The organism is Polaromonas sp. P4_F9, from assembly GCF_056401235.1.
The window spans coordinates 55,765-111,549 of record NZ_JBFUJT010000002.1; the positions used below are offsets into that span (position 1 = coordinate 55,765).

The following is a 55,785-nucleotide window of genomic DNA, read 5'->3' on the forward strand; positions in this document are numbered from 1 at the left end:
TGGTGATGGGCCGCCATCAGGGCGGTCGACAGGAACTCGGTGGTGTCCGGGATCGTGGGACGCGCGTCCTGCTGGTACAGCGCGGAAATGGTCTGCAGTGCCAGTTGGGCCGCCACCTCGCCGTCGGGATGGCCACCCATGCCGTCGGCCAGGACAAACAGGCCCGATTCGCGCGTGTAGCAATAGCCCATGCGGTCTTCGTTCTTCTCGCGCCCGCCCTTGCGGCTGACCTGAAACACGGAGAATTTCATTTGAGTTTGGTCGCAAAGCCAGTGGCCTTACGCGCGGTTTTTTTGGTATCGGACACGATGTTGTCAAACTGAAGGCGCACCTTCTCGCTGACGGTGAGTTTGGTGTAACGACGCTCACCTTCCCGGCTCAACTCTTTTTGCAAGGCAAACACCGACTGCGGCCGGGACAGCGGGTCCAGCGACATGCACCACTCGACGACTTCAATCAGGTTGTCGGAATAAACACCCCGCAGCCGGGACAGCGCCAGGGACAGGCGGTCTTTCTCGAGGCGCTGGGGTGCGTCATTGGGCGGGTAGCCCTGCATGGAGGCGTAAATGCAGGCGCCGATCGCATAAATATCGGTCCAGGGGCCCATAGACGAGTCGCGGCGGTACATTTCCGGGGCGGCAAAACCGGGGGTGTACATGGGCCGGATGAAGTTGCCCTCTTTGCTCAACACCTCGCGGGCCGCGCCGAAGTCGATCATCACGGCCCGGTTGTCGTCGGTAATGAAGATGTTGGCCGGCTTGATGTCCAGGTGCAGCATCTTGTGCTGGTGCACGATGCGCAGCCCGCGCAGGATCTCGTCAAACAGCGACCGGATGGTCGACTCGCGGAACACCTTCTGCTTTTTCAGCTCGCGGGCGGTGATGATGAAGTCCTGCAGGGTACCGCCCTCCAGGTAATTCATGACCATGTAGACGGTCTCATTTTCCCGGAAAAAATTCAGCACGCTCACCACCGAGCCGTGCGCAATCTGGGCGAGCGCCCGGCCTTCTTCGAAAAAACTCTTGAGGCCCAGACGGTACAGCGAGAGCTTGTCCGGCTGAACCTGGGGCAGCAATTCCCCGGGAGAACGGCTGGCCAGCGAAGACGGCAAATACTCCTTGATGGCGACCTGCTGGCCCTCATTGTCAACAGCCAAGTAAACTACACCAAACCCGCCGGCCGAAAGCTTGCGCACAACACGGTAGCCACCAATCACGGTGTCGGGTGGCAATGATGCGGGCTTGACCTTTGACATAATTTGGGATGAGCCGTGGTGACGACGTCACCCAAGTCTTGTTCTCTCTCTAGTAAAGCGTATAAGTACATGTCAGTTTACAGCATGACGGGTTATGCGACCGTGCAGTCCAGCGCGGCGCAATCCGGACCCGAAACTGATTCCGGCCCGGAGGCCAGTTCCCGGCTGGGTGTCGAAATACGTTCGGTGAACAGCCGCTTTCTCGACCTGGCCTTCCGCCTGCCTGATGAATTGCGCCAGGCGGAGCCGGCCCTGCGTGAATTGCTCACCGGCAAGCTCAAACGCGGCAAGGTGGAACTGCGGGTATCGCTTGAAAGCACCTCGGCCAGCAGCCTGCGCCCCCCCTCGTCGGCGACGCTGCAACGTCTGGGTTCGCTGGAAGACACCATCAAGTCGTGGCTGCCACAGGCTGCGGCCCTCAGCGTGGCCGACGTCCTCAGGATCGCCACCAACGAGGACAAAAAGCCGCATGATTTCAGTGAAGAACTGCTCAAGCTGTCCAAAAAGGCCCTGAAAGACCTGATGTCCGCCCGGGAGCGCGAGGGCGCGCGCCTGGCGGCCATGCTGCTCGACCGGACTGCGCAGCTGCGCGCGCTGGCGGCGGCGGCGGTACCCATGGTTCCCAAACTGGTGGAACAGCAAAAGGCGCGTTTTCTGGAACGCTGGAAAGAGGCCATGGCGTTGTCCGACAGCACCACGCTGCCGGAAATCGCCCAGGACAGGGCCCTGACCGAAGCCACCGCCTTCGCCATCCGGATTGACGTGGCCGAGGAAATCACCCGCCTGTCGTCCCACCTGGATGAAATCGACCGGCTGCTCGCCAGCGGCGGCGAACTTGGCAAGCGCCTGGACTTCCTGATCCAGGAACTGCACCGCGAAGCCAATACCCTGGGTTCCAAATCCGCGTCCCTGGAGTTGACCCGTATTTCCGTGGACATGAAAGTGCTGATCGAGCAGATCCGCGAGCAGGTCCAGAACATCGAGTGACCCTGAGCGACAATCACTCAAAATCACTCAACTCACTACCAGATTAATAGCGATCAACGCCCACTGAACATGGACTATCCTGGAAACCTGTTTGTTGTAGCCGCCCCCAGTGGTGCGGGCAAGTCCAGCCTGGTGAAGGCCCTGATGGAACTGGATTCAGCCATCCAGCCCGCCGTTTCGCACACCACCCGGCCGCCGCGCGGGCAGGAAAAGCATGGCCGGGAGTACTTTTTCCTGTCGCCGGAAGAGTTTGACGGCATGGTGCAGCGCGATGCGTTTCTGGAATGGGCGCATGTGCACGGACACCGTTACGGCACATCGCGGCAGGCCATTGAAGAGCGAATCGCGCACGGTACGGACGTGATTCTGGAGATTGATTTCCAGGGCGCCATCAACATCAAGCGGATTTTCGCGAATGCCGTGCTGATTTTCATCCTCCCCCCCAGTTGGGAGGAACTGCGCTCCCGCCTGCAAAGGCGTGGCGAAGACAGCGCCGAAGTCATCGAATTGAGGCTGAAAAACGCCGCCACCGAGATGGCTCAAGCCCGGGAATTCGACTTCGTTATAATCAACGAGTTATTTGAGCGGGCAGTTTTCGACCTGAAAACCATTGTTCATGCCCAGCGGCTCAAGTTTTCGGCCCAGCGACGCGCTCGCGCCGAGACTTTCAGGGCCCTTCAAATTCCTTAAAAGTCTTACGTCCTCTTTTATCGATCACACCGGAGATCACCATGGCCCGCATTACCGTCGAAGACTGCCTCGAAAAAATCCCCAATCGCTTCCAACTGGTTTTGGCCGCCACCTACCGCGCCCGCATGCTCAGCCAGGGGCATGCCCCCAAGATCGAAAGCAAGAACAAGCCCGGCGTCACGGCCCTGCGTGAGATTGCAGAGGGCAAGATCGGCCTGGAAATGCTCAAAAAAGTGCCTAGCTGAGTCTCTGGGTCCGTACTGAGCCCTTGTTAAAAGCACCGTAACCCGGTGCTTTTTTCGTTTTGGACGCCGTAAAATCCGTTTTTTTCACGTTTTATTCATGCCGCGATACATTTAAGGCATGAGTGCCATGGTTTTGCCCGTCGTTTCCAGCAAGTCAACCCCGGCCGCCGCCAATGCTGCCGCGGCCAGCTTCGCTGCGCTCATGGCCGGGCTCGATTACCTGAGCGCTGCGGATATCGACAATGTCCGGCGGGCTTACCGCTTCGCCGATGAGGCCCACCTGGGCCAGTTGCGCAACAGCGGCGAACCTTACATCACCCACCCCATTGCCGTTGCCCAGCAGTGCGCGGAGTGGAAGCTGGACGCCCAGGCGTTGATGGCGGCGCTGCTGCACGATGCCATTGAAGATTGCGGGGTCACCAAGCCCGAACTGATCGAGCGCTTCGGAGCGCCCGTGGCCGAGCTGGTGGACGGCCTGACCAAGCTGGAAAAGCTGGAATTCAATACCCGCGAGGAAAACCAGGCCGAGTCGTTCCGGAAAATGCTGCTGGCCATGGCGCGCGATGTACGCGTCATTCTGATCAAGCTGGCCGACCGCAGCCACAACATGCGCACGCTGGGCGACGTCCCGCGCGCCAAGTGGACCCGGATCTCGCGCGAAACCCTGGACATCTACGCGCCCATCGCCCACCGCCTGGGCCTGAATACCACCTACCGCGAGCTGCAGGACCTGTCCTTCCAGCACCTGCACCCCTGGCGCTACGCCACCCTGACCAAGGCGCTGCAAAAGGCCCGCGGCCGCCGGCGCGACGTGATCAAGCGGGTGCAGGGCGAGGTCGAGTCGGCCTTTGCCAGCGCGCAAGTGCCTGTGCTCATCTCGGGGCGCGAGAAGACGCTGTATTCCATCTACCGCAAGATGGACGAGAAACACCTGTCCTTCGCCCAGGTCACCGACCTCTACGGCTTTCGGGTGATCGTGAAGGACCTGACCGCCTGCTACACGGCCATGGGTGTTCTGCACCAGCTGTACAAGCCGCTGCCCGGAAAATTCAAGGACTACATCGCGATTCCGAAAATCAATGGCTATCAGTCGCTGCACACCACGCTGGTCGGTCCGTTTGGAACCAATATCGAGTTCCAGATGCGTACCGACGCCATGCATGTGGTGGCTGAGTCGGGTGTGGCCGCGCACTGGCTCTACAAGGCGACCGCCCCCGAGAGCGATGCCTCGCAGCGCCTGGGCGCGCAATGGCTGCAGTCCCTGCTGGATATCCAGCACGAAACACGCGACGCCGCCGAGTTTTGGGACCACGTCAAGATTGACCTGTTTCCCGAAGCGGTCTACGTGTTCACGCCCAAGAGCCAGATCATGGCCATGCCGCGGGGCGCAACCATTGTGGACTTCGCCTACGCCATCCACAGCGATGTCGGGCACCGCGCCGTAGCAGCCAAGGTCAATGGCGAGCAGGTCCCCCTGCGTTCGGAGCTGCATAACGGCGACGTGATCGAAATCATCACGGCCTCGGTCTCCAGTCCCAATCCGGGCTGGCTCAGCTTTGTGCGCACCGGCAAGGCCCGCTCCAAAATACGCCATCACCTCAAAACCATGGCGCTGGCGGAATCGCAGGAGCTGGGTGAAAAAATGCTGGCGCAGGCGCTGCGCGCCGAAGGCATAGAACGGGAACGCCTTCCCGAGGACGACGAGGCCCATCAGGCGACCTGGGAAAAAATCCTGCGCTTTACCGGCAACCGTTCACGCGCGGACCTGCTCACCGACATCGGGCTGGGCAAGCGTATCGCAACCATGGTGGCCAAGCGCATCGTGACTCTGCTGGCCGAAACCGGTGAAAAACCCGACGCCTTGCTGATGAGCCGTGAACGCTATACATCCCATGAGTCGGTATCGCAGGGCGCGCTGCTGATCGATGGCAGTGAAGGCGCCTCCGTGCAGTTCGCACCGTGTTGCCGCCCTATCCCGGGCGATGGCATCGTCGGCTACCTTGGCCGGGGTGAAGGGCTGGTGGTGCATACCGACGACTGCGCCGTGGCCAAGCGCCTGCAGCACCGCGACAGCGAGCGCTTCATTGCCGTGGACTGGTCAGACGAACCCGTGCGTACTTTTGAGACCAATCTTCTGGTCACGGTGGCCAATGGCAAAGGGGTTCTGGCGCGCGTGGCCGCCGCGCTGGCCAGTGCCGAAGCCGACATCACGCATGTTGATATGGGGCAGGAAGCTGCGCAGGATGCGACCGACCTGCGCTTTGGGGTGGCCGTACGGGACAGGATTCACCTGGCATCGGCCCTGCGCAGTGTCAAGCGCACCCCCTCCGTGCTGCGGGTGCAGCGCGCCAAGTCATCAGGGTGAAATTGGCCCCCACGCTTGCTCACTTCGTGTAGCCGCTGCCCCCCGAGGGGGCCGCTGCGCCTGCGGCCCGGCTAAGCCGGTTCCGCGGCCCCTGCTGGGTTGGAGAGCTGCCACTTCTGGCTATTAGGCCCCCACGCTTGCTCACTTCGTGTAGCCGCTGCCCCCCGAGGGGGCTGCTGCGCCTGCGGCCCGGCTAAGCCGGTTCCGCGGCCCCTGCTGGGCTGGAGAGCTGCCACTTGGCCCCCAAGTTCGCTCACTAACCTGTAGCTCCGTGGCCTCGATCTGAAATTGCAGGGGTAACGCTTCTGCGTTTTACAGCTTGGGATCCTCGCGGGCATCGGACGCTGGATAGTCCACCTTCAACACCTCGAGCACCTGCAGGCCTTGGGGAGTGACCAGGTTCACTTCATCACCCACCCGTGATTTGAGCAGCGCCCTCGCCGCCGGAGAAATCCAGCTGATTTGACCCAAGGCGCTGTTGGCTTCATCAATCCCCAGAATGGTGACGGTGCGTTCCTCACCCCTGTCATCGACATAGGTCACGGTGGCGCCAAAAAACACCTGATCGCTACCGTGGTGGATGGAGGGGTTGCTGATCTCGGCGATTTCCAGCCTTTGCGTCAAAAACCGGATGCGCCGGTCAATCTCGCGCAGGCGTTTTTTGCCATAGTGGTAGTCCCCGTTTTCGGACCGGTCACCGTTGCTGGCAGCCCAGTGAACAATCTCCACGACCTTGGGGCGCTCGTTGTCGATCAGGTCGAGCAATTCGGCGCGCAGGCGCTCATAACCCACCGGCGTGATGTAATTCTTGCCGCCCGCAGGCAGGGGCGGAAGCGCCAGGTCTTCGTCGTCCTGTTCGGTTTCCCGGGTGAAAGCTTTGCTCATGGCTTAACCAGAATAGCACTGAGGCGCTGAGGCCGTTGATCCGCGGCAAAAATGACCGGCGAAAAAACGAAAAAGCCTGCAACTTTCGTTGCAGGCTTCCGTTTTTGGTGCGGCTGGCAGGAATTGAACCCACGACCCCTTGGTTCGTAGCCAAGTACTCTATCCAACTGAGCTACAGCCGCGTAGCTTAAGATTATAGCATGGTCAAATGCGTACCTCGGGCCATGTCGCGTAACTTGTTTAAAAACCAACCTGTCGACCCCAGAAGGTGCGAGAGACGCAGACGCAGTTCATCACACTCATTTCACGAACTGGTTGAGCTGAATAATCGGCAGCAGCACCGCCAGCACAATCAGCATGACCACCAGCCCCATCGCCACAATGAGCAGGGGCTCCAGGATGGTGGCCAGTGCCATCGCGCGCCGCTGCACTTCGTTGGACAGCTGCAGGGCGGCGCGCTGCAGCATCACGGGCAACTGGCCCGTCTGCTCGCCCAGGCGCGCAAACATGCTCACCAGGCCGGGGAAGCGTTTTTTCTGCGCCAGCGCCGAGGCCAGCGGGGCGCCCTCGCGCACCAGCAGGAGTGCGTCGAGCGCGTCGGCGCGCATGGCACGGTTGGACAGGGTTTCGGCAGCTGCTTGCAAGGCCTTGAGAATGGGCACACCCGCGCCGGCAAGCATGGCCAGTGTGCTGGCAAAGCGCGCCGCGTTGTAGTCGCGCGAGAGGCGTCCGACCAGCGGCAGGGTCAGGGTTCTGGCGTCGAATTTCTCGCGGAAGCCTTCGTTTCTCAAGGCCAGACGGATACTCGTCACGAACAAAACAAGAGCACCCAGCAGCGCCCATCCATAACTGCGCACAAAGTCGCTGAGGGCCAGCATGGCCACGGTGAGGAAAGGCAGCGCGCGCTTGGTGCCTGCGAAAACGCTGGCCACCTGCGGCACCACGTAGCCGACCAGGAACATCACGATCACGATGGCCACCAGCGTCACGATCGCCGGGTACAGCGCCGCGCCTATGAGTTTGGACTTGAGCGTCTGGCGTTCCTCCAGATCGTCGGCCAGACGTTCAAGCACCAGGCCCAGATGGCCGGTTTGCTCCCCTGCGCCGATGACGGCGATATAGATCGCAGAGAATTCGCCGGGGTGATGCGACAGCGCCCGGGCAAAGCTCGCCCCGCCATTCACCTCGGCACGCAGGGCGGCCACCACGTTGCGCTGCTTCTCGTCCTCGGTTTCATCGGTCAGGGCGGTCAGCGCACGTTCCAGTGGCAGGCCGGAGGAAACCAGCCCGGCGAGCTGGCGCGTCCAGATCGTCAGGTTCGCGGTATTGAAGACGCGGCCGCCAAACAAGGGCGTCTGCAGCAACGAACGGGTGATACCCGGGCCAGCGCTGCCGCTCACCGGCTCGACAACCAGTGGCACCAGCGCCTGCGTGCGCAGCAGGCCGCGCGCTGCCTTGGCCGTGTCAGCCTCGATCACCCCCCGGCGGAGCTTGCCGTCGTTCTGCATGGCCTCAAAAGAATAGGCGGGCATGATGGCTTGGCGCAGTGTTCGGGCCGGCGCGGGTTCAGTCGGGGGTCACGCGCAGCAACTCCTCGCGCGAGGTGACGCCGGCGGTGACCAGCCGCTCACCGTCGTCGCGCATCAGCATCATGCCCGCCTGCAGCGCGGCCGCGCGAATCTCTGCTTCGGACGCGCGGCTGTGAATCTGGGCGCGAACAGCGTCATCGGTCACCAGCAACTCAAAGACGCCCGTGCGGCCCGCGTAACCGGTATAGCCGCAATGCTCGCAGCCGGCAGCCAGGCCCGACCCTGCCGAAGAAGCGTGGCAGTAGGTGCACCGCTTGCGCACCAGCCGCTGTGCCAGCACGCCGAGCAGGGACGAACTCAGCAGGAAAGGTTCCACACCGATATCGGTCAGGCGCGTCACGGCGCTGGACGCATCATTGGTGTGCAGCGTGGCCAGCACCAGGTGGCCGGTCAGGGAGGCCTGTATGGCGATCTGCGCGGTCTCGAAATCCCGGATCTCACCAATCATGATCACGTCCGGGTCCTGCCGCAGGATGGCGCGCAGCGCCTTGGCAAAGCTCAGGTCTATCTTTGAATTGACCTGCGTCTGCCCGATGCCCGGAAGCTCGTACTCAATGGGATCTTCGACCGTCATGATGTTGCTGACGCCGGCATCGAGCCGCTGCAAGGCGGCGTAGAGCGTGGTGGTCTTGCCCGAACCCGTGGGGCCGGTGACCAGGATGATGCCGTGCGGCTGGGCAATCAGGTGCTCGAAGCGGCGAAGTACATCGCCCTGCATGCCGACCGATTCCAGGCTCAGCTTGCTCTCGCTCTTGTCCAGCAGGCGCAGCACGGCGCGCTCACCGTGGGCGCTGGGCAAGGTGCTCACCCGCACGTCCACCGCCCGCGTGCCAATGCGCAGGCTGATACGGCCATCCTGCGGAAGGCGTTTTTCCGAGATGTCCAGGTCCGCCATGATCTTCAGGCGCGAGATCAGCGCGGCGTGCAGCGCCCGGTTGGGCTGCACGACTTCGCGCAGGGTGCCGTCCACGCGAAAACGCACACTCGAATGCCGCTCGTAAGGCTCGATATGGATGTCGCTCGCGCCGTCGCGCGCGGCCTGTGTCAGCAGCGCATTGAGCATGCGGATGATGGGCGCGTCATCGGACGTTTCCAGCAGATCCTCGACAGCCGGCAACTCCTGCATGATGCGCGACAGGTCGGCGTCGGACTCCACTTCGCTCACCACGGCGGCCGCGCTCGACTCCCCTGCCGCATAGGCGGCGCTGATGCGCTGGGTCAAGGTTCCCGCGTCAGCGCACTGCAGGACCAGCGCGGGGCTGTGCGCCGCGAACTTGCGCATCACTTCACCCAGGGCCGCAGGGTCGGGCCGGGCCGGATGCCACAGCGTCAGCGCATGGCCATCGTCTTCCAGTAGCAGGGTATTGCTGCGGGCAAAGGCGTAAGGCAATGGGTAGCGCATAGGGGTTTACTGGTCCGGGTTTACTGGCCCGGGGCGGGTACGGGCGGGGTTGCGACGGGCCGCGGGGTAAGAGTCGGCACTGCCGGCGGTGCCTCTGGTGGTGCGGCAGGCGGCACGACGGAGCTTGCGGCAGCCGGACGCAGCGGCGGCAGCACCGCTGACTCATTGACAGGCACCACCACGCTGGACGCGGGCTGGGCATCTTTTTGCGCGGCTCGCATCAGGTCATAGCGGTCCATGGACAGGCTTTCGGTGGACGGCGCATCGCGTACCACCACCGGCCGCAGGAACACCATCAGGTTGGTCTTTTTGCGCGAGCGTGTCTCCCCCTTGAACAGGTGACCCAGTATCGGAATATCACCCAGGCCCGGCACTTTTTCCACGTTTCCCGAGTATTCGTCCTGCAGCAGGCCACCCAGCACCACGATGGCGCCATCATCCACCAGCACGTTGGACTCGATCGATCGCTTGTTGGTGATCAGGCCGGTTGCGGAGTTGATCGATGAAGGCTGCACGCTGCTGACTTCCTGGAAGATCTGCATTTTCACGGTGCCGTTTTCACTGATCTGGGGTTTTACCCGCAGCGTCAGGCCCACATCTTTTCGTTCGATGGTCTGGAACGGATTGACTGAACCGGCACTGGTGTTGGCGTTGGTGTACTGGCCGGTGATAAACGGCACGTTCTGACCAATCACGATACGCGCCTCCTCGTTGTCCAGCGTCAGCAGGTTGGGAGTCGAAAGGATATTGCCGGCGCCGTTAGCCTCCAGGAATCGCGCCAGGAATCCCAGCACATACACGCCGTTGGTCAGATGCGCCACGCCAAGGTTGGCCCCCGTGGATGGCGCGATGACGCCGGCGGCAGCCTGGGTTGCGAGCGTGATGATATTGGTGCCGCCGATGTTGAAGTTGGTACCCAGCAAGCCGATGTTGTTGTCGCCCTTTTTACCCAGCGCGCCCTGGAACTGGATGCCAAACTCGGCAGCCTTGTCGGCATTGACCTCGGCGATCAGGCTTTCAACGAAGACCTGGGCGCGCCGCGCGTCAAGTTTGTCGATCACCGCACGCAGCTGGCGATATAGCGGCTCGGGCGCGGTGATGATCAGTGAGTTGGTGGACGGGTCGGCCTGGATCTGCCCGCCGGTGGATGGCTGGCTGCTGACGAGGCTGGCGGTTGCGGCGCCTGCTGCAGCGGCTGGTCCGGGAGCAGGCGGCGGAGCACCGGTTACCACGGGGCCTGCCGCAATGGCGCCGAGGGTGTTTGCCGCCATGGCGGCCCGCAAGGTGGTCGCCAGCTTGGTGGCATCGGCGTTCTTCAGGTAAACCACATAAATATTGCCGCTGGCAGGATCCGCGCCGGTAGCACCGAGCGCGGCCTGATCGAGCCTTTCCACCAGCGTCCTGACCAACGCCAGGCGCGCCGGATTGGCGGCGCGCACGATCAGCGAGTTGCTGCGCGGCTCGGCCAGCAGCGTCGTCCTGAAGGACGTGTCGGCCTGGCCCGGAACGACGCCCCCGGGGCCTGCGGAGTCGACAAGGCGGGAAACCAGCGGTGCCAGGTCGGTGGCGATGGCGTGCTGCAGGCGGATGACCTCTACGCCTGTGGCATTCGCCACATCGAGGGCCGCGATGATGGTGCCGATGCGCTGCAGGTTGTCTGCGTAATCGGTGATGATCAGCGAATTGTTCCCCGGGTTCACATTGATGGTGTTGTTCGGGCTGATCAACGGACGCAATATCGGCACCAGATTGTTGGCCGTCTCGTGATTGAGCCGGAAAATCTGGGTGAGGATCTGCCCGCTCGCGGGCGGCACGCGACCGGCGGACACGGTGCCGCTTTGCAGCTTGGCATCCGCCTCCGGCACCACGAGGTACAGGCCGGCGGACTCCACCAGCGCGAAGCCCTGCGTCCGCAATTGCACGGCAAACTGCCGCAGCGCCTGCACCGGCGTCACCGGCGAGGTGGTCACCAGCGTCATCGTGCCCTTGACACGCGGATCGACCACCACATTGCGGCCGGTAATGACCGCCATGGTGCGTGCCACGGCTTCGATTTCCGCATTGGCGAAATTCAGGGTGACCGGGCCGCCCGGCCGCACTGCGCCATTGCCCGGCGCCGGGCTGGTTCGCGGTGTTTGGGCATGTAATGGCCTTCCATCCCCTGCAAAAAGAACACAAACCGCGATCGAAACGACAGCGATCGGAAACCTGGGCAATGTGGCCAGGGTTGAGAGCACATGGGCTTGGGTCTGGATGTTTGTCATACTTCTTAACCCCAGGTAATGATGGAACGACTACCGTCACGGCGCCCGATGATGTTCAGCAGGTTGGCCAGTGCCGCTTCATGCTCAGGCTGGGCGCTGGCCACCCCCTCAAACCGCAGATGTGAACCCACCCAGCGTCCATTGCCACTTAATTGCAGGCTTCCCTCGAGCGTAGCAAGTTCCAGTGACGTTGTGTTGCCTCCGATGAGGGTCATGCGGTAACTCCCCATGGGTTTGAGGGTAGACAGGCGCGACGACAGGCTCAGCGCCGTCAGCTCGGCGCGTCCCAACACCGCCGTCCGGCCTCCAGTCCATTCCAGGGAAAGGTTTTGCGTCACCAGTCGCAGGCTGCCCTCGGCCTGCACTGTGTTCCAGGGGGTACCCAACCCCGCCAGGATGGCCGCCGGCCATTGCGTTGCGCCATCGGCCACCTGCAGGATCACCCCGCCCCGGCGCGAGGCCAGTCGCCCCCGCAGCGGCGTGGGCGTGCAGCAGTCGGCGGTCACTTGCAGGTTCAAGGCCAGCAAGCCGGGACGCAGATGCCAGTCCACACGCCCCGGCAGGATTGCGCTGTCGCGGCTGCCGGCACCCCCCGTCAGCAGCAGCCGGGCCGAACCGGTCCAGACCGTACCGCGCGCCTCAATCAATTCAACCCGCCCCAATGTGGCCCCGGACACTGCCGCAGCCAGCCAGGCCGCCGGCGCGTACACGAGTAAAGCCGTAACCAACCCGATCAAGGCGCCCGAAAGTGCCCAGCGCCATGGTGCAACTTCGGCAGGATGGCGGGAGGAAGCTCGGGGGCGCAACACGGTGGGGTTCAGGCTTGGTTTGAAGGCTTGAAGACGTGAGGCAGGGAGATGATCGAATGAAACGGAACCGGCCTACTGCACCGGAAGCCTCAGTACCAGCATGCCGTCCCACACGGCCGGACCGGCCGGGTTGGAGGCGTTGCGCACCAGGCGCGCCTCATCCGGAATGGCGCCCGCATTCGCACGTGCCTGGGCCAACCATTGGGCCAACGCGTCGGCCGGCGTGTTGCGCAGCGTGACGGTGGCGCGGTCGCCCACCACACTCAGCTGCGCAGAGGCGCCCAGAAGCTTCACCGAAGCCTGGAGAGCGCGCAGCGCATCGTCACGGCTGATCCTGGGCTGCGACTGCAGGGCCTGAGCCTGCGCCCGCAGGCCCTGCATTTTTTGCCACTGCGCATCCAGGCTACGCTGCTGCGCCTCCGCCTGGCGCAAGGTGCGCCACGGGGGCGCCATCAGCCCCCACCAGAGCAATGCCAGCCCGACCAGCAACGCAACGCTGCGGAGCAAGGTTTGCTCGCGTTGGTCAAGTGCATGCCAGCGCGCCTGAAGAGGGGTCAGGGCATCGGCGATTTTCATGGGGCCAGCTCCTGCTTGATGAACATGGTGTCGCCTTCCGCCCGCGCGCTGTAGCCCTGGCCCTTAAGCTGGACGGACAGGCTGGACGCTTCCTCGGGACCGAGTTGCAGGCCTTTGATGCGGGCCTCGCCCGCCACGAATTCAATGGCGCTCGCGGTCCGGCCAGGAGCCATGGTCGTGCCCAGAGCCGCCAGAATGGCCTCCAGATCCCGCCCCGAGGCGGCTCCGGTGGCCTGCCGCAGCGCCGCCACCTCACGTTCCATTTGCAGCGGCGCATCGACCACCACCCTGACATGCGGAAAGGTCTGCGTCAGCGTGTCCCTGACGGCGGCACGCCGGGCCTGCAGCGCTGACTGCTCTTTCCAGGCCCAGGCGTTCAGCCCGACCAGATTGACCAGCAGCAGCAATGCAACGCCCCACCGCGCCGGTCGCCAGGCAGGCGATTGCCATAGCTCGCGGAGCACACTGAATAGGCGTTTGACCGTGCGAGCGCGGCTCGACGAGGCCAGCTCAAACTGCGCCAGGTCCCAGGGTGAGCGGGCGGCCTCCAGCCAGCGCTGGGGCCGGGTCATCACGCCGACCTTGCGCTGAAGCACCTGTTCGGCCAGCGCGGCCACGCCGGGTTCAGCCAGGGCCTGAAGCTCTTCATCGGATTCACTGGTGACCGGGATCAGGGTCAGTGCTGCGGCGTTCAGGGGAAGCAGCATCACGCCCGCTGCAACGTCACCGGTAACCAGCAGCCGCGGCAGGTCGGCCTCACCCACAGCGTGCAGGTACAGAGGGCCCGTCGCGGGGGAAAACTCCGGCACGATGCGGGTGACCGGGCGTTGCGCGAGTTCCAGTGCCTGCAGGTGCCCACGCAGCCACTGCTTGTCGCAAACAGCAACCCAGGCCCGTCCGCCAGCAACGGCACCCGGCGCCAGTGCCAGATGCAGTTGCTCCGGCTCGTCCAGCAGACGGTCTTCGAGCAGGCCTTCCAGGATGGACCGCAGTCGCGGTGAGCCCATGCCAACGCCCTTGGGCAATTCGACCAGATGCCACGACAACAGTCCCACGGGCACGACGGCGATCACCTCGCCGCCACGCTCGGCGGCCGGCAGCAGGGCCAGCGGCACGCTGGCGTGGTCCGTCATCGTTCGACCGTCGTGCGTGCGTACGTAGTCATAGCTCGCCGCGGCACCGGGTGCCGCCAAGGGTAGAGAAACGATCAGTGTGCTCATGGGCAAAGACCCCGGTTCATTTCATTGTAGGGTAGCGTTTTACTATGAATACCCCAACGTACCCCCAACGTACCCCCGACGTACCCCCGACGTACCCCCGACGTACCCCCGACCGCGGCCGGATGCAATGGATGCAATTCTTCTCAGCATCTCAGCGGCGGGCCACGTCTGTCACCGTGACGACGCCCCGGTCGCGCCAGAGCGTGCGCACCGTCAGGCCGTCGCGCTGCAGGACTGAACGCTCCTGGACCTCCGTCTGGTCGAGCCGCAATCTGCCGCGTACTTCAAAAAACCGGGAGGCCACCGCGTGCTGGCCGTCATTGAACGCGCCGCTTGGGCCACTGTGTTGCTGATTGGCATCGGCCAGCGTTCGAAAGTGGTTGCGCGCACGCGCGGCCACCAGTTTTTGCGCTTCAGCCATCTCCAGCCCGGGTGTGCTGGCGTATATAACTTCAGCGCTGGCGGTATTGAGGTTGACGGGGGTGCGCACGGGCAGCAGCGTGATGTGGGGTTCCAGCGCGGCAAGCGTCTCCGGGGCAAGCCCCAGCCAGACCAGCTGCTCGACCCGCTGGGGCATCAGGGGTGTCTGCTGGTTAGCCGCCTGAGCGCCGGCCTGTGAGGCCTGCAGCAATTGGCTGGCCAGGGTATTCAACTGCTGGACCGGCAAACCCAGCAACTCGAACAGCCGGCCAAAGCTGGCCATGGCGGGTTCCGAAATCGCGTTGCCGGCAACCAGGTTGATCACATTGAGCCTGCCCTGCAAGTCGCTCACCTGGCCGGACAGAAACGCTTCGCGCTCGGTTTCGCTGGCATTCTTGTCAACGGCCAGAAAGCTCGACAGCCGCGCTTCATTCAAGGGCACGGCCCACGGCTCGGCCAGGTGGTCAGCCCCGCCCGCACGGGCATCCTCACGCAGGATCAGGCGCGTCCAGTCCAGGGCGCCCGTCAGAATCCATGCCGACTGCACCCGGGCACGCTCAGCCGCCTCCACTTCCACACTGCGCCACTGCTGCCAGAGCGCCGCCGCGGCAAAGGTAGCCACCAGTGTCACGGTGAGCATGGCACTCAGGAGCGCCGCACCCGACTCGAGCGCTATACGCAGTGAGCGCGCGTGGAGGCTCTTCCCTCCAGCCGGGGCCGCGGGACTGGCTTTGCCAGACCGCAGGCGCAGCGGCCCCGAGGGGCTGGAGCCCCGGGGCTCCAAGCCTGCCTGCGCAGGCTTGGACGGGCGACAGAGGCGAAGCGTCTCGCGAGCCGCGGCCTGCAAGGCCTCGCGCAGTACACGCAGTGACAAGCGTGGGGGCATCAAGACTTCTCGCTTCCGAAAGTTGGGCGCACCCAGTCAACGGTGAGCTTGCCACTGATGGCCTGACCGGGCGGCAGGGTCAGCACGAGGCGAATGCCGTCGGGCACCACGGTCTGCTGGGACACGGGTTGCGCGGCCGCCGGCGGGGTCATGGCCGTCCCCCGGCTACCGTCGCTGGACTGCGGATTGGTCCACGCGTCGCTGCGGAAATAAAAGAGTTGCCAGTCTTCCAGCGGCGTCACGGGCACTTCGCGCGCGCGATCCTCGGTGCTGGCGTTTTGCGCCCAAAGTGTCGCCCGGCTCCAGGACTCGTTCCAGCCGGCGGCTGTATTCAGCACCGGCGACTGCCAGCGCAGCCACTGCCCCCCCGCCGCATCGATGCGGCGGGTCCATGCCACCACCAGCACGCCCTCGCCGCCAGAGGCCGTGCGCCGCGTCATGCGCAGCACGCGGCCATCCCAATCCAGGTTGCTCACACGGGGCAGCTGGGCCAGCGCATCCAGATCGACTTTCCATTGTGCAAGGCCGGCCTGCAGGGTCAGCACCTCGTCGGCACGCTGGCTGGTCTGCGCCTGCGCGCGCGCCATCCCATCGAGGCCGCGCCAGCTGAGCACGGCCAGCAGCGCCATGACCGTGATGGCCACCAGCACTTCGATCAATGTGAAGCCCCTGCTTCGGGCTTGGGTTCGCGTGGGATGCGTCTGCATGGATCAATAGCTCAATAACGCGTGACCACCGTGGACAACTGGAGAACCGACGTGTTGCCGTCGCTCACCTGCGCATCCACGCGCCGGAATTCGGGGTTGGGTGTGGGCTGCACCGACAGCGTGACCTGCAGGCCGCGTCCGGCCTGCTCGCAGGCCTCCGTGCTGTCGCCGATGCCGGGCATCTGCCGCGACAGGCGAACCTTGACCAGCTGGTTTTCCGCGCACAAATGCGCAAGCAGAACGTCGGACTGGCGCCAGGCGTTGTTGGTCAGGGCGCTCGTAGCCTGAAAGCCGGCCACGAGGGCGATCGCCACAATGCCCAGGGCCACCAGCACCTCGATCAACGTGAAACCCGCCGAGGAACGGCGTGCCTGTGGCTGTGGCGCAGACCAATGCGGCGTCATGGCTGCACCGGTCCCTGAACGGTAAAGGGACGCAGCCCGTCGGTTGCTACGCGCAGGGTGCGATCAGACTGGCTGATGCTGAACAGCTCCACCGCCTGCGGGCCAATGATGGGCTCGGGTCCGAGCTGCACGCTGGGGCTGCCGCGAACCATCGTGCCTTCGGCCAGCCACCTGGCGGGTAAAGCCTTGGACGGCAGACCTTCGAAGCGAAAACCCTCGGCGGTGGTGTGCCAGTACACCGCCACACCGCTTGCACGCGACTGCGCGCGGGCCGACTCAAACAAGACCGCCAGCCGCAGCGCCTCGCGCTCCAGCCTGGTCTGGGCGTTGTCGCGCAGCGCCAACGTCACGCCGACCGTGGCCAGTGCCATGATGGCCACCACCACGAGGAGTTCGAGCAAGGTAAATCCCCGGTTGCGGGGATTGCGGGCACGGGCTCCCGGGGCAGCACGTGCAGGGACGGGAATGGAGGCAATATCCCTATTGCCAGCTGCCGATGTCAGCATCTTTGCCTTCACCGCCGGCCTGGCCGTCGGCCCCCAGAGACATGACATCGACTTCCCCTTTGATGCCGGGGTTGAGGTACTGGTAAGGACGGCCCCATGGATCGTTGGGCAGCTTTTCCACGTAGGATTTCCAGTTGGCCGGAATCGGCCCGCTCGTGGGCTTGGCGATCAGCGCCTGCAAGCCCTGCTCGGCGGTAGGCATGCGTTGGTTGTCCAGCTTGTAGAGCCTGAGCGCCTGGCTCAGGTTGTTCACATCGGTTCTGGCCGCCATGACACGCGCATCATCGGCACGGTCCAGCACATTGGGAACAATCAGCGCCGCCAGCACACCGATGATGACCAGAACGACCATCAACTCAATCAGGGTGAAACCAGCCTGCTGACTACGGCGCACGAAAAACTTGAGAGAGGTCATGGTTGGGATGTCGGTAGACCAGGGTGCTTCCATCATAATCTCTGCGTGGTAATACTTTCACAAAGCAGGCTGGGCTTGCGGGCCATTACGCTGGTAGTCTGGGCACTCGCTGCTGCGAGCCTGGTGTACTGGGGACTGCGACTGGCCCCCGGACGCGGTATGGCCGAGCCGGTGCCCGTCACCGCAGCGAGCCCCGCTTCCCTCGATCCGCTGGCCGTCGCGCGCGTGCTGGGCGCAGCAGCCCCAACACCCTCACCACAGGTCAGCCTTGCCAGCCGGTTTTCCCTCCATGGCGTAGTGGCCGGCTCCCCCGGCGGCGGCGCCGCACTGATCGCCATAGACGGCAAGCCTGCGCGGCCATTTCGTGTGGGCAGTGAAGTCGAAGAGGGCCTGATCCTGCAGTCGACGGCAGCGCGTCAGGCCACACTGGGAGCCACACGCAACGGCCCTGCCCTCGTAACGCTCGACATGCCGCCGCTGCCGCGATGATTCGGGCAGTTTGGACATAACGGCTTGCAGCGCTTGTCCTGTTTATCCCGTCTGTCCCGCTTGTCCCGTTTGTCCTTGTGTTGCAAGCCCTTTCTTTTTCTGTGCGTTGATGGCTGCAGGACGAACTCCCAGGAAACGTCGAACCTGAGAGTAATATTTAAATGGTAGTGCCGTCGCAATTAAAAACTTGCGGCTCCGACTTTGAGCTTTGAGAGTACTTCTATGCGTCACGTCAAACAGTTGGGGTCGCCGCAGAAAGCCCGCGCTGCCCTCGCGATATTTTTTGCCTCGGCGATCCTGTGGACAGCATCAGCTTTTTGGAGCACTCCGGCCCTGGCCCAGCGCGAGGGCGCGAGTACCGTGGCGTTGCCTGAAGAACTCAAGCCTGTGTTGTCAGAACAAGTCACCAAAAAGCTTCTGGAGTCAACAAGGCTTTCGGGCCTCCGTCCAAAGATGGGCTACCGCGGGACCCTTGAAGGCGTCCTGACCATGGTGTCGATGTCTGCCACGCGTTCACGGGAGTACGAATGCACGGTGACCTCCGGCGGCTTCAATCTTTGCGCGGTAGCGACGACACGAAATGACAACACGTCCGGGAAGCAACAGGAACTGACAGCGCTGGCAGGCCTCCTTCGCGTGGCTGTCGCCACGGCCGACGAGGGCAAACCTCCGCTCTATGCCCATGTGCTTACCGACTTCGCCCTTAACGGCAACCTGCGGACTTTGGAGACGGTGGGGAACCGTTTGTCGCTTCAGGAAAGTTATATCTCCAGCACTCTTGTCGACGACAAGCTGGAAAGTATCGAATGGGAAGAAAGCAAGGTTTGCATCAACCGGGGCGCCAGGGCGGTTCCCGAGGAATGGACGCCCTTTGGGTTGGCGTATACCTACGATTGCAAGTCCGTGGGGCAACGCAAAGAGCCGCATGTTTCGCCGTCCATCAGACGGAACTTCGAACTGGTCTTCCTGTCGCGCGGTCGAAGGTTTGTAGAACCGTTCGTGGTGGATGTGAACGAGAGTCCCTCCGTGATATTCGCCCGCACCTCGCGCTCGGGTTTTACCCCCTCCTGGGCGAAGTAGCGCGGTGCATTGCATCAGCCCCTTGTCCTACCGCGATACGCGTCAAACACCCATGGTAGCCATTTAGTCAAAGTGTTTCTATTGAACTGTCGGCGTAGTCTCAATTTTGGGCAACTGATACAACTAACAGGAATCATTATGAAATATGCAACTACTTCACTTACTCTGGTTGCGTTGCTGGGCCTGAGCGCTTGTACTGGCCCGATGGGACCGCAGGGCAACCAAGGCAATACCGGTAATACTGGCTACACCGGTGCTACAGGGGCTACCGGCGACACTGGTTACACCGGAGCAACCGGTGCAACGGGACGCACCGGTACTACCGGTACTACCGGTACTACTGGCAATACCATTGTCGTAGTGCCCCAACAGTAATAATCCAGCAGTCAGATTGAAGGCGGTTGAGATGGCTGGGCTGCTGCCGGTTCCGTGGACACCGACCTGCGCCACACGTGGGCTTCGTGGCATCGCCAGGCGGGAACGTCATGCAATAAGCTCAAGGAATTGGGTGGCTGGAAGCCACGTGAGATGGTGGGCCGTTATGCCAAGTACGCCACAACCCATTTGGCCGATGCCGCCATGAGAATCGAGCACGGGCGTGCTGAAAACGTGAGCGACCTCGTCACGTTGGCGTCATGTTCCACAAAAAGAAAGGACCCAGCCGCTTACCCGTGACGCGCTTCGCTCACGCTTTGACAAGGCACGCGAGTTGGCAGGGGTAGATTTTCAGTTTCGAGATATACGGGCCAAAGCTGCTACAGACACGGGCGACCTGGCGCACTCGCAAAAGCTGCTGGCTCACAAAAATCGAAGTATGACTGAGCACTATGTGAAAGCCCGGCTCGGAGAGCGAGTTAAACCGCTGCGATAGCGGCTCACAGCTCAGCGTGAAGGGCGATGCTTTTTATAACTGCCGGATCGCGAACAATCTCATTACTACCATGGCGCCTAATCAAAAATCTCACGCGCATCCTGTTCAATCGCTTATCTAAAGTTTGATCTTGAACCTCCCAGAACAAGCCCTCTTTCGTAAATTCGAGCTCTAGGCTTGGCGGGATTCGCATTTGCGTGGCGAAGACTGCAGTCCAAATTCCAAGTGTGTTTGGTGGGTGCAACACTATTTGACCGTGCGGAGCTTGGGTAATAAATTGATTGAACTGCCGGTAGACCTCGTCCTCCGCTATCTGCTGAACAGAAAAGGGGCCAGATGTGCGCTTTAACGTTGTGAAGTGCGCACCAAGGTTAGGGAAAATATTCAGAGATTTCTCAGCTCGATGAAGGCCAATGGCATACCGATCAAAAAAGCCAAGCTTGACTCCATGTAGGCCTTCAACCTGGGGAGTGTCATCTGGCCCTATCCAGAACTCAAACGTCGACTCTTGGTCAGGAAGGTGACTAAGGTCAATTACTGCGTCATTTGGATGGGGACGTTTTTTGAGCTCTGTCAGCTTCGAAAACGAGGGTATTCGATAGGCAAGCAGAAATTCTGGCCGCGTACAGCTCAGAAGCGGCTCGACATAAATAGTGTGCCCCTCAGAATGGCCGTCAAAATTGACCCTCCCCGAGGCGTGAATGGTGACGTGTTGATTCGCTTTTTTTGGCTTATCAAACACGACTTCCTGCGGTGTCGGATCGCTTGAGCTCCAAACAAACGCTGAACTATTTTCCTGGTCTCGTCGCAATATCAACTCAAGCGATCCATCGTTCTTCGAACACGCTACGTTCGCAAGTTGATAAGCTCGACCATCATGCCCAATCAAAATGCGAGTGTAGTCGCCCATAAGCAGGAAGAATTGTAGAAAAACAACGTGGTTTGTAGAAACGCCCCAGACCCGGAACCGGGGCTGAGGCGCAAATGCACTGGTAGGGCGTGTAGGACTTGAACCTACGACCAAAGGATTATGAGTCCTCTGCTCTAACCAACTGAGCTAACGCCCCCCATCGACAGGCAGATTGTAAGGGCCTACTTGCTGTGGCTTAGGGCCGTGCTGACCAGTTTGGAGGTGATATCGACAATCTGGATCATTTTTTCATAGGGCATGCGCATGGGGCCGATGACGCCCAGCGTTCCCACGACCTGGCCGTCCACCTCGTAAGGCGCCGTCACCACCGAGAGTTCCTGGTAGGGAATCACCTGGCTTTCGCCGCCAATGTAAATGCGCACGCCCTCGGCGCGGCTTGAGACATCGAGCAGGCGCATCAGCTGTGCCTTCTGCTCAAAAAGATCAAAGAGCTTGCGCAGGTTGCCCATGTCGCTGGAGAAGTCGCTGACGGCCAGCAGGTTGCGCTCGCCCGAAACCACCACTTCGTCACGCGATTCGATGGCCTCGGAACTGACCTGGACGGCAGCCTGCATCAGGGCGGCGATTTCGCCCCGGAGCACTTCCACCTCGTTTTGCAGGCGCTCGCGCACTTCTTCAATAGCCATGCCCGCATAGTGCGAATTGAGGAAGTTGGAGGCTTCGATCAATTGGGACTGCGTGTAGTCTGCCTCGGTAAAGATGACGCGGTTTTGCACGTCGCCGTCCGGCGAGACGATGATCACCAGAAACCGTTTTTCCGACAGGCGCAAAAACTCGATATGCCGGAACACCGACGTGCGGCGCGGCGCCATGACGACACCGACGAACTGCGACAGGCTGGACAGCATGTGGGCGGCGTTGCTGATCACTTTCTGCGGTTGGTCGGGTGCCAGCCTGGGGGCGGTGATCTGCCCCCCCGCCGAAAGCTGGTCGCGCTGCGTGGTGAGCATGGTGTCGACGAAGAGGCGGTAGCCGCGGGCGGTTGGAATGCGGCCGGCAGAGGTATGCGGGCTGACAATCAGGCCCAACTCCTCCAGATCGCTCATGACATTGCGTATGGTGGCGGGAGACAATTCAAGACCGGAGGCCCTGGACAGCGTGCGCGACCCGACCGGCTGACCATCAGCAATGTAGCGCTCCACCAGCGCCTTGAGCAACAACCGGGCACGATCATCAAGCATACTGACATTCTACGAAGCTTCCGAAACCATGTTGTGATGTAATTTGATGATGAAGTCGCAATTCCGCCATGTCGCACTGATCGGCAAGTACCACGCCCAGGGGTCCCGTTCTGCGCTGGAAGACATTGCGCACTTTCTGGGCACGCAGGGCTGTGATGTGGCGATTGAGCAGGACACCGCCAGCAACACCGGCCTGACGCAGTTCCCCACGCTGGATGCGGCCGGCATAGGCGCCCAGTGCGACCTCGCCCTGGTGGTTGGCGGCGACGGGACCATGCTGGGCATCGGCCGGCTGCTGGCCCAGTTTGGCATTCCGCTGGTGGGTATCAACCAGGGCCGGCTCGGCTTCATCACCGACATCTCGTTTGACGATTACCAGGACACGCTCAAACCCATGCTGCGCGGCGAGTTTGAGGAAGACCGGCGCTGGATGATGCAGGCCAAGGTGGTGCGCGACGGGCGCTGCGTCTTCAGCGCAACGGCCATGAATGACGTCGTGGTCAATCGCGGCGCGACCGCCGGCATGGTGGAGCTGCGTGTGGAAGTCGATGGGCGCTTTGTGGCCAACCAGCGCGCTGACGGCCTGATCATTGCCTCTCCCACCGGCTCCACGGCCTATGCCCTCTCCGCCGGCGGCCCCTTGCTGCACCCGTCCATTCCCGGCTGGATACTGGTTCCAATTGCCCCGCACACCTTATCAAACAGGCCCATCGTGCTGTCAGATGCGGGGGAAATTACGATTGAAATAGTGGCGGGCCGGGATGCCAGCGCCAACTTTGACATGCAGTCGCTGGCCACCTTGCTGCATGGCGACCGGATCACCGTCAGGCGGTCGGAGCACCAGATGCGGTTCCTGCACCCCAAGGGATGGAGTTATTTTGATACCCTGCGCAAAAAACTGCACTGGAATGAAGGCGTGGCCTGAAGCGCCCCGGCTGACCTCCTGGCCCGGATTTAACTTATGAGCCTCAAAAGCATTTCGCTTCGCGATTTTGTCATCGTCCATGCACTGGACCTGGATCTGTCGGATGGCTTTACCGTCCTCACCGGGGAAACCGGGGCCGGTAAATCGATATTGATTGACGCCCTGCAGCTGGCGCTGGGCGCACGCGCCGATGCCGGCGTGGTCCGTGAAGGCGCTGCGCGCTGCGAAATCAGTGCGGAATTTGACAGCCCCGCCAGCCTGGCGCCGTGGCTTGAGCAGGCCGGCTTCCAGGCGGACGGCAGCCTGCTGCTGCGCCGCACGATTGACTCACAGGGGAAAAGCCGGGCCTGGATCAACGGGAGCGCGGCAACCGCCACCCAGCTCAAGGAAATCGCCGACCAGCTGGTGGACATCCATGGCCAGCACGCCTGGCAAAGCCTGACCCGCCCCGACGCGGTACGCGGCCTGCTGGATTCCTATGCGGACCTGTCCACCGTCACGCTCTCCCAGTGCTGGCAAGCGTGGCGCACGGCCCAGAAAACATTGGCTGACGCGCGCGCCGCCCAGGACAGCCTGCAGCGTGAACGCGAACGCCTGGCCTGGCAGATCGGCGAGCTGGACAAGCTGGCACCGGGCGTGGATGAATGGGACGAGCTCAATGCCCAGCACGGTCGCCTCTCGAATGCCCAGGCCTTGCGCGATGCGGTGCAGACCGCCGTCGACGCCCTGCAGGAAGCCGACGACAACGCCACAGCCCTGCTCGGCCGCGCCATTTCATCACTGCAAAATCAGGAGCACATAGAGCCTGAATTCAAAGGGCTTGCCGAGGTTTTGAACAGCGCATTGGCACAGGTCGAAGATGCCGTGCATTCACTGAACGGCTATGCAAGGCATGCCGAGCTGGAGCCGCAGCGGCTGGCCGAGCTGGATGAGCGCCTGTCTCTCTGGGTCAGCCTGGCCAGGCGTTACAAACGCACGCCGGCCGAGCTGCCTGAATTGCTGGCCTCCTGGCAAAGTGACCTGCACCGGCTCGATGAAGCGGCGGATCTGGTCCAGCTTGAAAAAAATGAGCACCTTGCCCGCTCGGCTTATATGGAAGAAGCCCGCCAGGTCTCCAAGTCCCGCAGCAAGGCAGCACCCCTGCTCGCCAGGGCCATCACACAGGCCATGCAGGGCCTGGGCATGCAGGGCGGAAAATTTGACGTCGCGCTCGCCAAGCTGGAGCAACCCGCACAGCATGGGCTTGAGCAGGCCGAATTCCTGGTCGCCGGCCACAGCGGCAGCACGCCCCGTCCCGTCGGCAAGGTCGCGTCAGGCGGTGAACTGTCGCGCATCGCACTGGCGATCGCCGTCACCACCAGCCAGCTGGGCCAGGCGCAAACACTGATCTTCGATGAGGTTGACTCAGGCGTGGGCGGCGCCGTGGCTGAAACCGTTGGCCGCCTGATGAAGCAGTTGGGCAAAGACCGGCAGGTCATGGCAGTGACCCATCTGCCCCAGGTCGCCGCGTGTGCCGACCAGCATCTGGTGGTGGCCAAGCGCACCGAAAAAGGAGCGACTGTCAGCACCGTGGACCATGTCAACGGTGAACAGCGCGTGGCGGAGGTTGGCCGCATGCTGGGTGGTGAACGACTGTCGGGCACCACGCTTGCGCACGCCAAGGAAATGCTGGGCCAATGATGGCTCTGGAAATGGTGCTCATCACCGGCATGTCTGGCTCGGGCAAGTCCGTGGCCCTGCACGCGCTGGAAGATACCGGCTATTACTGCGTGGACAACCTGCCACCGGAGTTGCTGACGCCTTTTGTAGCGCTCGAGCACCAGCACGGCCCGCGAAAAGTGGCTATTGCAATGGATGTGCGAAGTGCCACGTCATTACCGCTTGTGCCGCAGCAGCTGCGGAAATTGCAGGCGCAGGGCGTGACCGTCCAGTCCTTGTTCCTCGACGCCAGCACCGAAACGCTGGTACGCCGCTTTTCCGAAACCCGCCGGCTTCACCCGCTGTCGCGCGGCAATACGGCCGACCAGCACCGGGCGCTGGTCGATGCCATTGAGCTGGAGCGCGAGCTGCTGGGCGACATACGCGAGCAATCCCATGTGCTGGACACCAGCATGATCCGCGCCTCGCAGTTGCAGGCTTACGTGAAGTCGCTGATCGCCGCCCCGGCACCCCAATTGACGCTGGTGTTTGAGTCATTTGCCTTCAAGCGGGGGGTGCCGCTGGATGCCGACTACGTCTTTGACGTGCGGATGCTCCCCAACCCGCATTACGAACCGGACCTTCGCCACCTGACAGGGTGCGACCAGCCCGTTGCCGATTACCTGAAGGCGCATGCAGAGGTGGCCGACATGTTCAGGGATATCAAGAAGTTCCTTGATCATTGGTTGCAGGCACTCGTGAAGGATCACCGCAGCTATGTCACGGTGGCCATCGGCTGCACCGGCGGCCAGCACCGGTCGGTCTACCTCGTGGAAAAGCTGGCTGAGTCGTTTGGCAGGCAGTGGCCTACCCTGAAACGGCACCGCGAACTGGATGCCGGCTGATCAGGCGGTAACAGGCCAGCGCATCGCCGGCATTCAGGTCATGCCGGCGCATCCTGCAACAGCAGTTTGCGGATCGGTGCAGGCAAGCCCAAACCCGGCCATTGCGCCGGACCAAACCACGCACCGGCTCTCGCTCCCGCGTCCATCGCTTTCGGCATGGCCTGGCCCGCCCGAAAGCCCGCGATCCAGGGGGCCAGATGCAAATCCCTGTGCGTCAGCACATGGACGAAATGCGGCAAGGGCTCGAGCCTGCCGTGCAGACTGGCAGGCAAAAAAGCTTTCAGGGCGTCGTCGCTGTCAAAAACCGGCAGGCAATACAGCCCGCCCCAGATGCCTGACGCAGGACGCTTTTCAAGCCATACCGACCCGTCCGGCCTTTGCGCCCATAACAGGCTCAGCGCTTGCGAACTGCGTTTGAGTGTTCGCGTTTTGACGGGGTATTTTTCGGGTTCACCGGTTGCGCGTCCGCTGCACAGGTTCTGCACGGGGCACAACAGGCATTGCGGCTGCCGGCCGGCGCAAATTGTGGCACCCAGATCCATCAACCCCTGCGTGTAACGCGGCATGCTGTCCGGCAGATTCTGCGTGGGCAGCAGGTCGGTGGCCAGGTTCCACAATGCGCGTTCATTGGCGCCTTGCGCCAGGTCGGCCGAAAACCCGAGTACCCGCGTGAGCACCCGTTTGACGTTGCCGTCGAGGATCGCGACGCGCTCTCCAAAACAAAATGACGCAATGGCAGCCGCAGTAGAACGGCCTATGCCCGGCAAGGTCTGAAGCTGTTCGGCGGTACGCGGAAACTGCCCTGCATGCAGTTGCATCACCTCCTGCGCGCAACGATGCAGGTTGCGTGCGCGGCTGTAGTAGCCCAGGCCGCTCCACAAGGCCAGCACCTCATCCTGCGAGGCCGCGGCCAGGTCGCTGACGGCGGGGAAATGCTGCAAAAACCGGGCGTAGTAGTCGAGCACGGTGGCGACCTGGGTCTGCTGGAGCATGATCTCTGACAGCCAGACACGGTAGGGGTCGCGCGTGTTTTGCCAGGGCAAGCTATTGCGTCCATGCGTGGTCTGCCAGCGCACGATTTCCCCGGCAAAACCTGACAGCGCCGGTCGCGCAAGATCCGGTTTCCCGCCCTGCGGGCAAGCAGGCGGAGGGGTCAGCCCGCCTTTGGGCGCGACGCCTGCAGCAATCATCAACGGTCAGGGGTCAAGGTCAGGCAGCCTGGCTCAACGCCACCTGTTCTGTGGAAGCCGCAGGCTCTTCTTCCCTGGGATGGGTCGCGGGCCCGGCCATCAGATGCTCTGTCAGCTCTTTGAGCTTGGTGTCAAGCTCATTGAGGACATTCTCCTGGTCTTCAATCTCGGCAATCCGCTCGTCCAGGCCGGAGGCGGCCTGCTGGATACGCTCAATCGCTTCGAGCCGGCGCCCGAAATTGCGGCGACGCTCGCGCAGCTGCGCGTCCAGTTGCGAAGCCGCCGACTTGTTCCAGAGCTCCACTTCGCCCAAGGCGGACTCATACACAACACGCAGGCGCGTGGCCAGCGCCCGAACCAGCCGCTCGGAAAACTCTGCCTGCGAGAGTTTCAGCACATTGCTGACCCCCAGGTATTGCAGGTGGCTGCGCTGTATGAGTTCCAGATCGTTCACATACCGGGTCAACTCGGGCTCTTTGGGAGCTTGCAGCGAGAAGCTGAATTCAGCATTCAACTGCCGAAAAGATGCGGTCAGCATGGACTGGATTTCGCCACTGAGGATTTGGCACTTTTGCAGGCCCTCGCGCAGCCGCGAAAAGGTCTGACCGTAAGCCTTCTTCACGCCGAGTTTGATGCCCGACTTCTTGAGCGTGGCGGTCAGCTCAGCCAGCTCGGCCTTCAGCGTCGGCGTGCTGAGCAGGTTGAACATATCCCGAAGCAATTTAAGGTGCACGGATCGCACCGCATGTATTTTGGCGCCGCTGGTGTCAAACTCGCCCTGCTCCTGCTCGATGCGCGTACGCATGTGCTTGATCACCGAGGTGTTTTTACCCCTCAGGCCGCGCAGCTCAATCATCTGCTCGGCCAGATCACGCCGGCGGATGTGCATGGCGCGTCCCGCCTCGGTTCTCAGCTCGCCAATACCGCCGACCACTGCCGTGCGCAGGATTTTCTGGCGCTGGCCCATCACACCCTGCGCCAGCGCAAGCTCGAGCACCGGCAAACGGCTGGCCTGCAACAGCGCCTTGTCGCCAGTAACTTTGGCAAGCAGTCCCTTTTGCGCAGAAACGGGAATGACCTGCGACTCGGGCAGTCCCAGGATTTCGGCCGATGTCACCCTTTGCCGGTCAATTTGCGCCTGCACCTGCTCGGGTGTGCTCAAGGCATCCCACATGGTGTCGATCTTGTTCAGCACTACCAGGCGGGCGTCGCTGGCATCGCCCTCGGTGATCAGGTGTTCGCGCCAGATGGAAAGGTCGGATTTGGTCACACCCGTATCGGCGGCAAGGATGAACACCACCGCATGCGCCTGGGGAATCAGGCTGACGGTCAGTTCAGGCTCGGCGCCAATCGCATTCAAGCCCGGCGTATCGAGGATGACCAGGCCCTGCTTGAGCAGGGGATGCGCAATGTTGATCAGTGCATGACGCCACTTCGGCACCTCGATCAGGCCATCGGCGCCCACCAGGGGGTTGTCTTCGGGGGTGCTGTCGTTCCAGAACCCGAGCAGGCGGGCCTCTTCCTGGGTGACATGCCGGACTTCGGCGACCTTCTCGAGCGCCTGCGCCAGCTGGGCCGGGTCGTTCACGTCCAGGTCAACGCGCGTCCACTTTTCGGGCACCATGCGCCATTCCATCAGCGCCTGGGTCTGCAGGCGCGTCTCGATCGGCAACAGGCGCAGGCAGGGCGGTACATCCGCGTCATAGCCCAGCTCGGTCGGGCACATGGTGGTGCGGCCGGCGCTCGCCGGCATGATGCGGCGGCCATAGCCGGCAAAGAAAATGGCATTGATCAGCTCGGATTTGCCACGCGAAAACTCCGCCACAAAGGCCACCATGACCTTGTCGGAGCGCACCTGCGACTCCAGCCTGTGCAACCGCTCTTCCACCGCGGCGTCGAGCAGGTCATGGTCTTTCATCCACTCGGCAAGCAGCTTCAGTCGCAGGGCAAATCCGCGTCGCCATACGCCGTGCTGATCAAATTTTTCGTTAAAAGACATAGTCAACTGTGTGGATGTGAGCGGTCAATATAGCATCGCCCACCCGAAACAACCATGGGCCTCCTCTGTGGAACGCTCACGGTTTCTGGCAACTGGCGCAATAAAAAGTCGATCGCTGGCCCTGCCGGATACTTTTGATGGGCGATCCGCACACCTTGCAGGGCATGCCGGCACGGTCGTACACCATGGCGTCAAGCTGAAAATGACCCGCCTCGCCCTGGGCGTTGGAAAAGTCCCTGAGGGTACTTCCCCCTTTTGTAACGGCCTGTGTCAATACCTGCCGAATGGCGCGGTGAAGCAACGCTGCGCGCGGTTTGCTGATACGGGACGCCTTGGTGGTAGGCCGGATACCGGCCAGAAACAGCACCTCCGACGCGTAAATATTGCCCACCCCCACCACGGCCTCGCCGCCCATCAAAACCTGCTTGATGGCGGTCTGCCTGGGCTTGAGCGCCTGATGGAACACCGCCGCGTCGAACGCGTCACTGAGCGGCTCGACACCCAGCCGGCCCAGGAGCTTGTGGGCCACAGCGTCGTGCTCGTCCCCGGCATACACCACGGCGCCGAAACGGCGCGGGTCGTTCAGGCGCAAGGTTCCAAGGCTGGTCACCATGTCAAAGTGATCATGCTTGCCAGGCAAGGAAAGACCCGAACCAAAGCTCACGCTGCCAGACATGCCAAGGTGAATCAGCAGCAGCCCATCGCTCAGGTCGACCAGAAGATACTTGCCGCGGCGGCGCACAGCCAGCACCTGCAGGCCCACGAGACGCTGCGCACTGCAGCCCAGCGGCCAGCGCAGCGGTTTTCCCATGGATACCGCCTCGATGCGGGCGCCAGCAATGCGGTCTGCAAAACTCAGGCGGGTGACTTCAACTTCGGGCAGTTCAGGCATGGCTCACAGTCAGGCGGTAACAAACATCAACCCGCGGGACAGACCCTGAGGACAAGAGGGAAAACGCATCCGCGGAGCTTCAATTATCATGGGTTGATGAAGAAAAGACTTAGCCGTGTCCTCGGCTGCCTCTACCTCGCCGCCCCCTTGGTGCTGGCGCAGACCCAAGCGCCCGCGCCCGCCGCACCTTCCGGGCTCGCCGAAGCCAAAGCAGCGCAGGACGCAGCGCCGCCCTCCTCACCGCTCGATAGCGCACTGTTTTACCAGCTGCTTGTGGGTGAAATCACCACGCAGGATGGAGAGCCCGCCGCGGGTTTCGCGCTGATGCTGGACGCAGCCCGCAAAACGGGAGAGGCCCTGCTCTACCAGAGAGCCACCGAAATTGCCCTGCAGTCGCGCTCCGGCGACGCCGCGCTGCAGGCCGCGCAGGCCTGGAAGCAGGCCCAGCCTGCCTCGCGCGAGGCCAACCGCTATGTGCTGCAAATCCTGATCGCACTGAACCGCATTGCCGAAACAGCAGGCCCCCTGAAAACCGAGATCGGCCTGGCGCCGGAGGCCGAGCGCAATGCGGTCCTGGCCGTAGTGCCGCGCGCCTATGCCCGCGTCAATGACAAGAAACTGTCCAGCACCGTGGTGCAGGAGGGCCTGGACACCTACCTGAACAATCCCGCCACCGCCGGCGCCGCCTGGGCCACCGTGGGCCGCATGCGACTGGCCGCAGGCGACAACAATGGTGCACTCGACGCGGCCAAACGCGGCCAGGCCGCCGACGCTCGCGCTGAAGGCCCGGCCATGGTGGCGCTGGAACTGATGGACCCCAAACTGGCCGAGGCAGAAGACCTGGTCAAGAAATACCTTGAAGGCAACGCCAAGGCTCTGCCCGAATTCCGCATGGCGTATGCGCGGGCCCTGCTGGATGCACAGCGCTATGCAGAAGCGGCGACCCAGTTGCAGGTGGTGACCCGTGAAAAACCCGACTTCCCGGAAAGCTGGCTGGTGCTGGGCTCTTTGCAACTGCAGGACAACCAGCTCGCGCAGGCGCAGACCTCACTGCAACGCTATGTCGCACTGGCGGAGCAGCAGGCCGCGGAGGCTGACCGCAATCGCGGCCTTGCCCAAGCCTATCTTTCGCTGTCGCAAGTGGCTGAAAAGCGCAAAGACTTCACGGCTGCGGAAAACTGGCTGAACAAAATCGAGGATGCCTCTGAACTGACGGCGGCGCAAACCCGCCGCGCCTCCATTCTGGCGAGCCAGGGCAAGCTCGAAGAGGGTCGGAAACTGATCCGCCAGCTGCCGGAACGCAACCCCGCCGATGCACGGCTCAAACTCAATGCCGAAGTCGGACTGCTTCGCGACCTCAAGCAATACCGGCTTGCCCATGAGGTGCTGGCGCAGGCTCTGACCAAGACGCCCGATGAACCTGAACTGCTGTACGACCAGGCCATGATGGCCGAGAAACTTGCATCGCTGGGCGAGATGGAGCGCCTGCTGCGCAAGGTCATCCAGCTCAAGCCCGATTACCACCACGCTTACAACGCGCTCGGTTATTCGCTGGCAGACCGCGGTGTTCGCCTGCCGGAAGCCCGCGAACTGATCCAGAAAGCGCTCGGGTTCGCGCCGTCCGATCCCTTCATCAAGGACAGCCTGGGCTGGGTTGAATACCGCATGGGCAACAAGACCGAAGCGCTTCGCATTTTTGAGGCGGCCTACAAGGCCAAACCCGACGCGGAAATTGCCGCGCACTACGGGGAGGTACTGTGGAACCTGGGCCGGCGCGAACGGGCGACGGCGATCTGGAAAGAAGGCTTGCTGCTGAACCCCGACAACGAGACCCTGCTGGAAACCCTCAAGCGCCTGCGTGTGAAGCTGTAACCCCGGATCCCTGCCCTTGTTGCTCCTCACCCGCCTGCGTTCCGCCTTTTTTTCAGGCTGCCTGATTGCTACTTTTGCCGCTACTTTTTTAATAGCAGGATGCGCTCATCCTCCCGGAACAAAAGGCATAAGTGACCCCAAAAGCGGTTTCTGGGCCGGCCGTCTCAGCCTGCAGGTGCACAGCGAACCCGCACAGTCTTTTTCGGCCAGTTTCGAGCTCAAGGGCCAACCGGAGCGTGGCGAGTTGACACTCATCAGTCCACTGGGCAATGTCCTCAGCGTACTGCGCTGGTCTCCCGGTGAAGCCGTCCTGGATTCAGGCAACGAGAAGCTGCAACACTATCCATCGATCGATGCCTTGACGGAGCAGGCCACGGGCGCGGCCTTGCCGCTGGCTGCGCTGTTTGGCTGGTTGCAGGGGGATCACGCCAGCGTCAACGGCTGGTCTGCCGACTTGTCCCGCCACAGCGAGGGCCGCATTTCGGCCAAAAGAGCCCAGCCCACACCACCGGCCGACCTTCGTGTCGTGCTGGATCAATAAGGTCCGGCGCCGCGTCTGCTCAGCGCTAACGAATTGCCAGCGGATTGCCAACGGATTCACGGATCAAACGCATCAAACGGATTAATGGATCAAACGGATTTTTCAAACGTGACACGCCCTGCCAGTGCCCCCCGTTCTTCGGCTTACGCGCGCCCGCTCAAAGCCATTTACGACGTTCCCGCCCCCGCCAAGCTCAACCTGTTTTTGCACATCACGGGCCGGCGGGCCGATGGCTACCACCTGCTGCAGTCGGCCTTCATGCTGATCGACTGGTGCGACACCCTGCACTTTGAGTTGCGCACAGATGGCCAGATCAGCCGCGCCGACCTGGGCGATCCCGGCCATCCCGGCGGCAGCACACCCGAACCGCTGCCCGCCGAAGATCTGGTCGTACGGGCGGCCAGGGCCCTGCAGGCAGCTTGCGGCACCTCCCTGGGGGTTCACATTGGCCTGGAAAAGCGCATACCGTCGCAGGCGGGCATGGGAGGCGGCTCGTCCGACGCGGCGAGTTGCCTGCTGGCGCTGCAACGCCTCTGGGGTGTGACGTTACCTGCCACGGAGTTGCGCGCGCTGGCCCTGTCGCTGGGCGCGGACGTGCCTTTTTTCCTCTCGGGCGGACACGCCTGGGTCGAAGGGATTGGCGAGAAAATCACCCCCATCGCACTGCCGGCTGCGCGGTTTGTGGTGGTCAAGCCTTCGGCCGGACTCTCTACGCCCGCTATTTTCAGTGCACCGGAACTCAAACGCGATACAGAAACTGCTACAATCCAAGGCTTTGCTGCAAATGCAGAAGGTCAGGTCTTCGGATTTGGTCGCAACGACTTGCAGCCGGTTGCCCAGGCACTGTGTCCGCCGATTGGCCAATCACTCGATTGGCTGTCAGCGCAACACCTTGAGGGACGAATGACCGGCTCGGGAAGTGCTGTGTTTGCGCTACTGCCGCACGATGTAGATCTGCCAGATTTGCCGGGACACCCTGGCGACTGGAAAATTCGCAAGTGCAGCAATTTGCAAGCGCATCCCCTGGCCGGTTGGTAATAAAATAACCGCTCTTGGGAATGTGTTTTCAAGCGACCATGAGTCAACAGGTTATAGGTCGGTTGTTGGCAAGTTGCGTTGTCTGGTTTCAGGCTACGCTTCAAAGGCAACAGTTGTCCTGTGTAGGGGTGTCGCCAAGCTGGTTAAGGCACCGGATTTTGATTCCGGCATTCGCAGGTTCGAATCCTTCCACCCCTGCCAAATTTCTGATCTGCCATGAAGGCGGGTCGCAGATCCGCCCGGTGCGGGTCTGCATGACTGACGGAACCCCTTAGGTTCCGCTTGACTACAGGCCCGCTTGGCGGGTCTGTGTGTTTTTGGAGACACAGGCAACCGGTGCTCACTGCCAAGTTCCTGTTGCGACGTGTTTCCCCGGTGCGTATTGTTGCCGTGCGCAAGTTGATTCGATAAAAATTTCCGCCGCGTTCAAGTCCTCTTCAAGTTCGATTTCAGCTGGGCCTCACATGCAAACGCACCATCCCGACTTCATGGTTTTCACCGGCAATGCCAACCCCAGCATGGCCTCCGAGATCGCCCAGCACCTGGGCATTTCACTGGGCGCTGCCCATGTGGGGCGTTTTTCCGACGGTGAAGTCACCGTTGAAATCCAGCAAAACGTGCGGGCCCGTGACGTGTTTGTGGTGCAGTCGACCTGTGCGCCAACCAATGACAACCTGATGGAACTGCTCATCATGGTCGATGCGCTCAAACGGGCGTCGGCCGAGCGCATCGCTGCGGTGATTCCTTATTTCGGCTATGCCCGGCAGGATCGCCGCCCGCGTTCAGCGCGCGTGCCGATCACTGCCAAAGTGGTGGCCAACATGCTGCAGGCCGTGGGCGTGTCGCGCGTCCTGACGATGGACCTGCATGCCGACCAGATCCAGGGCTTTTTCGATATTCCGGTGGACAACATTTATGCCTCGCCGGTGCTGCTGGGTGATTTGCGCCAGAAGAATTACGCCGACCTGATGGTGGTCTCGCCGGACGTGGGCGGCGTGGTGCGCGCCCGTGCGCTGGCCAAGCAGCTCGGATGCGACATGGCCATCATCGACAAGCGCCGTCCCAAGGCCAACGTGTCGGAAGTGATGCACGTGATCGGCGATATCGAAGGCCGCAACTGCGTGATCATGGACGACATGATCGACACGGCCGGCACGCTGGTCAAAGCCGCCGAGGTGCTCAAGGAGCGTGGCGCCAAAAAGGTTTACGCGTATTGCACGCACCCGATTTTTTCGGGCCCGGCCATTGGACGTATCACCCAGGGTGACGCGCTGGATGAGGTGGTGATCACCAACACCATTCCATTGAGCCAGAACGCGCAAGGGTGCAAAAAGATTCGCCAGCTCTCCGTGGCACCGCTGATCGCCGAAACGATCCAGCGCATTGCCAGGGGAGAGTCGGTCATGAGTTTGTTTTCGGACCAGGACAACCTGTTCTGATCCGAAACAAAAAGGTGGCTGCGCAACCTTCAGGGTTGGGCAGCCTTTTTATGTCGGGGTGAGCTGGTCGCGGCCCGCCCCTTAATGGAGAAGATTATGAAATTCGTCGCTTTTGAGCGCGCAAAGCAGGGCACGGGTGCGAGCCGCCGTCTCCGCATCACCGGCCGCACGCCCGGTATTGTTTACGGTGGCACCGGTGAACCGTCGCTGATCGAACTCGATCACAACGCACTGTGGCACGCCATCAAGAAAGAAGCTTTCCACGCTTCCGTCCTCGAGATGGAAATGGGCGGCAAGACCGAGAAGGTTTTGCTGCGCGATCTGCAAATGCACCCGTTCAAGCAACAGGTCCTGCACATCGACTTCCAGCGCGTTGACGCGAGGACCCGCCTGACCATGAAAGTGCCACTGCACTACAGCGGCGAAGAAGAGTCCCCGGCTGTCAAGGCCGAGAACTGTCTGGTCAACCACGTGCTGACCGAGTTGAGCATCTCCTGCCTGCCCAAGGACCTGCCGGAATTCATCGACATCAATCTGAGCGGCCTGAAAAAAGGCACCTCGCTGCACGTCAAGGACATCACGCTGCCCAAAGGCGTGAAGTTCGTCGCCAAAGGTGGCCAGGACAACCCGGTGCTGGTGTCCGTGTCTGCCGTGTCGGAAGAGGCCGAGGCTGATGCCGCTGCCGCAGCGGCGGCGGCCGTGCCTGTGGACCCTAAAGCAGCCAAGGCTGCTGCCGCCAAAGAAGCCAAAGCTGGCGCCAAACCTGCTGCTACCAAGAAGTAACTCCCTGCCAGCAGCATTGGCCTGAAAAGGTCAGCGGCCCTTGTCCTCCCCGGAGGCCAAGGGCCGTTTTTCTTGGGGGTCACGCTCTGCTGCACCGATAATCCCGGTTGCGGGACGCACCGCTTTCTCCATCTCACACACAGCATGATCAAACTCTTTGTTGGCCTGGGCAACCCGGGCGCCGAATACGAGGCTACGCGCCACAATGCCGGCTTCTGGTGGATAGACGCGCTCTCGCGCGAATTGAAGGCGCCGCTCAGCCTGGACAAGAGTTACCACGGCCAGGTCGCGCGCACCACCCTGAACGGGAAAACCGTGTGGCTGCTCAAGCCCCTGACCTTCATGAACGTCTCGGGCAAATCCGTGGCCGCGCTGGCCCGATTTTTCAAGATCTCGCCCGAGGAGGTTCTGGTGGCGCACGACGAACTCGACATCGTGCCCGGGCAGGTCAAGCTCAAGTTTGGCGGCAGCCACGCGGGCCATAACGGCCTGCGCGACATTCATGCCCAGCTCGGCACCGACGACTACTGGCGCCTGCGCATCGGGGTGGGGCACCCGGGCGTGAAGGCCGAGGTCATCAACTGGGTGCTGAAAAAACCGTCGCAGGAACACCGCGTGGCGATTGAAGAATGCATTGACCGCGCCCTCAAAGCGGTGCCAGCCCTGCTGGCAGGCGAGATGGAAAAAGCCACCATGCTGATTCACACCAGCCAGCCACCACGGCCCAAGCCACCGCGCAGGACTGACCCGGAAGACTGAGCATTACCGGATGCCTGCTATTATTTTGATAGCTTGTTGCTTATAGCTGATGAACTGATGGCGGCCGCGTTTTAGCCGCTCAGGTTTTGCTGATGATCCGGCGCGCTTTCCCGCGCTGCCCGGCAATCGCCTGAACTACCGGGCCACCACTACCGGAATGACGGCTTGCAGGCGCTGGTATTTTTGCCAAAGCGTTTCCCGGGTTTCAACATGCTGCGGATTGACCGGGATGCAGGCCACCGGGCAGACCTGCACGCACTGCGGTTCGTCAAAATGACCAACGCATTCCGTGCATTTGTGCGGGTCGATTTCGTAGATTTCCTTGCCCAGGTAAATCGCCTGGTTGGGACATTCAGGCTCGCACACGTCGCAGTTGATGCACTCGTCGGTAATCATCAAGGCCATGTTCAGCCTCCTTTCGATCCTGCCGCATGCGCGGCACCCAGCGCCGCAGCCACCGCCGGACTCACCATCTGGCGGACATCACCGCCCAGCTTGCTGATCTCGCGCACCAGCGTGCTGCTGATGCATTGCAGCGCCGCATCGGGCAGCAAAAAGACGGTTTCCACCTGCGGCTGGAGCTTGCGGTTCATGGCGCCCATTTGCGCTTCGTAATCAAAATCCGTCACGTTGCGAACGCCCCGCACCACGGCGCAGGCGTTGTGCGCGACGCAAAAATCCATGATCAGCCCCTCAAAGGCCATCACCCTCACGCCGACGATGTCGCGGGTGGCCGCCTGTACCTGCTCCACACGGTCCTGCAGCGAGAACAGGGTTTTCTTGTGGTGGGCCGCCGCGACCGCAATGATGAGCCGGTCAAACAGCTTGCCGGCACGGCGCACCACGTCGTCATGGCCGAGCGTGAAAGGGTCAAACGTGCCGGAATAAACAGCAATGCGTGGCGTTGGCGGCGGGGTGGCGGGCATGGGGGAATTATGCCCCGCCGGCCTCGGGCGCGCGTAACCCCAAGCCGAACAGGGCCGCAGCTGCCCTGTCCTGGCGGCCAGCCCGGTGCCTCAACTGTCGATGCGCACCAGCAGATGGAAATGCACCGCGCCCGCCTTGCCGCTGCGGTGTACCCGCAGGCCAAGCGGCTGCAGTTCCTCATCGAGCCAGTACCGGGGTGCCTCCAGATAGACAAGGCCGGTAGGCCCCAACACCTGCACGGCGGCTTTCAGCGCGGGCTCAAACAGTTCGGACTCAAACGGCGGGTCCAGCAGCACCAGCTGCATGCTGGCCGCGGGCAAACGACGCAGCAGGCCCACGCCGTCGCCGCGCTCGATCCGCACCATGCCGGCCTGCAATTGCGTTTGCAGGGCCTTGAGCCGCAACACCAGCCCGGGGTCCTGCTCGCACAGCAGCACCTCGGTCGCGCCTCGCGAGGCCGCTTCAAATCCCAGTACGCCAGTGCCGGCAAACACATCAACGCAGCGCCAGCCGGTCAGGTCCTGGCCCAGCCAGTTAAACAGGGTTTCGCGCACGCGATCGGGGGTGGGGCGCAGGCCGGGCTTGTCGGGCACCGGAAGTTTGGTGCGTTTGTACTGCCCGCCAATGATGCGAATTTCGCCAGGAGGTTTGGCTTTACGCGCTACCACCTTGCCCGACCTGGCGGGCCTTTTTTCAGTTTTCTTTTCAGTTGCCAGTGCGGTGTATTTCATGGCGCGGCTCCCAGAATCACGGTAATCATCTTTTCGGGTTGTAATTTGCGGGCAAAAGCCGTCTTGATGTCGGCCACCGTCACCTTGTCGACCTGCTGCGTCCAGGTATCCAGGTAATCGAGCGGAAGGTTGTTCCAGGCGATGCCGGAGATGTTGTCGAGCAGTTTGCGGTTGCTGTCAATGCGCAGCGCGAAGCCACCAATCAGATTGGCCTTGGCGGCCTGAAGTTCGGCCTCGGTAGGCCCGTTGGCCACGAAGTCATTCACCACCTGGCGCACGATTTGCACGGCCTGTGCGGCCTGATCGGGCCGGGTTTGCAGGCCCACGGTGAAACTGCCGGCATGCAGGCCGGGCGAAAAGTAGCTGGAGACGCCGTAGGTCAGGCCGCGCTTTTCCCGCACCTCGCTGGACAGGCGCGACACGAAGCCGCCACCGCCCAGGATGTAATTCCCCACGGTCAGCGCGAAATAGTCCGGGTCGGCCCGCTTGAACCCGGGCTGGCCGATCAGCACATGGGCCTGCGCCGAATCGAAGGGAATGCGCTTTTCCTGCGCCTCGGCCAGCGGCGCCACTTCGGCCACCACCGGAGCCGGCGCCAGGCTGGCGCAGGGCACTTGCGGCAGGCGCGCGAGCAGCCGCGCGGCGATGACATCCGCCTGCGCCCGCGTGACGGCGCCCACCATGCTGATGCGCGCGCGGCAGGCCACGACGCCGGCCGCATGGGCCGCCCGCATGTCAGCCACGCTGATGCGCGCCAGGCTGGCTTCCGTCACCTGGTAGCCGTAGGGGTGGCTGCCATACACCGCCTGGGCATAGGCGCGGCCAATCACACTGGCGGGGCGGGTGTAGGACTCCTTGAGCCCCGCCTGCATGCGCTGGCGCTCACGCTGCCAGATCGCCTCGGGGAAAGACGGCTCGGCAATTTCGCGCGCAGCGAGTGCCACGGCCTTGTCCAGCAGCTCGGGCTCGGTCAGCGAACGCAGTGAAAATCCCATGCGGTCCGAACTGGCGCCGGCGCCGAATTGCGCGCCCAGATCAGCCCAGGCTTCACTCAGCGCGTTTTCGTCCATGGGCGGTTCAAAGGCCCCCACACTGGCCACCGCGTGTGCGCCGCTGCCCCCCGAGGGGGCGCTCGCGCCTTGGGACGGCCTTGCGGCGCGAGTGTCATTTCCACGCACACCCTTGTCCAGCATGCCCGCCGTCACACCGGCCAGCCCCGCCTTGTCAGGCGGGTCGCGCCGGCTGCCGGCGTCGAAATCAATCTGCACATCCACCATCGCAATGGCCGGGCTTTCCACCAGGTAGACCCGGGCACCGCTGGGCTGGGTCCAGTGCTGGACGGGAATGGCGGCCAGCACGCTGGACTGACAGCAAAGCGCCAACAAGCCTGCCGCCCCCGACAAAAGGATGCGGGGGACCCTGTTCCTGGCAGCCGTTTTTAGAGTGGCAATCATCATGGCAACAATCGTATTTTTTCGGTTCATGGCCAGACTTAATGCCGGGTGACGGCGGCCGGGCCGCGCGGCTGGCGGCGCCGGGAGTTCGGGTCCACGGGCTGCGGCAGTAAGGTGGCGCTGGTCAGTTGCTCGTCGCCGAAATATTTGGCGGCCACCGCCTGCACTTCACCACGGCTGACGGTACGCAGCCTGGCGATCAGGCGCGTTGCGGCATCCAGCGGCAAGCCCTGTATCCAGTTGGAACCGAGCTCGCGCGCCTGGCTGAACACCGAGTCGAGCTTGTAGGTTTCGCTGGCAACCCACTGGGTCTTGACGCGCTGCAGTTCTGCCTCGCTGACACCGTCGCGCGCAATCAGGGCCACCTGCTGGCGCAAAGCGTCCGCCACCTGCGCGGTGGTCTTGCCTTCTGCAGGGACACCATCGAGGGTGAACAGCTGCGGCCCGCGGCCCAGCAGGCCATTGGATGCGCCCGCACTGTCGGCCACGCGCCCTTCGCCCTGCACCAGCGCCCGATCCAGGCGCGCACCGCTGTAGCCGTCCAGAATCGCGGCCAGCACGGTCAGGGCCAACGCATCCCGGCCGGCCGCAGGCGGGGACGCCGATGCAGGCAAGGCGGCGCCGGCCGGGTCCGCCAGATCCGCCGCCTCGAGCTTGGGCACCTTGAAGACCAGATTGACATAGGCCTGGCTCGCGGGGGCCTTGAAGTCCAGGCGCCGCATGCCGGCCTGCTCGGGCTCGCTGCGCGGTTTGCGCCCGGGCACCGGGCGCGCCGGAATGCCGCCGTAGTATTTTTCGGCCAGCCGACGGACCTGGGCCACCTCCACGTCACCGGCCACCACGACGGCCGCATTGGCCGGCACATACCAGCGCCGGTAAAAATCACGCACATCGGCCGGGGTCATGGCGTCCAGATCGCTCATCCACCCCACGATGGGGCGGCGATAAGGGGACGCCACGAAGGTGATGGCCGTCGCCTGCTCCAGCAGCATCGCGCGCGGCGACTCCTCGGTGCGCAGGCGGCGCTCCTCCTTGATCACCTCGATCTCGCGCGTGAACTCGTCGTCCGGCCACTGGTTGCCGGCAAAACGGTCGGCCTCCAGCCGCATCACATCTTCAAGTTTCTCCGCGGGAATCTGCTGGTGGTAGCCGGTGCCGTCGCGGCTGGTGAACGCATTGTCACGCCCGCCCAGTGCCGCCACCCGCCTGGAAAATTCGCCCGGCTTCACCGTGGGCGTGCCCTTGAACATCATGTGCTCCACCGCATGGGCGACGCCCGAGGTGCCATCCACTTCGTCCATGGACCCCACGCGCACCCAGAGCATGTGCGCAACGGTAGGCGCGCGGTGGTCCGGCTTGACAATGACCGTCAGGCCGTTGGCCAGCGTGAATTGCTCCACAGGCGCCGGGGTTTGCATCTGCGCAGGGGCTGCCGTGCTGACGCAAGCGGCCAGTACAACAGGCAGGAAAGACGCGGAAATCAGGGAAACAATGCGCTGGGGGAGGGGTACTGAAAGCTTCAAAAGGGCTGGCCCGGGGGGTTTCATAGAATGGTGCGACTCACAAGCATACCCAATGTTCAGTTTTTTCAAGAAAAAATCCCCTCCCCCCGCACCGCCTGCGCCCCAGGCCCCCCCTGCGGCTACCGCGACCCCAGTCGATCCCGCCCCCGCGCTGCCCGCGGCCCCGCTCAACCAGCCCGGCAGCACGGGCGGGCTGATTGGCAGCGCGCTGGTCACGCCGATTGCCATCCCCGTGCCCGATGCCGTGGCGCCGGAGCGCCAGCGCTGGCTCAGCAAGCTGCAGGCGGGCCTGCGTAAAACCGGCTCCAGCATTTCCACCGTTTTTACCGGCAGCCGCATTGACGACGAGCTGTACGAGGACCTTGAAACCGCCCTGCTGATGGCCGATGCCGGCGTGAAGGCCACGGAATACCTGCTCGCCGAAGTCAAGCGCCGGGTCAAGGATGGCGGCATGACACACCCCGTCGCGGTTAAAAACGCGCTGGTCGACGCGCTGGCGCAACTGCTCAAGCCGCTGGAACAAGCCCTGGTGATCGGGAAATACCAGCCCACCGTGATCATGGTCACAGGCGTCAATGGCGCAGGCAAAACCACCTCGATCGGCAAGCTCACGCGTCACCTGGCCGCTGAAGGTGCCTCAGTGCTGCTGGCGGCTGCCGACACCTTTCGTGCGGCGGCGCGCGAGCAGCTCAGCATCTGGGCCGACCGCAACACGGTAGAAATCATCAGCCAGGCAGGCGGCGACCCGGCGGCCGTGAGCTTTGACGCCGTGAGCGCCGGCAAGGCACGCGGCAAGGACGTGGTGCTGGTCGACACGGCGGGCCGCCTGCCGACACAGTTGCACCTGATGGAAGAGCTGCGCAAGATCAAGCGTGTGGTACAAAAAGCCGATACCACCGCGCCGCATGAAGTGCTGCTGGTGATTGACGGCAACACGGGCCAGAACGCCTTGAGCCAGGTCAAGGCCTTTGACGAAGCGTTGCAGCTCACCGGCCTCGTCGTGACCAAGCTCGACGGCACGGCCAAGGGCGGTGTACTGGCCGCCATCGCACTGTGGGCCCGGGAGCGCCAAGGGGTCCACCCCGACCTGCGCCCGGTGCCGGTTTACTTTATTGGCGTGGGTGAAAAGCTGGAAGACCTGGAAACCTTCAGCGCCAGGGAGTTTGCACAGGCGCTGCTGAGTTAAAGGCATTTCATGGCCAGTGATAGCTAAAAAATCAAACGGATTAAACGGATCAAACTGATCAAACCGGCCATTTACAGACCACCAGTGGCTGGCCCAACGGGCCCGTAGCAGCCACTCTTGCCGCGCATGTCCGACCTTGTGACCTGGCCGGATGATTCTTTACAAGCAGCGATGGCGCAGCGACACTTGTTGCTCCAAGAATCTGGAGTTCCTATGCTTCCCGACACCCCGTTGCTCCTGGCTTTCGTGGGCGCCAGCCTGGTGCTGGCTCTCACGCCCGGCCCCGCCGTCGTCTATATCGTGGCCCGCACTCTGGCACAGGGTCGCGCCTGCGGTCTCGCTTCCGTGCTGGGCGTGGCACTGGGCAACCTCTCCAACGCCGTGGGCGCCGCGCTCGGACTGGCCGCTTTGTTCGCTATCTCTTCGATCGCATTCACCGTGGTGAAATGGGCCGGGGCCGCCTACCTCGTGTACCTCGGCATCCGGATGTGGCGGGCGGTGCCGGCCATCGCAAATGCGGCGTTGCAGGCACCGGCGCAGCCCTTGCGGCGAGTCTTTCGCGACGGCTTCATGGTGGCGCTATTGAACCCGAAAACCACCTTGTTTTTTGCCGCCTTTCTGCCGCAGTTCATGGACGCGCACGCCAGCCCGCTGATGCAGACCCTGGCGCTCGGCGGGGTCTTCATCGGTATCGCCGGCTGCACCGACCTCATCTACGTGCTGACTGCAAGCCTCGTCGCACCGCGCCTGAACCGGGCGGCCCGGCACGCCGTCTGGGGCAACCGGCTCGCGGGTACATCCTTCATCGCCTTGGGTGTGCTCACGGCCATGGGCACGCGTCCCACGCGCTAGCCATTGCTGCGTCGCCGATTCGGTCTCGCCGTTGTGAACCACACCGGTGAAAGCATCGATATGGTGGCCGACCTTGCCCACTCCCGGCTGATCCGCAGCGCGCCTGTGGCGGCTGCACAGGCTGCCGGCCGCTCGTGGCGCTGGAATCGACCATCATCGCTCACGGCACGCCCTACCCAGAGAAGGTTCGGATGGGCGTTTACACGACCCTCAGCCAGACAAGAAGCCAGGAATCACCCTGTGCGAACCTGGCTTTCTCGTCGAGAAAATGCCGCTCTATTTCGCGGCCGCGTTGTTTGCCAGCCAGCTTTCCAGCGAGGTCGTGCCGATCCGCGCATGGGCGCCGGGCGTCAAGGACTTGTCATCGAGGCGCGTTCCAAAATACAGTGCATCGTCATCCCTGACGACTTCTCGCGGGTCCTGGCTGGCCTGCAAGGTGCGTCGCAGCAATTCGTCGAGACGGAATGACTGGGGCCCTGCGATTTCACAGGTGTCGTTCAGCGGTGCCTCGGTGGCAACCTTTGCCAGCGCGGCAGCGACGTCATCGGCCGCAATCGGCTGCAACCGGGCCGACGACGCACGCACCGTCTGGTTCTGGGTGCTCACATAGGCAATGGATTCCAGGAACTCGAAGAATTGGGTGGCCCGGACAATCGTGTACGGCACTGTGGAGCCCTTGATGATGGACTCCTGGGCCACCTTGGCACGGAAGTAGCCGCTTTCGGGCACGCGCTCGGATCCCACAACCGACAGCGCCACATGATGGCGCACGCCCGCGGTGAGTTCGGCGGCGAGCAGATTCCGGGTCGACGACTTGAAGAAATTCATCACCGCCTCGTCTTCGAACGACGGCGAGTTGGACACGTCAACCACGACCTCCGCGCCGGCCAGCACCTGGGAGAGTCCTTCCCCGGTCACCGCGTTGACGCCCGACGACGGCGATGCCGCAGCCACCTCATGCCCGGCCTGCTGAAGCAAGGCCGCAAGTTTCTTGCCGATGAGGCCACTGCCTCCGATGATCACAACTTTCATGTCAAGTCCTTCATTACGTGGGGGAAATTAAAGACGGCGGCACCCTGCAACCATCCATACAACACAATACGTTTGACGATGACGGCTTGTGACAGCGCTGGGTGAAATCTGCTGTACCCATCGCCGAAGAAAGCCATCGTTCCTTGCATACATCGCCTGGATGTCGTTCAGCGAGCGAAGAACAAAGCATCGCTCCGGGTCGATGGGTTTGTCCTTCGGCTCAGAGGGTGGGCGCTCATTGGATGGGCTTTTCAAGCACCGGCATCTGCATGCCGATGGCCATGCGATTCCAGGTGTTGATCTGTGCGATCGTCCAGCAGAGCTCGACGATCTCCTGGTCACTGAACTGGCTCTTCAGTGCGTCGAAGTCGGCATCCCGGCTGCCGTGGTACTCGACCAGCCTGGTCATGGTTTCGGCCCAGTTCAGCGCGGCGCGCTCGCGCTTGCTGTACAGGCCGGTTTCGCGCCAGGTCGACAGGCTGTTGATACGCTGCCAGGTCTCGCCATGCTTGCGCAAATCGCGTGCATGCATGTCCAGGCAGAAGGCGCAGCCATTGAGCTGGGACACGCGCGTCTGCACGAGTTCCATCAGGACGGGGCCGAGCGAAGACTTGGCGGTGGCAGCACCGACGCCGGCCATGGCCTGATAGGCCTTGGGAGAGATGTCGGTCCAGTGGAGGCGGGGTTCGTTCATGGTTTTACCTTTGAGTCATGGTTGGGATACACAGACTCAAGACGTTTGAGAGGTCGGACTTGTGACATTGAGATCGCGGCCCAATGCCTTGGCGATGCGGGCGAGCTTGTCCGGGTTGCGCTGCGCGTGAATGCGCACGATGCGCTCCCCATCCGTTTCGAGCGTCTGCGCCGACTCCAGGGCGCCATCGATGAAGCGCAGCAAGCCCCATTGACCGTTGAGCACAACCACTTCAAATCGCACCAGGTTGGGGTAGCGCAGGCTGGTGGCGAGATACAGCTGTGCGATGCGCTGCCCGCCCACCAGCGGCGCCCCAAAGCTGGGCACCTTGCCGCCGCCATCGCCGATCAGCTGCGCGTCGTCGGCGAGCATGGTTTTGAGCGCGGCGAACTCGCCGCGCACGGCGGCATCAGCGAACCCCCGCAGCAGCCGCAGCTGGGTCTCTCGAGGGACGGTGTACCGCGGCCGCTGGTCCTGTAGCTGCACCTTGGCGCGGTGAACAAGCTGCCTGCAGGCGGGCTCGGTCTTGCCCAGGGCCTCGGCCACTTCGCCGTAGTCGACATCGAACACTTCGCGCAGCAAATAGGCCGCACGGGCCTCGGGAGCAAGGCGCTCCAGCAATGCGAGGAAAGCCACCGAGACATCGTCGGCTCGCTCCAACACCTGCTCCGGCGAGACGGGGGAATCGGAGAGCAGGGGCTCCGGCAGCCATGTGCCGACATAGTGCTCGCGCTGGATCTTGGCCGTGCGCAGTCTGTCGATGGCCAGGCGCGTGGTGACGGAAACGAGCCAGGCCTCCGTGTTGTCCAGGCGATCCTGGTCGGCCTCGTGCCATCGCAGCCACGCATTCTGGACGACTTCTTCGGCCTCGGCCGAGGAGCCCAGCATGCGGTAGGCAATACCCTGCAAGCGAGGGCGGTGGCGGTTGAATGTGTTGGTGGCGTCGTTCATAGCTACCCAGACGTTTGACACCACCGTTTTGTGACGGCGACGCCATTTCAGGTGCGAGTCGAAAAGACCCCTTTTTTACGCTCTCCTGCCGGTCTGTGCAATGGCAGCATGGGGTCAGCCATCTCGCGGCGCCGGCAGCGGGCACAAGGTGCAGCCCTCTCGCCCGGTCACTGCGTGACCTGCTTTACGTGGGTCTGCATATCCCCTTGTGGGTCGCGGTGCGTGGTATCTGTTTTTACGTAGCACGCAATAAAGGGTGGGCCAAGTAGACGCCTTGAGCCGGGCCGCACGTCAACTGTGCAGCCAGTTGAGGCCAGACTCCCTGGACTCAATGGGCAGTCGTTGACAGGGTACGAATCGGCGGCGCCGAGTTATGCAGCAGGCGCAGGAGGTCGGCCTGCCTGGACGTGCCGGTCTTGGAGAACATGTGCTTCAGGTGGGTGCGAATAGTCGACTCGCCGATGCCGAGCATGTCGGCCACCTCCATGCCGCCCAGCCCCTGGGAAAGCGCCAGCAGCACGCGCAGTTCGCCGCCAGTGAGCCCGTGCAGCCTGGCGAAGGCCTCACCCGGCATGAGTGGCGCCTGAACGGGATCCTGCGTGAACACTGCGACCGATGCTGCAAACGGCGCAAGAATGCCGCGGCGCTGGCCGCTCTCAATCGGAAGGAGAGTCGCAACGTAGCCGCCGCCGACTCTGTCTGGAATCGCCACGGAATGTTTGCTCACACCCATTTCGGCATCGTCGCGCGCCGCCTCTTCAATCGCCTTCGACAGTGCAGCGCGAGCCGCAGGATCGGTGGGAGAAATCCGATTGTTGACGAGACGAATCGAATTGCCGGTTTTGATCTGGCGTTCGGCAGCCTGGTTCATGTAAACGACGTGCCCATCGCGCGCCGTGAGGAAAACACCGGCAACCAGTCCATCCAGCGTCTTTTCCAGCATCTCCGACCTGAGCGCCCTGATATCGAGCACATCGGAAATGGCGAGTGCACGGCATACATGCGGAGAGAGAAGCTTGAACAGACTGACATCACGCTGCTGGAAATGCGGGGCCGTCTCGCTGCGGGAGGCATGCATGGAAGCCATGCGCCCTCCGGTCCGCAACGCGGGAAACCAGATCATATCCAGCAATCCAAACGGCTTTAGCACCTCTCGAAAGAACCGGCTTTCGAGCAACTGGTAACGCTCCATGGAGAGGGCGCTGACGTCGCCGATATTCGAGACGACATCTGCAACGGCCATGGGACTTACCGCGTATTGACTTCCCAACTTCTCCAGGAATTCTGGTTGATATCCGAAGACGAACAGCTGGTCATTTTGCACGTGCCGCAGATCATGAACGCATATTCCGCCCGCTGTGCTTTCACAGAGATCTGCAACCTTTCGGCAAGTGGCCGGCCAGCGCTGCGGATCGAGCGCACAGTCATAGATCGCACCTATCAGGTCGGATAGCTCCTGAGCGGAAACCCCCTCCAGGCCGATCACGGTGAAACCCTCCCATTCGCAGGATGTCGAACAGCCATGCCATGAACCTTTCGTGAGGACGCTGCTCGCGCTTGCGTGCAGAGAAAGCTTTCGGGCGCCGTCGGGCCCGTGAGAAACCTGCACTTTTTCTTTTGATGCTGCATTGACCGTAACAGAAAAAGGTCGCCAGCGTCATGGTCATATTACCGCTCGCAATAGCGGCACTCTTTGAAAGCGCCCAGCTACAGCAGCAGCCGCATCATCGCTTCCGATGATGCGGAGGCTCGGGTGATTGCCTACGCTCACAACCTGATCAAGACGCCTTGTGCGCATCGCGGCGAGGTCGCACTCACTTGGCGCGATGGACTTCACCACGACACTTCTCACCAGGAGCTGCATATGACAAAGAAACCCAATGCCGGAGAAGCCACCATGGGAAACGTCATCTACGAAGCTTACCGCCGCAACCGCAACCGCAACCTGAACCTGCGAGAGCAAGTTGAGCGTAAAGCCCGCGAAACCCGGACTAAGGAAATCGATCGCTTGATCGTGGCACCGCTGCTTCGAGGGCTCAGGCGGACCTTCAGCCGCGGACGGCAGCGCCCGCCTATCGCTTCCATCGCGCTGAGAGCTTGCGGCCTGATCGGCGCCGTGATTCTCGGTGGACTGTTCGTTGCCTCCTGCGGTTCAGGCGTGACCGACGTTGGCACAGCCGTGGTCGCCCAGATCAGTGCTGAGACCAAAACAGCTGCCGCAACACTGTTGCCCCTTCAACGGCCCGATCACACGGTGGTGAATCAACACAGCACCGCGCACGATTCCGACTTGCCCGGAGCGTCCATCGCCGCCTACGGGATGTAGTGCGCTCCATTGCCAATTACCAATGGACCAATGGGCCACGCCTTTTGAAACTACCGGAGAACGCCATGAAGACCACGCGTCACGAGGAACAGGAAGTCACCCCGAATCCTCCGCAAGCTGTCCAGCTTGGTGCTGGCGAGTCCCTGCTTTTTTGGACCAAAGCAGGGATCTCCTTGCTCAGCAACTCGGGTAGTCTGGTGGTGACCGGCACGCCGCTGTGGCTGGGCGAGCAGGTCTTTCGCGCCAGGACGCCGCTGGAACCCGGGCAGGTGCACCTTATCGAGCAGGACGGCTGGATCACACTGACGGCCGGCCCGCAGGGGGAAGCCGTTTGCTTAGTAATCCCGAAGAGCCGCCCATCGCTGATGCGCGCTCTGGGCAAGGCGGGCAAGCAGTTTCTCAGGCGCTTGCCCGGAATCGCCAAGGTCGCAGGCACCTGATTTCGCGACGCCTAGCCTGTTTAACAACTGCCTTCACTACCTTGCTAGACATCATGGTCGCTCGTTAAGGCAAAGGGCGGCAGCCCTGGAAGACGCCCGGCGACAGCAGTAGCCGCATCATCGCTTCCGATGGCGCGGCGGCGCAGGTGATTGCCTAAGCTCACAACCTGACCGAGACGCACTGTGCTCATCGCAGCGAGGCTGGCCTTGATGGCAGCCAAGCCGCATAACGCCATGGCCCAGGATGCGATGCCGGATGCGCCCATGCCGGTCGATCTTTACCGCCTTGCACTGAACGCGCTGTTGGTGCCCTTGTTGGACGACGCCGAACCACCCCGGTGGACCAATGCGGCGATCGACTTTAGCTGCGATCCGGGAACAAGCGTCATGGTCGACGGCGAGCCGCTGGTTGCAGGCAAGCTGATTCCGGCAACTGCTTTCACCGGGCGCTGAAACATGGACCGCCGCGCACCCATGGGGCTGAAGTCCGTGGAGTAATCCGGAAGCGTGGGACTGCTTGTCTTTCATGAGGACGCCGGGCTGAGCGCGGTGGTGATGCCAGACCGCTTGCGGGTCGTCAGCCACATGGGCCGTGCATGGCTGCGTGGCCCGTTGCTGCACCCACTTCCGGCGTTGTTGCGATTACTTCGATCACTCGAGCAGAGACGGATGCTCGGTTACCTAAGAGGGTGTAGACGAAATCAACTGGCCTGAAGATTGCACGTCATTTTGCCATTCGAGAAGAGGTGGCGATGACAAAGCAAGGGCAGATAGGCGATGAGCCGAAGGCAGTGGATCGAGGAGGTCGGCCACCGGCATTGAAGCCGGAGCAGGTGGTCTTATTGCGCGGCTTCGCCTCGCAGATGCCGCATGCGACGTTGGAGGAACTCGCGGCTGAACTGGAACACCGGGGCTCGGTGCGTGTGTGCGCAGCTACGATCCGCAGGACCTTGCGCGCCCAGGGCATCGTCCGCTTGATGCCCGAGCGCAGGGCCTTCGAAGTGCCTGCGGCTGCTCGGGCCATGCACAAGCGCTACGGTTACACCGCTTCCCATCGACGTGAGGCGGGCTCGCACTACAGCACCGATCTGACCGATGCCGAATGGGCGCTGGTTGCCGACATCTTTGAGCGCCCTGTGGGTCAACGCGGTACGCCGGCACGATACGAACGCCGGTACTTGGTGGATGCATGCTGCTACGTGCTTCGCACCGGCTGCGCCTGGCGCCTGCTACCGTCGAGCTTCGCCCCATGGCAGGCGGTCTACAAGGCCTTCGTGCGTTGGGTCGATGCTGGTGCCTTCGAGCGGATGCAAGACCGCCTGCGCCAGCAGTGGCGTATTCGCATGGGACGCTGCGCCGAGCCGAGCGCAGCAGTGATCGATGCTCAATCGAATCGAGCCTCGCCGCAAGGCGGAGACAGCGGCTTCGATGCGGGCAAGAAAGTCAAGGGCCGCAAGCGCCACATCGTGGTCGACACACTTGGTCTGCTGCTTGCGGTCACTGTAACCGCGGCCAGCGTTCAAGACCGCGACGGTGCAGCAGAAGTGATTGCGCAGGCTTGCCGCAAGGTTCCCAGCATCGCGCGGCTCTATACCGATGGGGCTTACGGCGGCAAATGTGCGCAGGCCATCGAGCAGGCCCATGGTATTCGCGTCGAGGTGGTCCGCAGGCCCGGCAACCGCTCGACCGGAACGCTGCACGATCCACAGCAGTCGCTCTGGCCGCAGCCTGTGGCCAGCTTCGTCGTGTTGCCAAAGCGCTGGGTGGTCGAACGCACTCACGCCTGGAACGAGCGCTGGCGGCGCATGGTCATGCACCACGACCGCAGGACATTGATCTCCACCGCCTGGGTCTGGCTCGCTGAAGCGCGTATTCTCCTCAATAGGCTCGCCAGCTCCAGTTGATTTCGTCTACACCCTCTAAGTCCAATAGCGGTAGTACCCGACTGGATTGGGAGCCATTGCTTGTCCAGCGTCGAGAAGTCAAAAATTGAATGGCATTCATCATGGGCTTCTACAAGCTCAACGCAGCACTTCATGGGCGGCACGGGGCGACTCGGCGGCTTGCCTTCACCGGGAGAAAACACCTGAGCCCGGTGTGCCTTCAGCGACTTGCACAAACGGGTGCGTGGTTTAAAGTCTGAAAACACTGCCAACCGGAGCGCCTTCATGACAAGCACCACCAATCCTGCTGAATCTGCAGCTACCCAGCCACGCCGGGTAGACCAGTTGCTCGCCCACTATGGCGAAAGCCACCAGAATCCACGCAATGAGGTGATCCACTTCATCGCCATTCCCTTGATCATGCTGAGCCTCGTCGGCATACTGTTTGCCCTGCATCCTTATGTGGCGTATGCCTTCATTGCCGCAAGCATGGTGTATTACGCGCGGCTTTCCGTGGTGTTTCTTCTCGCCATGGTGCTGTGGTCGCTCGCAACCCTTGCGCTGGTGTTGGCCATGGGGCCGCAAGTGTTGCAGATTTCCATCGCCATCTTTGTAGGGGCTTGGGTTCTGCAATTCATCGGCCATAAAATAGAAGGGAAAAAACCCTCTTTTTTCGAGGATATTCAATACCTCTGGGTTGGCCCACTGTTTGTGCTGAGCAAGCTGTTCGGCAAGCTGGGCATACACTGGTGAGAGCCGTATGTCTGTCCCGCCGTGCTACCCCTCCCCCCGCGCTGCGCGCATGACTTGAAAACGGCAGCTTCGCCTTCACCTCTGGCTTTCTGTTTGCGGGTTTAAAGGATTTCGCGTGCCCAGTCTAGTCAGCCAAATTTTGCGTTTTTTCCTGAAACTGGCCCTAGGCCTGTTTGCAGCCATCTTCGCGGTCAGCCTGTTGCTGGCAGCCTTGATCGTTGTGGCCCTGAGCCTGCTCAAATCGCTGGTCACGGGTCGCAAACCCTCGCCCGCCATGGTGTTTGGCCGCTTTCAGCGGTTTTCTCCGCAGGGCATGTGGCCCGGCGGTGCGGCCCGCGACGGTGCTGCGAGGCCCGCAGACGATGTGGTGGACGTCGAGGCGCGTGAAATTCGCGGTGACAGACGCCTGCCCTGAGTGCAGCGTCGGGGCTTTCTTTTACGGTTTTTAGGGCTTTAAGGGCCCACCGCCAACGCTATCCCACCCCAGCCCACATTCAGGGTTGAGGAGGGTCGAGACGGTTCTTTGCAGCATTACCTGGCAAGGCTGCGCATCTGATCCTCACGGCGTTCGGCACCTCGCTGCCAGACGCGAGTCCCGCGCGGCAACCGCCCCACTCTTCCTTATCTTCCTTATCTCTCCCTCCCCCGTCCCTGCCTCGCTTTCAGGCAGCGAATGAAACAGCCTGAGGAGAACGATTTGCTAGAAACTCCTGACTTGGTTGATTTTCGTATACGATATAATTAATCCAACTAATTGCCACCATGCTTCCCTGGTTCACCGAATCTTCTGCCGACCGCTTCAATGACGTCCGCGACACCTCGCTGGCCAAGCTGGTGCGCGACGACATGCTGGCGCTGATCCTCAAGGGCGTGCTCGCGCCGGGCCAGCGTATCAATGAACCCGATGTGGCCAGCCGGCTGCAGGTTTCGCGGGTGCCCGTGCGCGAGGCCTTGCGCGAGTTGGAAAGCTCGGGGCTTGTCGTGTCACGCAAACACTCGGGCGTCTTTGTTCGCCAGCTCGATGCGGCTGAAATTCGTGACCTGTACCAGATGCGCGGACTGCTGGATGGCTTTGCCGGGCGCTGCGCCGCCGGCCTGGCCACCGAAAAACGCGAGGCCCTGCTGGCGCTGCTGACGGCTTCGGTCGACATCATGCGGGAGGCCGCCGGGCAGCACGACGTGCAGCGCTACTACGCCGAAAACCTGCGTTTTCATTGGGCCATTGTGGAAGCTGCCGGCAACCGGCAGTTGTCCGAGACCTACCGCGGCATCGTGCAGAAGCTGCATCTGTCGCGCCTGAAAAACCTGTCACAAAACGTGGGCGTGCAGGCCTCGATTGCCGAACACGTTGAGATCGTGCAGGCCCTGCGCGACGCCGATGCCCCGCGCTGCGAAGCGCTGATGGCGCGCCACGTGGGCGATGCCTACATACGCCTGGTTGACGCTGAGCCGCCCAAAGCCATCTAACGAACTAGCCAAATAAAAACCAAGTAGCCCCCCCTGATTTTTAATCGCCACCCGGAGACAGACCCATGAAACGACGCACCCTGTTGCAGGCCGCCCCTGCCCTGATCTACGCCCCCAGCCTGGCACTGGCCCAGACGGCCTACCCGTCCAAACCCATCCGCTACATCGTTCCGGTGGCGGCCGGCGGCGGCAGCGACCTGGTTGGCCGCACCGTCACCGAGCGCTGGGGCAAGGTGGTCAACCAGAGTTTCATCGTGGACAACCAGGGCGGCGGCGGCGGCGTCATTGCCTGCCAGACCACGGCACGCTCCGCGCCCGACGGCTACACACTCATGCAGGGTTATGTCGCGACCCACGGCACCAGCCCCGCCACGCGCAAGCTGCCTTACGACCCGATCAAGGACTTCACGCCCATCGGCATGATTGGCGCCACCCCCAATGTGCTGGTGGTGAACAACAGCCTGCCGGTTAAAAACGTCAAGGAACTCATCGAGTACCTGAAGAAGAACCCCGGCAAAGTGAGCTATGGCTCGGCAGGACCCGGCTCGCTGACGCACCTGACGGCCGAGCTCTTCAAACAGGCCAGCAATTCCTTCATGGTGCACATCCCCTACCGCGGCATCACACCGGCCATCACCGACCTGATCGGCGGGCAAACCCAGGTCATGTTCCCGGGGCTCGCCGCCGCGCTGCCTTACCTGAAAGGCGAACGCATGAGGGCGCTTGCCGTGACCGGAAGAAAACGCCACCCCTTGCTCAAGGACGTCCCCACCCTGGAAGAGTCCGGTTTCAAGGGCTTCGATGCCATCCAGTGGTACGGCGTGGTTGGCCCGGCCAAGATGCCCGAAGCCATCGTGAAAACCCTGAGCGCATCGCTGGCGCAGGTGCTGGCACAACCCGACATGAAGGTAAAACTCTCCACCGAAGCCATTGAGCTGGTGCAGATGACGCCCGAGTTTTTCGGCTCTTTCATGCAAATCGACATTGCCCGCTGGACCAGGCTTGCCAAGGAGAGGAACATCCAGCTGGACAGCTAACGCCTTGCCCCTTCCGTGCGTCTGTGCCGCTCCTTTGCGGCGCAGGCCGATTCGCCACATCCCGCCACATCCCGGCATCAACAACATTTGCAGGAACACCTGCACCAAGAGATTTATGGCCCGCAATACCCAGGTCGCCGCCGACCACAACGCTCCACCCATCACGCAAATCCTCGCGCAGTTCGTTGCCAACCATCCGTCACGCGGATGGAGCGATGCGGTGGACCATGAAGCGCACCGCACCTTCATGAACTGGCTGGGCTGCGCCGTGGGTGCGGCCCACCATGAAGCCGCCGGCGCCGCACTGGCCGCCGTGAAGCTGCTGCAGCCCGCCGCGCAGGCGAGCGTGCTGGGCCGGACCGAAAAGGTCGACATGGGCAGCGCGGCGCTGCTCAACGGCATCACCTCCCACACCTTTGACTTCGACGACACCCACCTCAAAACCATCATCCACCCCGCCGGCCCGGTGGCCTCTGCCGTGCTGGCGCTGGCCGAGCACACCGGCAGCTCGGGCCGCGAGGTCATCGACGCGCTGGTGCTGGGCATAGACGTGTCCTGCCGCGTTGGCAACGCCATGTACCCCGAGCATTACGACCGCGGCTGGCACATCACCGGCTCCACCGGCACGCTGGGCGCCGCGGCGGCCTGCGCGCGCCTGCTCAAGCTGGATGTGCAGAAGACCGCGATGGCGCTGGGCATTGCGGCCTCGCAGCCCGTCGGCATGCGCGAGCAGTTCGGCACCATGACCAAGCCCTTTCATCCCGGCGGCGCCGCACGTGCCGGACTGATGTCTGCCTTGCTGGCCAGCCAGGGTTTCACCGCCAGCCCCAAGGCCCTTGAGGCGCCGCGCGGCATGATGCAGACCGTCTCGACCAAGAACGACTGGAACGAGATCACCCATGAGCTGGGCCAGCGTTTCGAGATTTCGTTCAACAGCTACAAGCCCTTTGCCTGCGGCATCGTGATTCACCCCAGCATTGATGCCTGCGCCCAATTGCGCGAAAGATTTTCCAAAGAAGGCGTCACCGCCGAGCAGATCGAACGCATCGAGCTCAAGGTGCATTCGCTGGTGCTGGAACTCACCGGCAAAAAAGAACCCGCCGACGGCCTGCAGGCCAAGTTCAGCGTCTATCACGGCTGCGCCGCCGGGCTGACTTTTGGCCGCGCGGCTGAAGAGGAGTTCTCCGACGAGATCGTCAACCGCGCCGACATGGTGGCGCTGCGCCGCAAGGTGGTTGCCACGGTCGACGACTCCATTGACGAAGCCAGCGCCGACGTGACGGCGGTACTCAAGGATGGCCGCCGCGTGCATGTGTTTGTCGAGCACGCAATTGGCTCGCTGCAGAATCCGATGACGGACGTTCTGCTGGAAGCGAAATTCCAGGACCTGTCTGACCCGATCCTGGGCGCAGGCAGAACCAGCGAACTGATCAACGCCTGCTGGGCTCTGGGCACCCAGGCCAGCGTGGCCGCCGTCATTGCACTCGCCACCCCGGAAAGCCGATGACCGCGCCGGCACACGCCAGGCCAAAAATCGTCATCGTCGGCGATGCCGAGCAGGCACTGCGCCGGCTCGGCGACTGGCGCAAGATTGATGCGCAAGCCGATGTGACGGTGCACCACCTGCCGCTGCGCGGCGAGGCCCTGATCAACACGCTGGAAGACGCCGACGCCGTGGTGCTGGTACGCGACCGCACGCCCTTTGATGCGGCCTTGCTGGCCGCGCTGCCCAAATTGCGCTACCTGGTGTTTACCGGCACGCGCAACACCACCCTCGACCTGGCCGCGCTGGCAGCGCGCGACATTCCCGTCAGCCACACCGAATGGGGCCCGTCCAAAGACAGCACCTGCGAGATGACCTGGTCGCTGATCCTGGCCGCCACGCGCCAGCTCGAACAACAAACCGCCCTGCTGCGCCGCGGCCAATGGCGCGCGGACAAGCCCGAGCCCCTGGCGGGCGTGCTGCACGGCCAGACGCTGGGTTTGATCGGCCTGGGCGAAATCGGCGGGCGCGTGGCCAAAGTCGGCCAGGCGCTGGGCATGAAGGTCATCACCTGGAGCCCGCGCATGACGCCCGAGCGCGCCGCGTCGCACGGCGCCAGCGCGGTCACGCTGGAAGAACTGCTGGGCAGCGCGAAAGTCGTCAGCCTGCACCTGGTACCGACGCCGGCGACGCACCACCTGCTGGATGCGCAGCGGCTGAAACTGATGCAGCCTGGCAGCCTGCTCGTCAACACCTCGCGCTCGGCGCTGGTGGATGGCGCGGCGCTGGTCCAGGCGCTTGAGCAGGGGCAGCCCGGCTTTGCCGCGCTGGATGTGTTTGATGTGGAACCGCTGCCGATGGACGACCCGCTGCGCCGCATGCCCAATG

At 62.6% G+C, this 55,785-nt stretch carries 55 protein-coding genes, 3 tRNA genes and 3 pseudogenes (2 of these 61 cut by a window edge); 31 read left to right on the top strand and 30 right to left on the bottom strand.

Features of this window, described 5'->3' with window-relative positions; genetic code table 11:
• Together AC1DUB_RS02315 and AC1DUB_RS02320 are read right to left on the bottom strand one after the other, a co-directional pair.
• Positions 1–251, bottom strand: partial view of a PP2C family protein-serine/threonine phosphatase gene (locus AC1DUB_RS02315; protein ID WP_477728135.1) — the 5' end (the start) only. Its footprint begins 652 nt before the window's first position; the window shows 251 of its 903 coding nt (coding positions 1–251); its start codon is at positions 249–251; the stop codon falls past the left edge of the window.
• Entirely contained in the window at positions 248–1,255 is a 1,008-nt protein-coding gene (locus tag AC1DUB_RS02320) for a serine/threonine protein kinase (protein ID WP_477719536.1), read from the bottom strand. Before AC1DUB_RS02320 ends, AC1DUB_RS02315 begins: the two co-directional genes overlap by 4 nt.
• 69 nt (positions 1,256–1,324) lie before the next feature.
• Between AC1DUB_RS02320 and AC1DUB_RS02325 the strand changes: the two genes are divergently transcribed.
• The 4 genes from AC1DUB_RS02325 to AC1DUB_RS02340 all read left to right on the top strand — a co-directional run bounded on the left by AC1DUB_RS02325 (position 1,325) and on the right by AC1DUB_RS02340 (position 5,542).
• Positions 1,325–2,242 (top strand): YicC/YloC family endoribonuclease, encoded by a 918-nt coding sequence (locus AC1DUB_RS02325; RefSeq protein ID WP_477719535.1) that lies wholly within the window; start codon positions 1,325–1,327, stop codon positions 2,240–2,242.
• Between the two features lie 69 nt (positions 2,243–2,311).
• On the top strand, positions 2,312–2,932 hold the full coding sequence (gene gmk / locus AC1DUB_RS02330) for a guanylate kinase (RefSeq protein WP_477728136.1): 621 nt from the start codon (positions 2,312–2,314) through the stop codon (positions 2,930–2,932).
• A gap of 41 nt (positions 2,933–2,973) precedes the next feature.
• The gene (gene rpoZ / locus AC1DUB_RS02335) at positions 2,974–3,177 is read left to right on the top strand and encodes a DNA-directed RNA polymerase subunit omega (protein ID WP_096662930.1); all 204 of its coding nucleotides are present in this window, start codon (positions 2,974–2,976) and stop codon (positions 3,175–3,177) included.
• 127 nt (positions 3,178–3,304) lie between these two features.
• A complete protein-coding gene (locus AC1DUB_RS02340) occupies positions 3,305–5,542 on the top strand; it encodes a RelA/SpoT family protein (RefSeq protein ID WP_477728137.1) in 2,238 nt (745 codons plus the stop codon).
• A 312-nt stretch (positions 5,543–5,854) separates the two neighbouring features.
• On the opposite strand, the gene greB is transcribed toward AC1DUB_RS02340, so the two are convergent.
• From greB to gspG, 13 genes are all read right to left on the bottom strand, one after another.
• Positions 5,855–6,427 carry a transcription elongation factor GreB gene (greB, locus tag AC1DUB_RS02345; RefSeq protein ID WP_477728138.1) on the bottom strand — a complete coding sequence of 191 codons (573 nt, stop codon included), beginning with the start codon at positions 6,425–6,427 and terminating at the stop codon, positions 5,855–5,857.
• 105 nt (positions 6,428–6,532) lie between these two features.
• Positions 6,533–6,609: transfer RNA gene (locus AC1DUB_RS02350), tRNA-Arg, on the bottom strand.
• 117 nt (positions 6,610–6,726) lie between these two features.
• Positions 6,727–7,959, bottom strand: coding sequence for a type II secretion system inner membrane protein GspF (gene gspF, locus AC1DUB_RS02355; protein WP_477719531.1), 1,233 nt, complete (start codon positions 7,957–7,959; stop codon positions 6,727–6,729).
• A 34-nt stretch (positions 7,960–7,993) separates the two neighbouring features.
• Complete coding sequence (gene gspE, locus AC1DUB_RS02360; RefSeq protein WP_477719530.1) at positions 7,994–9,418, bottom strand: type II secretion system ATPase GspE; 1,425 nt, start codon at positions 9,416–9,418, stop codon at positions 7,994–7,996.
• A 20-nt stretch (positions 9,419–9,438) separates the two neighbouring features.
• Positions 9,439–11,682, bottom strand: a complete 2,244-nt coding sequence (gspD, locus tag AC1DUB_RS02365) for a type II secretion system secretin GspD (RefSeq protein ID WP_477728139.1) — start codon at positions 11,680–11,682, stop codon at positions 9,439–9,441.
• A gap of 5 nt (positions 11,683–11,687) precedes the next feature.
• On the bottom strand, positions 11,688–12,491 hold the full coding sequence (gene gspN / locus AC1DUB_RS02370) for a type II secretion system protein N (protein ID WP_477728140.1): 804 nt from the start codon (positions 12,489–12,491) through the stop codon (positions 11,688–11,690).
• 72 nt (positions 12,492–12,563) lie between these two features.
• Complete coding sequence (gene gspM, locus AC1DUB_RS02375; RefSeq protein ID WP_477728141.1) at positions 12,564–13,067, bottom strand: type II secretion system protein GspM; 504 nt, start codon at positions 13,065–13,067, stop codon at positions 12,564–12,566.
• On the bottom strand, positions 13,064–14,287 hold the full coding sequence (gspL, locus tag AC1DUB_RS02380) for a type II secretion system protein GspL (protein ID WP_477728142.1): 1,224 nt from the start codon (positions 14,285–14,287) through the stop codon (positions 13,064–13,066). Before gspL ends, gspM begins: the two co-directional genes overlap by 4 nt.
• Positions 14,288–14,438: 151 nt before the next feature.
• Positions 14,439–15,347: a type II secretion system minor pseudopilin GspK gene (gspK, locus tag AC1DUB_RS02385; RefSeq protein WP_477728359.1), complete on the bottom strand. Its 909-nt coding sequence runs from the start codon at positions 15,345–15,347 to the stop codon at positions 14,439–14,441.
• A 245-nt stretch (positions 15,348–15,592) separates the two neighbouring features.
• Entirely contained in the window at positions 15,593–16,300 is a 708-nt protein-coding gene (locus AC1DUB_RS02390; protein WP_477728143.1) for a PulJ/GspJ family protein, read from the bottom strand.
• Positions 16,301–16,311: 11 nt separating this feature from the next.
• Positions 16,312–16,704, bottom strand: coding sequence for a type II secretion system minor pseudopilin GspI (gene gspI, locus AC1DUB_RS02395; protein ID WP_477728144.1), 393 nt, complete (start codon positions 16,702–16,704; stop codon positions 16,312–16,314).
• Positions 16,701–17,210: a prepilin-type N-terminal cleavage/methylation domain-containing protein gene (locus tag AC1DUB_RS02400; protein WP_477728145.1), complete on the bottom strand. Its 510-nt coding sequence runs from the start codon at positions 17,208–17,210 to the stop codon at positions 16,701–16,703. The genes gspI and AC1DUB_RS02400 overlap by 4 nt, the downstream gene beginning before the upstream one ends.
• Positions 17,185–17,625: a type II secretion system major pseudopilin GspG gene (gene gspG / locus AC1DUB_RS02405; protein ID WP_477728360.1), complete on the bottom strand. Its 441-nt coding sequence runs from the start codon at positions 17,623–17,625 to the stop codon at positions 17,185–17,187. Before gspG ends, AC1DUB_RS02400 begins: the two co-directional genes overlap by 26 nt.
• 45 nt (positions 17,626–17,670) lie before the next feature.
• Here gspG and AC1DUB_RS02410 point away from each other — a divergent pair, with 45 nt between their 5' ends.
• The 4 genes and pseudogenes from AC1DUB_RS02410 to AC1DUB_RS02425 form a co-directional block, all read left to right on the top strand.
• On the top strand, positions 17,671–18,114 hold the full coding sequence (locus AC1DUB_RS02410; RefSeq protein WP_477719521.1) for a type II secretion system protein N: 444 nt from the start codon (positions 17,671–17,673) through the stop codon (positions 18,112–18,114).
• 222 nt (positions 18,115–18,336) lie between these two features.
• Entirely contained in the window at positions 18,337–19,194 is an 858-nt protein-coding gene (locus AC1DUB_RS02415) for a hypothetical protein (RefSeq protein WP_477728146.1), read from the top strand.
• A 438-nt stretch (positions 19,195–19,632) separates the two neighbouring features.
• A pseudogene (locus AC1DUB_RS02420) lies at positions 19,633–19,869 on the top strand (hypothetical protein); the annotation flags it as partial.
• A pseudogene (locus AC1DUB_RS02425) lies at positions 19,856–20,065 on the top strand (site-specific integrase); the annotation flags it as partial. The pseudogenes AC1DUB_RS02420 and AC1DUB_RS02425, both read left to right, overlap by 14 nt.
• A gap of 4 nt (positions 20,066–20,069) precedes the next feature.
• Here the strand turns inward: AC1DUB_RS02425 and AC1DUB_RS02430 are convergent.
• The 3 genes from AC1DUB_RS02430 to hrcA form a co-directional block, all read right to left on the bottom strand.
• On the bottom strand, positions 20,070–20,975 hold the full coding sequence (locus AC1DUB_RS02430) for a hypothetical protein (RefSeq protein ID WP_477728147.1): 906 nt from the start codon (positions 20,973–20,975) through the stop codon (positions 20,070–20,072).
• An 80-nt stretch (positions 20,976–21,055) separates the two neighbouring features.
• Positions 21,056–21,132: transfer RNA gene (locus AC1DUB_RS02435), tRNA-Ile, on the bottom strand.
• Between the two features lie 25 nt (positions 21,133–21,157).
• Entirely contained in the window at positions 21,158–22,177 is a 1,020-nt protein-coding gene (hrcA, locus tag AC1DUB_RS02440; protein ID WP_477728148.1) for a heat-inducible transcriptional repressor HrcA, read from the bottom strand.
• 49 nt (positions 22,178–22,226) lie between these two features.
• Between hrcA and AC1DUB_RS02445 the strand changes: the two genes are divergently transcribed.
• The 3 genes from AC1DUB_RS02445 to rapZ are packed head-to-tail and all read left to right on the top strand — an operon-like array spanning position 22,227 to position 25,645.
• Positions 22,227–23,102 (top strand): NAD kinase, encoded by an 876-nt coding sequence (locus AC1DUB_RS02445; RefSeq protein WP_477719549.1) that lies wholly within the window; start codon positions 22,227–22,229, stop codon positions 23,100–23,102.
• A gap of 36 nt (positions 23,103–23,138) precedes the next feature.
• Positions 23,139–24,782 carry a DNA repair protein RecN gene (recN, locus tag AC1DUB_RS02450; protein ID WP_477728149.1) on the top strand — a complete coding sequence of 548 codons (1,644 nt, stop codon included), beginning with the start codon at positions 23,139–23,141 and terminating at the stop codon, positions 24,780–24,782.
• A complete protein-coding gene (gene rapZ / locus AC1DUB_RS02455) occupies positions 24,782–25,645 on the top strand; it encodes an RNase adapter RapZ (RefSeq protein ID WP_477728361.1) in 864 nt (287 codons plus the stop codon). The genes recN and rapZ overlap by 1 nt, the downstream gene beginning before the upstream one ends.
• Positions 25,646–25,683: 38 nt before the next feature.
• Here rapZ and mutY read toward each other — a convergent pair whose 3' ends face one another.
• From mutY to mutM, 3 genes are all read right to left on the bottom strand, one after another.
• Positions 25,684–26,835, bottom strand: a complete 1,152-nt coding sequence (gene mutY / locus AC1DUB_RS02460) for an A/G-specific adenine glycosylase (RefSeq protein ID WP_477728150.1) — start codon at positions 26,833–26,835, stop codon at positions 25,684–25,686.
• Positions 26,836–26,854: 19 nt separating this feature from the next.
• Positions 26,855–28,834 (bottom strand): dynamin family protein, encoded by a 1,980-nt coding sequence (locus AC1DUB_RS02465; protein WP_477728151.1) that lies wholly within the window; start codon positions 28,832–28,834, stop codon positions 26,855–26,857.
• Positions 28,835–28,910: 76 nt separating this feature from the next.
• Positions 28,911–29,726 (bottom strand): bifunctional DNA-formamidopyrimidine glycosylase/DNA-(apurinic or apyrimidinic site) lyase, encoded by an 816-nt coding sequence (gene mutM, locus AC1DUB_RS02470; protein WP_477728152.1) that lies wholly within the window; start codon positions 29,724–29,726, stop codon positions 28,911–28,913.
• A gap of 96 nt (positions 29,727–29,822) precedes the next feature.
• Between mutM and AC1DUB_RS02475 the strand changes: the two genes are divergently transcribed.
• The 7 genes from AC1DUB_RS02475 (at position 29,823) to pth (ending at position 36,158) form a co-directional block, all read left to right on the top strand.
• Entirely contained in the window at positions 29,823–31,598 is a 1,776-nt protein-coding gene (locus tag AC1DUB_RS02475; RefSeq protein ID WP_477728153.1) for a tetratricopeptide repeat protein, read from the top strand.
• Between the two features lie 19 nt (positions 31,599–31,617).
• Positions 31,618–32,139, top strand: coding sequence for a lipoprotein insertase outer membrane protein LolB (locus tag AC1DUB_RS02480; protein WP_477728362.1), 522 nt, complete (start codon positions 31,618–31,620; stop codon positions 32,137–32,139).
• A 108-nt stretch (positions 32,140–32,247) separates the two neighbouring features.
• Positions 32,248–33,177 (top strand): 4-(cytidine 5'-diphospho)-2-C-methyl-D-erythritol kinase, encoded by a 930-nt coding sequence (gene ispE, locus AC1DUB_RS02485; RefSeq protein ID WP_477728154.1) that lies wholly within the window; start codon positions 32,248–32,250, stop codon positions 33,175–33,177.
• A gap of 124 nt (positions 33,178–33,301) precedes the next feature.
• Positions 33,302–33,378 (top strand) — tRNA-Gln (locus AC1DUB_RS02490).
• A 263-nt stretch (positions 33,379–33,641) separates the two neighbouring features.
• Positions 33,642–34,616: a ribose-phosphate pyrophosphokinase gene (locus tag AC1DUB_RS02495; RefSeq protein WP_477719507.1), complete on the top strand. Its 975-nt coding sequence runs from the start codon at positions 33,642–33,644 to the stop codon at positions 34,614–34,616.
• Between the two features lie 96 nt (positions 34,617–34,712).
• Positions 34,713–35,399, top strand: coding sequence for a 50S ribosomal protein L25/general stress protein Ctc (locus AC1DUB_RS02500; protein ID WP_477728155.1), 687 nt, complete (start codon positions 34,713–34,715; stop codon positions 35,397–35,399).
• 144 nt (positions 35,400–35,543) lie between these two features.
• Positions 35,544–36,158 carry an aminoacyl-tRNA hydrolase gene (gene pth, locus AC1DUB_RS02505; RefSeq protein WP_477728156.1) on the top strand — a complete coding sequence of 205 codons (615 nt, stop codon included), beginning with the start codon at positions 35,544–35,546 and terminating at the stop codon, positions 36,156–36,158.
• A 135-nt stretch (positions 36,159–36,293) separates the two neighbouring features.
• On the opposite strand, the gene AC1DUB_RS02510 is transcribed toward pth, so the two are convergent.
• From AC1DUB_RS02510 to AC1DUB_RS02530, 5 genes are all read right to left on the bottom strand, one after another.
• The gene (locus tag AC1DUB_RS02510) at positions 36,294–36,563 is read right to left on the bottom strand and encodes a YfhL family 4Fe-4S dicluster ferredoxin (protein WP_477719504.1); all 270 of its coding nucleotides are present in this window, start codon (positions 36,561–36,563) and stop codon (positions 36,294–36,296) included.
• Between the two features lie 2 nt (positions 36,564–36,565).
• Positions 36,566–37,084, bottom strand: coding sequence for a pantetheine-phosphate adenylyltransferase (coaD, locus tag AC1DUB_RS02515; RefSeq protein WP_477728157.1), 519 nt, complete (start codon positions 37,082–37,084; stop codon positions 36,566–36,568).
• A 90-nt stretch (positions 37,085–37,174) separates the two neighbouring features.
• On the bottom strand, positions 37,175–37,816 hold the full coding sequence (rsmD, locus tag AC1DUB_RS02520) for a 16S rRNA (guanine(966)-N(2))-methyltransferase RsmD (protein ID WP_477728158.1): 642 nt from the start codon (positions 37,814–37,816) through the stop codon (positions 37,175–37,177).
• Positions 37,813–39,270, bottom strand: a complete 1,458-nt coding sequence (locus AC1DUB_RS02525; RefSeq protein WP_477728363.1) for a M16 family metallopeptidase — start codon at positions 39,268–39,270, stop codon at positions 37,813–37,815. The genes rsmD and AC1DUB_RS02525 overlap by 4 nt, the downstream gene beginning before the upstream one ends.
• Positions 39,271–39,308: 38 nt before the next feature.
• Complete coding sequence (locus AC1DUB_RS02530; protein WP_477728159.1) at positions 39,309–40,817, bottom strand: M16 family metallopeptidase; 1,509 nt, start codon at positions 40,815–40,817, stop codon at positions 39,309–39,311.
• Between the two features lie 28 nt (positions 40,818–40,845).
• On the opposite strand from AC1DUB_RS02530, the gene ftsY reads away from it, so the two are divergent.
• From ftsY to AC1DUB_RS02545, 3 genes and pseudogenes are all read left to right on the top strand, one after another.
• A complete protein-coding gene (ftsY, locus tag AC1DUB_RS02535; protein WP_477728160.1) occupies positions 40,846–41,979 on the top strand; it encodes a signal recognition particle-docking protein FtsY in 1,134 nt (377 codons plus the stop codon).
• 213 nt (positions 41,980–42,192) lie between these two features.
• Positions 42,193–42,831: a LysE family translocator gene (locus tag AC1DUB_RS02540; RefSeq protein ID WP_477728161.1), complete on the top strand. Its 639-nt coding sequence runs from the start codon at positions 42,193–42,195 to the stop codon at positions 42,829–42,831.
• 60 nt (positions 42,832–42,891) lie between these two features.
• Positions 42,892–43,022, top strand: a pseudogene (locus AC1DUB_RS02545) (pseudouridine-5'-phosphate glycosidase); the annotation flags it as partial.
• A gap of 85 nt (positions 43,023–43,107) precedes the next feature.
• Here AC1DUB_RS02545 and AC1DUB_RS02550 read toward each other — a convergent pair.
• From AC1DUB_RS02550 to AC1DUB_RS02565, 4 genes are all read right to left on the bottom strand, one after another.
• Positions 43,108–43,863 (bottom strand): SDR family oxidoreductase, encoded by a 756-nt coding sequence (locus AC1DUB_RS02550; RefSeq protein WP_477728162.1) that lies wholly within the window; start codon positions 43,861–43,863, stop codon positions 43,108–43,110.
• Between the two features lie 235 nt (positions 43,864–44,098).
• Positions 44,099–44,557 carry a carboxymuconolactone decarboxylase family protein gene (locus AC1DUB_RS02555; RefSeq protein WP_477728163.1) on the bottom strand — a complete coding sequence of 153 codons (459 nt, stop codon included), beginning with the start codon at positions 44,555–44,557 and terminating at the stop codon, positions 44,099–44,101.
• 36 nt (positions 44,558–44,593) lie between these two features.
• The gene (locus tag AC1DUB_RS02560) at positions 44,594–45,508 is read right to left on the bottom strand and encodes an RNA polymerase sigma-70 factor (protein ID WP_477728164.1); all 915 of its coding nucleotides are present in this window, start codon (positions 45,506–45,508) and stop codon (positions 44,594–44,596) included.
• 328 nt (positions 45,509–45,836) lie between these two features.
• Positions 45,837–46,994, bottom strand: a complete 1,158-nt coding sequence (locus AC1DUB_RS02565) for a helix-turn-helix transcriptional regulator (RefSeq protein WP_477728165.1) — start codon at positions 46,992–46,994, stop codon at positions 45,837–45,839.
• Between the two features lie 207 nt (positions 46,995–47,201).
• On the opposite strand from AC1DUB_RS02565, the gene AC1DUB_RS02570 reads away from it, so the two are divergent.
• The 10 genes from AC1DUB_RS02570 to AC1DUB_RS02615 all read left to right on the top strand — a co-directional run.
• Positions 47,202–47,834 carry a hypothetical protein gene (locus AC1DUB_RS02570; RefSeq protein ID WP_477728166.1) on the top strand — a complete coding sequence of 211 codons (633 nt, stop codon included), beginning with the start codon at positions 47,202–47,204 and terminating at the stop codon, positions 47,832–47,834.
• Between the two features lie 65 nt (positions 47,835–47,899).
• Positions 47,900–48,274 carry a hypothetical protein gene (locus AC1DUB_RS02575; protein WP_477728167.1) on the top strand — a complete coding sequence of 125 codons (375 nt, stop codon included), beginning with the start codon at positions 47,900–47,902 and terminating at the stop codon, positions 48,272–48,274.
• Positions 48,275–48,484: 210 nt separating this feature from the next.
• On the top strand, positions 48,485–48,727 hold the full coding sequence (locus AC1DUB_RS02580) for a hypothetical protein (protein ID WP_477728168.1): 243 nt from the start codon (positions 48,485–48,487) through the stop codon (positions 48,725–48,727).
• Between the two features lie 338 nt (positions 48,728–49,065).
• A complete protein-coding gene (locus AC1DUB_RS02585; RefSeq protein ID WP_477728364.1) occupies positions 49,066–50,178 on the top strand; it encodes an IS5 family transposase in 1,113 nt (370 codons plus the stop codon).
• A gap of 264 nt (positions 50,179–50,442) precedes the next feature.
• Positions 50,443–50,910 carry an Mpo1 family 2-hydroxy fatty acid dioxygenase gene (locus tag AC1DUB_RS02590; protein ID WP_477728169.1) on the top strand — a complete coding sequence of 156 codons (468 nt, stop codon included), beginning with the start codon at positions 50,443–50,445 and terminating at the stop codon, positions 50,908–50,910.
• A 115-nt stretch (positions 50,911–51,025) separates the two neighbouring features.
• Positions 51,026–51,325 carry a hypothetical protein gene (locus AC1DUB_RS02595; protein ID WP_477719491.1) on the top strand — a complete coding sequence of 100 codons (300 nt, stop codon included), beginning with the start codon at positions 51,026–51,028 and terminating at the stop codon, positions 51,323–51,325.
• A gap of 347 nt (positions 51,326–51,672) precedes the next feature.
• Positions 51,673–52,377: a GntR family transcriptional regulator gene (locus AC1DUB_RS02600; RefSeq protein WP_477728170.1), complete on the top strand. Its 705-nt coding sequence runs from the start codon at positions 51,673–51,675 to the stop codon at positions 52,375–52,377.
• Between the two features lie 65 nt (positions 52,378–52,442).
• Positions 52,443–53,414 (top strand): Bug family tripartite tricarboxylate transporter substrate binding protein, encoded by a 972-nt coding sequence (locus tag AC1DUB_RS02605; protein ID WP_477728171.1) that lies wholly within the window; start codon positions 52,443–52,445, stop codon positions 53,412–53,414.
• Positions 53,415–53,529: 115 nt separating this feature from the next.
• A complete protein-coding gene (locus AC1DUB_RS02610; RefSeq protein WP_477728172.1) occupies positions 53,530–54,921 on the top strand; it encodes an MmgE/PrpD family protein in 1,392 nt (463 codons plus the stop codon).
• Positions 54,918–55,785: the 5' portion of a D-2-hydroxyacid dehydrogenase family protein gene (locus AC1DUB_RS02615; protein ID WP_477728173.1), read on the top strand. Its footprint extends 131 nt past the window's final position; 868 of the gene's 999 nt are visible here — the first part of the coding sequence; it begins with the start codon at positions 54,918–54,920; its stop codon lies beyond the right edge, outside the window. The genes AC1DUB_RS02610 and AC1DUB_RS02615 overlap by 4 nt, the downstream gene beginning before the upstream one ends.

Coding starts and splice junctions, on each gene's coding strand:
- AC1DUB_RS02320 (WP_477719536.1), bottom strand. CDS start 1,255: ATGTCAAAGGTCAAGCCCGCATCATTGCCACCCGACACCGTGATTGGT.
- AC1DUB_RS02325 (WP_477719535.1), top strand. CDS start 1,325: ATGTCAGTTTACAGCATGACGGGTTATGCGACCGTGCAGTCCAGCGCG.
- gmk (WP_477728136.1), top strand. CDS start 2,312: ATGGACTATCCTGGAAACCTGTTTGTTGTAGCCGCCCCCAGTGGTGCG.
- rpoZ (WP_096662930.1), top strand. CDS start 2,974: ATGGCCCGCATTACCGTCGAAGACTGCCTCGAAAAAATCCCCAATCGC.
- AC1DUB_RS02340 (WP_477728137.1), top strand. CDS start 3,305: ATGGTTTTGCCCGTCGTTTCCAGCAAGTCAACCCCGGCCGCCGCCAAT.
- greB (WP_477728138.1), bottom strand. CDS start 6,427: ATGAGCAAAGCTTTCACCCGGGAAACCGAACAGGACGACGAAGACCTG.
- gspF (WP_477719531.1), bottom strand. CDS start 7,959: ATGCCCGCCTATTCTTTTGAGGCCATGCAGAACGACGGCAAGCTCCGC.
- gspE (WP_477719530.1), bottom strand. CDS start 9,418: ATGCGCTACCCATTGCCTTACGCCTTTGCCCGCAGCAATACCCTGCTA.
- gspD (WP_477728139.1), bottom strand. CDS start 11,682: ATGACAAACATCCAGACCCAAGCCCATGTGCTCTCAACCCTGGCCACA.
- gspM (WP_477728141.1), bottom strand. CDS start 13,067: ATGAAAATCGCCGATGCCCTGACCCCTCTTCAGGCGCGCTGGCATGCA.
- gspL (WP_477728142.1), bottom strand. CDS start 14,287: ATGAGCACACTGATCGTTTCTCTACCCTTGGCGGCACCCGGTGCCGCG.
- gspK (WP_477728359.1), bottom strand. CDS start 15,347: ATGCTCACCGTGACACTGGTGGCTACCTTTGCCGCGGCGGCGCTCTGG.
- AC1DUB_RS02390 (WP_477728143.1), bottom strand. CDS start 16,300: ATGCAGACGCATCCCACGCGAACCCAAGCCCGAAGCAGGGGCTTCACA.
- gspI (WP_477728144.1), bottom strand. CDS start 16,704: ATGACGCCGCATTGGTCTGCGCCACAGCCACAGGCACGCCGTTCCTCG.
- AC1DUB_RS02400 (WP_477728145.1), bottom strand. CDS start 17,210: ATGCTGACATCGGCAGCTGGCAATAGGGATATTGCCTCCATTCCCGTC.
- gspG (WP_477728360.1), bottom strand. CDS start 17,625: ATGACCTCTCTCAAGTTTTTCGTGCGCCGTAGTCAGCAGGCTGGTTTC.
- AC1DUB_RS02415 (WP_477728146.1), top strand. CDS start 18,337: ATGCGTCACGTCAAACAGTTGGGGTCGCCGCAGAAAGCCCGCGCTGCC.
- AC1DUB_RS02430 (WP_477728147.1), bottom strand. CDS start 20,975: ATGGGCGACTACACTCGCATTTTGATTGGGCATGATGGTCGAGCTTAT.
- hrcA (WP_477728148.1), bottom strand. CDS start 22,177: ATGCTTGATGATCGTGCCCGGTTGTTGCTCAAGGCGCTGGTGGAGCGC.
- AC1DUB_RS02445 (WP_477719549.1), top strand. CDS start 22,227: ATGAAGTCGCAATTCCGCCATGTCGCACTGATCGGCAAGTACCACGCC.
- recN (WP_477728149.1), top strand. CDS start 23,139: ATGAGCCTCAAAAGCATTTCGCTTCGCGATTTTGTCATCGTCCATGCA.
- rapZ (WP_477728361.1), top strand. CDS start 24,782: ATGGCTCTGGAAATGGTGCTCATCACCGGCATGTCTGGCTCGGGCAAG.
- mutY (WP_477728150.1), bottom strand. CDS start 26,835: ATGATTGCTGCAGGCGTCGCGCCCAAAGGCGGGCTGACCCCTCCGCCT.
- AC1DUB_RS02465 (WP_477728151.1), bottom strand. CDS start 28,834: ATGTCTTTTAACGAAAAATTTGATCAGCACGGCGTATGGCGACGCGGA.
- mutM (WP_477728152.1), bottom strand. CDS start 29,726: ATGCCTGAACTGCCCGAAGTTGAAGTCACCCGCCTGAGTTTTGCAGAC.
- AC1DUB_RS02475 (WP_477728153.1), top strand. CDS start 29,823: ATGAAGAAAAGACTTAGCCGTGTCCTCGGCTGCCTCTACCTCGCCGCC.
- AC1DUB_RS02495 (WP_477719507.1), top strand. CDS start 33,642: ATGCAAACGCACCATCCCGACTTCATGGTTTTCACCGGCAATGCCAAC.
- AC1DUB_RS02500 (WP_477728155.1), top strand. CDS start 34,713: ATGAAATTCGTCGCTTTTGAGCGCGCAAAGCAGGGCACGGGTGCGAGC.
- pth (WP_477728156.1), top strand. CDS start 35,544: ATGATCAAACTCTTTGTTGGCCTGGGCAACCCGGGCGCCGAATACGAG.
- AC1DUB_RS02510 (WP_477719504.1), bottom strand. CDS start 36,563: ATGGCCTTGATGATTACCGACGAGTGCATCAACTGCGACGTGTGCGAG.
- coaD (WP_477728157.1), bottom strand. CDS start 37,084: ATGCCCGCCACCCCGCCGCCAACGCCACGCATTGCTGTTTATTCCGGC.
- rsmD (WP_477728158.1), bottom strand. CDS start 37,816: ATGAAATACACCGCACTGGCAACTGAAAAGAAAACTGAAAAAAGGCCC.
- AC1DUB_RS02525 (WP_477728363.1), bottom strand. CDS start 39,270: ATGATTGCCACTCTAAAAACGGCTGCCAGGAACAGGGTCCCCCGCATC.
- AC1DUB_RS02530 (WP_477728159.1), bottom strand. CDS start 40,817: ATGAAACCCCCCGGGCCAGCCCTTTTGAAGCTTTCAGTACCCCTCCCC.
- ftsY (WP_477728160.1), top strand. CDS start 40,846: ATGTTCAGTTTTTTCAAGAAAAAATCCCCTCCCCCCGCACCGCCTGCG.
- AC1DUB_RS02540 (WP_477728161.1), top strand. CDS start 42,193: ATGCTTCCCGACACCCCGTTGCTCCTGGCTTTCGTGGGCGCCAGCCTG.
- AC1DUB_RS02550 (WP_477728162.1), bottom strand. CDS start 43,863: ATGAAAGTTGTGATCATCGGAGGCAGTGGCCTCATCGGCAAGAAACTT.
- AC1DUB_RS02555 (WP_477728163.1), bottom strand. CDS start 44,557: ATGAACGAACCCCGCCTCCACTGGACCGACATCTCTCCCAAGGCCTAT.
- AC1DUB_RS02560 (WP_477728164.1), bottom strand. CDS start 45,508: ATGAACGACGCCACCAACACATTCAACCGCCACCGCCCTCGCTTGCAG.
- AC1DUB_RS02575 (WP_477728167.1), top strand. CDS start 47,900: ATGAAGACCACGCGTCACGAGGAACAGGAAGTCACCCCGAATCCTCCG.
- AC1DUB_RS02580 (WP_477728168.1), top strand. CDS start 48,485: ATGGCAGCCAAGCCGCATAACGCCATGGCCCAGGATGCGATGCCGGAT.
- AC1DUB_RS02590 (WP_477728169.1), top strand. CDS start 50,443: ATGACAAGCACCACCAATCCTGCTGAATCTGCAGCTACCCAGCCACGC.
- AC1DUB_RS02600 (WP_477728170.1), top strand. CDS start 51,673: ATGCTTCCCTGGTTCACCGAATCTTCTGCCGACCGCTTCAATGACGTC.
- AC1DUB_RS02605 (WP_477728171.1), top strand. CDS start 52,443: ATGAAACGACGCACCCTGTTGCAGGCCGCCCCTGCCCTGATCTACGCC.
- AC1DUB_RS02610 (WP_477728172.1), top strand. CDS start 53,530: ATGGCCCGCAATACCCAGGTCGCCGCCGACCACAACGCTCCACCCATC.